Source organism: Bhargavaea massiliensis (assembly GCF_018390575.1).
In the GTDB taxonomy this organism is placed as follows: Bacteria; Bacillota; Bacilli; order Bacillales_A; family Planococcaceae; genus Bhargavaea; species Bhargavaea massiliensis.
Genome location: NZ_JAHBCJ010000001.1, coordinates 452,757 through 509,181, shown reverse-complemented (window position 1 = coordinate 509,181; position 56,425 = coordinate 452,757). Strand labels below are relative to the sequence as shown.

General features: G+C 54.2%; 63 protein-coding genes (2 of these 63 only partly in view). 50 read left to right on the top strand and 13 right to left on the bottom strand.

All coding sequences use genetic code 11. The features are described from left to right. From mnmG to KHA84_RS02730, 6 genes are all read left to right on the top strand, one after another. Nucleotides 1–612: the 3' end of a tRNA uridine-5-carboxymethylaminomethyl(34) synthesis enzyme MnmG gene (gene mnmG, locus KHA84_RS02755; protein WP_213421962.1), read on the top strand. Its footprint begins 1,278 nt before the window's first position; only the last 612 of its 1,890 coding nucleotides appear in the window; the start codon falls outside the window, past its left edge; its stop codon occupies nt 610–612. Nucleotides 613–676: 64 nt separating this feature from the next. Then, nucleotides 677–1,396: a 16S rRNA (guanine(527)-N(7))-methyltransferase RsmG gene (gene rsmG, locus KHA84_RS02750; protein ID WP_213421960.1), complete on the top strand. Its 720-nt coding sequence runs from the start codon at nt 677–679 to the stop codon at nt 1,394–1,396. 313 nt (nt 1,397–1,709) lie between these two features. Further along, entirely contained in the window at nt 1,710–2,579 is an 870-nt protein-coding gene (noc, locus tag KHA84_RS02745; RefSeq protein ID WP_213421958.1) for a nucleoid occlusion protein, read from the top strand. Between the two features lie 145 nt (nt 2,580–2,724). Next, nucleotides 2,725–3,498, top strand: coding sequence for a ParA family protein (locus KHA84_RS02740; RefSeq protein WP_213421956.1), 774 nt, complete (start codon nt 2,725–2,727; stop codon nt 3,496–3,498). Continuing rightward, nucleotides 3,479–4,321 carry a ParB/RepB/Spo0J family partition protein gene (locus KHA84_RS02735; protein ID WP_213421953.1) on the top strand — a complete coding sequence of 281 codons (843 nt, stop codon included), beginning with the start codon at nt 3,479–3,481 and terminating at the stop codon, nt 4,319–4,321. The genes KHA84_RS02740 and KHA84_RS02735 overlap by 20 nt, the downstream gene beginning before the upstream one ends. Before the next feature lie 63 nt (nt 4,322–4,384). Then, entirely contained in the window at nt 4,385–5,122 is a 738-nt protein-coding gene (locus KHA84_RS02730; RefSeq protein ID WP_213421951.1) for a DUF554 domain-containing protein, read from the top strand. Here KHA84_RS02730 and yyaC read toward each other — a convergent pair. Then, nucleotides 5,003–5,638: a spore protease YyaC gene (yyaC, locus tag KHA84_RS02725; protein WP_213421949.1), complete on the bottom strand. Its 636-nt coding sequence runs from the start codon at nt 5,636–5,638 to the stop codon at nt 5,003–5,005. The two genes, KHA84_RS02730 and yyaC, sit on opposite strands and share 120 nt — an antisense overlap. Before the next feature lie 166 nt (nt 5,639–5,804). Between yyaC and KHA84_RS02720 the strand changes: the two genes are divergently transcribed. The 3 genes from KHA84_RS02720 (at nt 5,805) to ychF (ending at nt 8,077) form a co-directional block, all read left to right on the top strand. Beyond that, nucleotides 5,805–6,632: a mechanosensitive ion channel family protein gene (locus KHA84_RS02720; protein ID WP_213422013.1), complete on the top strand. Its 828-nt coding sequence runs from the start codon at nt 5,805–5,807 to the stop codon at nt 6,630–6,632. 43 nt (nt 6,633–6,675) lie between these two features. Further along, nucleotides 6,676–6,879: a DUF951 domain-containing protein gene (locus tag KHA84_RS02715; protein ID WP_213421947.1), complete on the top strand. Its 204-nt coding sequence runs from the start codon at nt 6,676–6,678 to the stop codon at nt 6,877–6,879. Nucleotides 6,880–6,976: 97 nt separating this feature from the next. After that, a complete protein-coding gene (gene ychF, locus KHA84_RS02710; RefSeq protein ID WP_213421945.1) occupies nt 6,977–8,077 on the top strand; it encodes a redox-regulated ATPase YchF in 1,101 nt (366 codons plus the stop codon). Between the two features lie 205 nt (nt 8,078–8,282). Here ychF and KHA84_RS02705 read toward each other — a convergent pair whose 3' ends face one another. Continuing rightward, a complete protein-coding gene (locus tag KHA84_RS02705) occupies nt 8,283–8,906 on the bottom strand; it encodes a DUF3267 domain-containing protein (protein WP_236823053.1) in 624 nt (207 codons plus the stop codon). Nucleotides 8,907–9,251: 345 nt separating this feature from the next. Between KHA84_RS02705 and rpsF the strand changes: the two genes are divergently transcribed. The 18 genes from rpsF to KHA84_RS02615 all read left to right on the top strand — a co-directional run bounded on the left by rpsF (nt 9,252) and on the right by KHA84_RS02615 (nt 26,777). Further along, a complete protein-coding gene (gene rpsF / locus KHA84_RS02700; protein ID WP_092097734.1) occupies nt 9,252–9,542 on the top strand; it encodes a 30S ribosomal protein S6 in 291 nt (96 codons plus the stop codon). Between the two features lie 41 nt (nt 9,543–9,583). After that, nucleotides 9,584–10,099, top strand: coding sequence for a single-stranded DNA-binding protein (gene ssb, locus KHA84_RS02695; protein WP_213421938.1), 516 nt, complete (start codon nt 9,584–9,586; stop codon nt 10,097–10,099). Nucleotides 10,100–10,141: 42 nt separating this feature from the next. Next, nucleotides 10,142–10,375, top strand: a complete 234-nt coding sequence (gene rpsR, locus KHA84_RS02690; protein WP_213421936.1) for a 30S ribosomal protein S18 — start codon at nt 10,142–10,144, stop codon at nt 10,373–10,375. A 180-nt stretch (nt 10,376–10,555) separates the two neighbouring features. Continuing rightward, nucleotides 10,556–11,497, top strand: coding sequence for a YybS family protein (locus tag KHA84_RS02685; RefSeq protein ID WP_213421934.1), 942 nt, complete (start codon nt 10,556–10,558; stop codon nt 11,495–11,497). 11 nt (nt 11,498–11,508) lie between these two features. Next, nucleotides 11,509–13,485, top strand: coding sequence for a DHH family phosphoesterase (locus tag KHA84_RS02680; RefSeq protein ID WP_213421932.1), 1,977 nt, complete (start codon nt 11,509–11,511; stop codon nt 13,483–13,485). Then, nucleotides 13,482–13,928 carry a 50S ribosomal protein L9 gene (gene rplI, locus KHA84_RS02675; RefSeq protein WP_213421930.1) on the top strand — a complete coding sequence of 149 codons (447 nt, stop codon included), beginning with the start codon at nt 13,482–13,484 and terminating at the stop codon, nt 13,926–13,928. Before KHA84_RS02680 ends, rplI begins: the two co-directional genes overlap by 4 nt. A 12-nt stretch (nt 13,929–13,940) precedes the next feature. After that, entirely contained in the window at nt 13,941–15,293 is a 1,353-nt protein-coding gene (dnaB, locus tag KHA84_RS02670; protein ID WP_213421928.1) for a replicative DNA helicase, read from the top strand. Nucleotides 15,294–15,431: 138 nt separating this feature from the next. After that, the gene (locus KHA84_RS02665; protein ID WP_213421926.1) at nt 15,432–16,718 is read left to right on the top strand and encodes an adenylosuccinate synthase; all 1,287 of its coding nucleotides are present in this window, start codon (nt 15,432–15,434) and stop codon (nt 16,716–16,718) included. 380 nt (nt 16,719–17,098) lie between these two features. After that, nucleotides 17,099–18,472: a peptidoglycan DD-metalloendopeptidase family protein gene (locus KHA84_RS02660; RefSeq protein ID WP_336511072.1), complete on the top strand. Its 1,374-nt coding sequence runs from the start codon at nt 17,099–17,101 to the stop codon at nt 18,470–18,472. A 284-nt stretch (nt 18,473–18,756) separates the two neighbouring features. After that, nucleotides 18,757–19,464: a response regulator YycF gene (gene yycF, locus KHA84_RS02655; protein WP_213421916.1), complete on the top strand. Its 708-nt coding sequence runs from the start codon at nt 18,757–18,759 to the stop codon at nt 19,462–19,464. 6 nt (nt 19,465–19,470) lie between these two features. Next, on the top strand, nt 19,471–21,291 hold the full coding sequence (gene walK / locus KHA84_RS02650; protein WP_213421914.1) for a cell wall metabolism sensor histidine kinase WalK: 1,821 nt from the start codon (nt 19,471–19,473) through the stop codon (nt 21,289–21,291). Then, nucleotides 21,282–22,604, top strand: coding sequence for a YycH family regulatory protein (locus KHA84_RS02645; RefSeq protein ID WP_213421912.1), 1,323 nt, complete (start codon nt 21,282–21,284; stop codon nt 22,602–22,604). Before walK ends, KHA84_RS02645 begins: the two co-directional genes overlap by 10 nt. After that, nucleotides 22,591–23,400 carry a two-component system regulatory protein YycI gene (locus KHA84_RS02640; RefSeq protein WP_213421911.1) on the top strand — a complete coding sequence of 270 codons (810 nt, stop codon included), beginning with the start codon at nt 22,591–22,593 and terminating at the stop codon, nt 23,398–23,400. Before KHA84_RS02645 ends, KHA84_RS02640 begins: the two co-directional genes overlap by 14 nt. Before the next feature lie 27 nt (nt 23,401–23,427). Further along, complete coding sequence (locus KHA84_RS02635) at nt 23,428–24,216, top strand: MBL fold metallo-hydrolase (protein ID WP_213421910.1); 789 nt, start codon at nt 23,428–23,430, stop codon at nt 24,214–24,216. A 244-nt stretch (nt 24,217–24,460) separates the two neighbouring features. Continuing rightward, nucleotides 24,461–25,639, top strand: a complete 1,179-nt coding sequence (locus tag KHA84_RS02630) for a S1C family serine protease (protein WP_213421908.1) — start codon at nt 24,461–24,463, stop codon at nt 25,637–25,639. Between the two features lie 186 nt (nt 25,640–25,825). After that, complete coding sequence (locus KHA84_RS02625; RefSeq protein ID WP_213421906.1) at nt 25,826–26,017, top strand: CxxH/CxxC protein; 192 nt, start codon at nt 25,826–25,828, stop codon at nt 26,015–26,017. A gap of 62 nt (nt 26,018–26,079) precedes the next feature. Further along, on the top strand, nt 26,080–26,559 hold the full coding sequence (gene rlmH / locus KHA84_RS02620) for a 23S rRNA (pseudouridine(1915)-N(3))-methyltransferase RlmH (RefSeq protein WP_213421904.1): 480 nt from the start codon (nt 26,080–26,082) through the stop codon (nt 26,557–26,559). Nucleotides 26,560–26,582: 23 nt separating this feature from the next. Then, nucleotides 26,583–26,777 carry a hypothetical protein gene (locus KHA84_RS02615; protein ID WP_213421902.1) on the top strand — a complete coding sequence of 65 codons (195 nt, stop codon included), beginning with the start codon at nt 26,583–26,585 and terminating at the stop codon, nt 26,775–26,777. A 66-nt stretch (nt 26,778–26,843) separates the two neighbouring features. On the opposite strand, the gene rluF is transcribed toward KHA84_RS02615, so the two are convergent. After that, on the bottom strand, nt 26,844–27,551 hold the full coding sequence (gene rluF / locus KHA84_RS02610; RefSeq protein WP_213421900.1) for a 23S rRNA pseudouridine(2604) synthase RluF: 708 nt from the start codon (nt 27,549–27,551) through the stop codon (nt 26,844–26,846). Nucleotides 27,552–27,916: 365 nt separating this feature from the next. Here rluF and KHA84_RS02605 point away from each other — a divergent pair, with 365 nt between their 5' ends. After that, a complete protein-coding gene (locus KHA84_RS02605; protein WP_213421898.1) occupies nt 27,917–28,249 on the top strand; it encodes a DUF378 domain-containing protein in 333 nt (110 codons plus the stop codon). Nucleotides 28,250–28,601: 352 nt separating this feature from the next. Further along, nucleotides 28,602–30,107, top strand: coding sequence for a malate:quinone oxidoreductase (locus tag KHA84_RS02600; protein ID WP_213421896.1), 1,506 nt, complete (start codon nt 28,602–28,604; stop codon nt 30,105–30,107). 46 nt (nt 30,108–30,153) lie between these two features. Here the strand turns inward: KHA84_RS02600 and KHA84_RS02595 are convergent, their stop codons facing one another. After that, nucleotides 30,154–30,693, bottom strand: a complete 540-nt coding sequence (locus KHA84_RS02595; RefSeq protein WP_213421895.1) for an ECF transporter S component — start codon at nt 30,691–30,693, stop codon at nt 30,154–30,156. Nucleotides 30,694–30,987: 294 nt separating this feature from the next. After that, on the bottom strand, nt 30,988–31,230 hold the full coding sequence (locus KHA84_RS02590) for a hypothetical protein (protein ID WP_272875231.1): 243 nt from the start codon (nt 31,228–31,230) through the stop codon (nt 30,988–30,990). Between the two features lie 324 nt (nt 31,231–31,554). On the opposite strand from KHA84_RS02590, the gene KHA84_RS02585 reads away from it, so the two are divergent. The 8 genes from KHA84_RS02585 to KHA84_RS02550 all read left to right on the top strand — a co-directional run bounded on the left by KHA84_RS02585 (nt 31,555) and on the right by KHA84_RS02550 (nt 38,523). After that, a complete protein-coding gene (locus tag KHA84_RS02585) occupies nt 31,555–32,556 on the top strand; it encodes a PstS family phosphate ABC transporter substrate-binding protein (protein WP_213421893.1) in 1,002 nt (333 codons plus the stop codon). A 78-nt stretch (nt 32,557–32,634) separates the two neighbouring features. Continuing rightward, complete coding sequence (pstC, locus tag KHA84_RS02580) at nt 32,635–33,582, top strand: phosphate ABC transporter permease subunit PstC (RefSeq protein WP_213421891.1); 948 nt, start codon at nt 32,635–32,637, stop codon at nt 33,580–33,582. 70 nt (nt 33,583–33,652) lie between these two features. Continuing rightward, nucleotides 33,653–34,495, top strand: coding sequence for a phosphate ABC transporter permease PstA (pstA, locus tag KHA84_RS02575; protein WP_419465577.1), 843 nt, complete (start codon nt 33,653–33,655; stop codon nt 34,493–34,495). A gap of 33 nt (nt 34,496–34,528) precedes the next feature. Then, on the top strand, nt 34,529–35,347 hold the full coding sequence (gene pstB, locus KHA84_RS02570; protein WP_419465576.1) for a phosphate ABC transporter ATP-binding protein PstB: 819 nt from the start codon (nt 34,529–34,531) through the stop codon (nt 35,345–35,347). Nucleotides 35,348–35,372: 25 nt separating this feature from the next. After that, nucleotides 35,373–36,035, top strand: coding sequence for a phosphate signaling complex protein PhoU (phoU, locus tag KHA84_RS02565; protein WP_213422011.1), 663 nt, complete (start codon nt 35,373–35,375; stop codon nt 36,033–36,035). 84 nt (nt 36,036–36,119) lie between these two features. After that, on the top strand, nt 36,120–36,911 hold the full coding sequence (locus KHA84_RS02560) for an ABC transporter ATP-binding protein (RefSeq protein WP_213421884.1): 792 nt from the start codon (nt 36,120–36,122) through the stop codon (nt 36,909–36,911). Between the two features lie 34 nt (nt 36,912–36,945). After that, nucleotides 36,946–37,725, top strand: coding sequence for an aspartate dehydrogenase (gene nadX / locus KHA84_RS02555; RefSeq protein WP_213421883.1), 780 nt, complete (start codon nt 36,946–36,948; stop codon nt 37,723–37,725). A 15-nt stretch (nt 37,726–37,740) separates the two neighbouring features. Beyond that, nucleotides 37,741–38,523: an MBL fold metallo-hydrolase gene (locus KHA84_RS02550; RefSeq protein ID WP_213421881.1), complete on the top strand. Its 783-nt coding sequence runs from the start codon at nt 37,741–37,743 to the stop codon at nt 38,521–38,523. A gap of 54 nt (nt 38,524–38,577) precedes the next feature. Here KHA84_RS02550 and KHA84_RS02545 read toward each other — a convergent pair whose 3' ends face one another. The 3 genes from KHA84_RS02545 to KHA84_RS02535 form a co-directional block, all read right to left on the bottom strand. After that, the gene (locus tag KHA84_RS02545; RefSeq protein ID WP_213421879.1) at nt 38,578–39,915 is read right to left on the bottom strand and encodes a CitMHS family transporter; all 1,338 of its coding nucleotides are present in this window, start codon (nt 39,913–39,915) and stop codon (nt 38,578–38,580) included. 159 nt (nt 39,916–40,074) lie between these two features. Beyond that, complete coding sequence (locus KHA84_RS02540; RefSeq protein WP_213421877.1) at nt 40,075–40,773, bottom strand: response regulator; 699 nt, start codon at nt 40,771–40,773, stop codon at nt 40,075–40,077. Continuing rightward, entirely contained in the window at nt 40,770–42,383 is a 1,614-nt protein-coding gene (locus tag KHA84_RS02535) for a sensor histidine kinase (protein ID WP_336511069.1), read from the bottom strand. Before KHA84_RS02535 ends, KHA84_RS02540 begins: the two co-directional genes overlap by 4 nt. Before the next feature lie 94 nt (nt 42,384–42,477). Between KHA84_RS02535 and KHA84_RS02530 the strand changes: the two genes are divergently transcribed. After that, nucleotides 42,478–42,963 carry a tetratricopeptide repeat protein gene (locus KHA84_RS02530; protein ID WP_213421876.1) on the top strand — a complete coding sequence of 162 codons (486 nt, stop codon included), beginning with the start codon at nt 42,478–42,480 and terminating at the stop codon, nt 42,961–42,963. 36 nt (nt 42,964–42,999) lie between these two features. On the opposite strand, the gene pgeF is transcribed toward KHA84_RS02530, so the two are convergent. Continuing rightward, entirely contained in the window at nt 43,000–43,761 is a 762-nt protein-coding gene (gene pgeF / locus KHA84_RS02525) for a peptidoglycan editing factor PgeF (protein WP_213421874.1), read from the bottom strand. 165 nt (nt 43,762–43,926) lie between these two features. Here pgeF and KHA84_RS02520 point away from each other — a divergent pair, with 165 nt between their 5' ends. Further along, nucleotides 43,927–44,544 (top strand): biotin transporter BioY, encoded by a 618-nt coding sequence (locus tag KHA84_RS02520; protein ID WP_213421872.1) that lies wholly within the window; start codon nt 43,927–43,929, stop codon nt 44,542–44,544. Next, nucleotides 44,541–45,530: a biotin synthase BioB gene (bioB, locus tag KHA84_RS02515; RefSeq protein ID WP_213421870.1), complete on the top strand. Its 990-nt coding sequence runs from the start codon at nt 44,541–44,543 to the stop codon at nt 45,528–45,530. Before KHA84_RS02520 ends, bioB begins: the two co-directional genes overlap by 4 nt. A gap of 35 nt (nt 45,531–45,565) precedes the next feature. Here the strand turns inward: bioB and KHA84_RS02510 are convergent, their stop codons facing one another. Beyond that, nucleotides 45,566–45,838: a hypothetical protein gene (locus tag KHA84_RS02510; protein WP_213421867.1), complete on the bottom strand. Its 273-nt coding sequence runs from the start codon at nt 45,836–45,838 to the stop codon at nt 45,566–45,568. A 74-nt stretch (nt 45,839–45,912) separates the two neighbouring features. Further along, nucleotides 45,913–46,533, bottom strand: coding sequence for a LysE family transporter (locus KHA84_RS02505; protein ID WP_213421865.1), 621 nt, complete (start codon nt 46,531–46,533; stop codon nt 45,913–45,915). 191 nt (nt 46,534–46,724) lie between these two features. On the opposite strand from KHA84_RS02505, the gene KHA84_RS02500 reads away from it, so the two are divergent. Then, a complete protein-coding gene (locus tag KHA84_RS02500; protein WP_213421863.1) occupies nt 46,725–47,645 on the top strand; it encodes an aminoglycoside phosphotransferase family protein in 921 nt (306 codons plus the stop codon). A gap of 37 nt (nt 47,646–47,682) precedes the next feature. Here KHA84_RS02500 and KHA84_RS02495 read toward each other — a convergent pair whose 3' ends face one another. Beyond that, nucleotides 47,683–48,537, bottom strand: a complete 855-nt coding sequence (locus KHA84_RS02495; RefSeq protein ID WP_336511068.1) for a class I SAM-dependent methyltransferase — start codon at nt 48,535–48,537, stop codon at nt 47,683–47,685. Nucleotides 48,538–48,797: 260 nt separating this feature from the next. On the opposite strand from KHA84_RS02495, the gene KHA84_RS02490 reads away from it, so the two are divergent. The 8 genes from KHA84_RS02490 (at nt 48,798) to KHA84_RS02455 (ending at nt 55,284) form a co-directional block, all read left to right on the top strand. Next, on the top strand, nt 48,798–49,850 hold the full coding sequence (locus KHA84_RS02490; RefSeq protein ID WP_213421854.1) for a serine hydrolase domain-containing protein: 1,053 nt from the start codon (nt 48,798–48,800) through the stop codon (nt 49,848–49,850). Next, a complete protein-coding gene (locus KHA84_RS02485) occupies nt 49,847–50,278 on the top strand; it encodes a VOC family protein (protein WP_213421852.1) in 432 nt (143 codons plus the stop codon). Before KHA84_RS02490 ends, KHA84_RS02485 begins: the two co-directional genes overlap by 4 nt. A gap of 11 nt (nt 50,279–50,289) precedes the next feature. Next, nucleotides 50,290–50,817, top strand: coding sequence for a DUF1572 family protein (locus tag KHA84_RS02480; RefSeq protein WP_213421850.1), 528 nt, complete (start codon nt 50,290–50,292; stop codon nt 50,815–50,817). Nucleotides 50,818–50,878: 61 nt separating this feature from the next. Beyond that, nucleotides 50,879–51,496 carry a class I SAM-dependent methyltransferase gene (locus KHA84_RS02475; protein ID WP_213421848.1) on the top strand — a complete coding sequence of 206 codons (618 nt, stop codon included), beginning with the start codon at nt 50,879–50,881 and terminating at the stop codon, nt 51,494–51,496. A gap of 104 nt (nt 51,497–51,600) precedes the next feature. Beyond that, nucleotides 51,601–52,092: a flavin reductase family protein gene (locus tag KHA84_RS02470; RefSeq protein ID WP_213421846.1), complete on the top strand. Its 492-nt coding sequence runs from the start codon at nt 51,601–51,603 to the stop codon at nt 52,090–52,092. Between the two features lie 200 nt (nt 52,093–52,292). Continuing rightward, entirely contained in the window at nt 52,293–52,937 is a 645-nt protein-coding gene (locus KHA84_RS02465) for a LytTR family DNA-binding domain-containing protein (RefSeq protein WP_213421844.1), read from the top strand. Nucleotides 52,938–53,099: 162 nt separating this feature from the next. Further along, on the top strand, nt 53,100–54,623 hold the full coding sequence (locus KHA84_RS02460; RefSeq protein WP_213421842.1) for an acetyl-CoA hydrolase/transferase family protein: 1,524 nt from the start codon (nt 53,100–53,102) through the stop codon (nt 54,621–54,623). 109 nt (nt 54,624–54,732) lie between these two features. Next, nucleotides 54,733–55,284: a cysteine hydrolase family protein gene (locus KHA84_RS02455; RefSeq protein ID WP_213421841.1), complete on the top strand. Its 552-nt coding sequence runs from the start codon at nt 54,733–54,735 to the stop codon at nt 55,282–55,284. Between the two features lie 180 nt (nt 55,285–55,464). On the opposite strand, the gene KHA84_RS02450 is transcribed toward KHA84_RS02455, so the two are convergent. Beyond that, a complete protein-coding gene (locus KHA84_RS02450; RefSeq protein ID WP_213421840.1) occupies nt 55,465–55,845 on the bottom strand; it encodes a VOC family protein in 381 nt (126 codons plus the stop codon). Nucleotides 55,846–55,934: 89 nt separating this feature from the next. Between KHA84_RS02450 and KHA84_RS02445 the strand changes: the two genes are divergently transcribed. Beyond that, nucleotides 55,935–56,425 carry the 5' portion of a GNAT family N-acetyltransferase gene (locus KHA84_RS02445; RefSeq protein WP_213421839.1) on the top strand. 196 nt of this gene lie beyond the right edge of the window, so the window shows 491 of its 687 coding nt (coding positions 1–491); the start codon lies at nt 55,935–55,937; the stop codon falls past the right edge of the window.

The following is a 56,425-nucleotide window of genomic DNA, read 5'->3' as shown; positions in this document are numbered from 1 at the left end:
TACCGGCTGCTCACATCGCGTGCGGAATACCGGCTGCTCCTTCGCCATGACAACGCCGACCTCCGCCTGACGGAAATCGGACACCGGATCGGCCTTCAGAGCGAGGAACGGTATGCCCGCTTTATCGAGAAAAAGCAGATGATCGAAGACGAGATCAAACGCCTCAGCCGAACGGTTCTGAAGCCTGACGATGCGCTTCAGGAAGCCATCCGTGAAATCGGCGGCACAGAACTGAAGGAAGCGATCCACGCCTCCGATCTGTTGCGCCGTCCGGAAGTCCACTACGGCCTGATTGAAGCCGCGGCACCGGCGGATGTGGAACTGCCGGAAGAGGTCAAGGAACAGGTCGAGATCCAGGTGAAATATGAGGGCTACATCAACAAGTCGATGCAGCAGGTGGAACGTCTGAAGAAGATGGAAGACAAGAAGATCCCTGAAAACATCGATTACGATGCCATCCAGGGTATTGCCTCCGAAGCGCGCCATAACCTCAACGAAGTCCGTCCGCTTTCCATTGCGCAGGCTTCCCGGATCTCCGGCGTCAACCCGGCGGACATCTCCATCCTGCTCGTCTATATCGAACAGGGTAGGATTGCAAAAGTATCCGGTTAAACACCAATAGGCCGATGTGAACAAGATTCGCATCGGCCTGTTTTATGGAAGGGGAACCGTCTCAATGAATGAAGAACAATTTGTGCAGGAACTTGAAAAGCGCGGCATTTCTCTGAGCGAACGGCAGATTGCCCAGTTCCGCCGCTATTACGAGCTGCTTGTCGAGTGGAACGAGAAAATGAACCTGACGGCGATCACGGACCGGGAGCAGGTGTACCTGAAGCACTTTTATGACTCGGTGAGCGCCGCATTCCAGGCCCCGTTTGATGGTCCATTGACTGTTTGTGACGTCGGAGCGGGCGCAGGCTTCCCGAGCATCCCGCTGAAGATCTGCTTCCCGGAACTGCAGGTGACGATCATCGATTCCCTCAACAAGCGGATCACGTTCCTTGATGAACTCGGAAAAGAGCTCGGGCTCGACCATGTCCGCTTTGTCCATGCGCGGGCGGAGGAAGCCGGCCGCAACCCGGATTTCCGCGAATCGTTCGATGTCGTGACCGCCCGCGCGGTGGCACGCCTTCCGGTACTGGCCGAACTGTGCCTTCCGCTTGTAAAGGAAGGCGGCCGCTTCATCTCCATGAAGGCGGCGGCTGCCGGTGAAGAAATGCGGGAAGCGGAATACGCCGTGAAACTCCTTGGCGGCCGCCTGAAGGAATCCCATTCGTTCCTGCTGCCGGTCGAAGACAGCGAGCGCAACATCTTCGTCATTGAGAAAGTTGCCCGCACCCCGAAAAAATACCCGCGGAAACCCGGCACCCCGGGCAAACTTCCGTTAGTTAAGTAAGGAAATTCGAGATGCACTCATGTTTTGGTGTTGAGTGAAACGAAAATTATTCTTAATTGATGGCTGATTGAAGCGAAAGGCCCGAGACACCTGCGGGAAAAGCGTTAGTCGAAGACCCCACAGAGCGTAGCTCGAGGAGGCTGAGGCAACGCCCGCGGTAAGCGAAGGGCCTATAGCGGAAATCAGCCTTTTTAATGTGCTGTTCCACGTGGAACATTTTTTATATATTCTTACATTTGGACTCTCCGGGAAGGAATTTCCGGTCCCGCATCGAATTGTCATGTAGTAGGATGTCCATAAGGGGGTGCCCGTTTTGAAAAGCACTTTCTCGCGCTTTTTCGGGAACAGCGATAAAGATGAATTATTTGAAGCGAGCGGGGCGGAACGTTCCGAAGACGTGATCAAGGTCCGCCTGGCCGATATCATACCTAACCGTTTCCAGCCGAGGACGATCTTTGATGAAGAGAAGATCGACGAACTGGCACGGACCATCAATATCCACGGCGTGATCCAGCCGATCGTCGTTCGCCCGATCGAAGACGGCAAGTTCGAGATCATTGCAGGCGAACGGCGATACCGGGCGATGAAAAAGCTGAAGTGGACGGAAGTGCCGGCAATCATCCGGGACATGGACGACAAAGAGACTGCTTCCGTCGCCCTCATCGAGAATCTGCAGCGGGAAGAACTCACTGCGATCGAGGAGGCCATGGCGTACGACAAACTGCTGAAGCTCCATTCCCTCACACAGGAAGCACTCGCGCAGCGGCTCGGCAAGGGCCAGTCCACCGTCGCCAATAAACTCCGTCTGCTGAAGCTTCCGGAACCGATCAGAAGGGGCATCCTTGACCGTGAAATATCGGAACGCCATGCCCGTTCACTGATCCCCCTCAAGGAAGAAGAACTGCAGCTTCAGGTTTTCGATGAGGTTAAAGAGCATCAATATAATGTCAAACAGCTGGAAGTGAGAATCCAGGAAATCCTGAATCCCCCTGAGGAAGAACCGGCACCCGAGCAGAAACCGAAAAAGCGGCGCAAGGCAGTCAGCAAAGACGTCCGCATCGCGCTCAATACGATCCGGCAGTCCCTCTCCCTCGTCAACCAAAGCGGCATCCGCCTACAGACTGAAGAAGAGGACGAAGAGGAATTCTACAAGATTACAGTCAGAATCCCGAAACAGAAGTAACCGCCTCTTGCCGCTTTGGCAAGAGTTTTTTCTGTCAGGCCGAAAGACCCTCCGGCAGAATTTTGGTAGAATATAAGAAATGGCCCTCAAAGTATGCAAGGGCCTGGCCAATACCGCAACGAAGCAGTTGGAAAGCAGGTGCATTGTGGGAAGAATCATATCGATCGCCAATCAGAAGGGCGGAGTCGGAAAAACGACGACCTCCGTCAATTTGAGCGCTTGCCTCGCGCATCTTGGCAAGAAGGTGCTGCTTATCGACACGGATCCTCAGGGGAACGCGACGAGCGGAGTCGGCATCAACAAAGGCGATGTCCAGAACTGCATATACGATGTCCTGATCGATGATGCCGATGTCCGGAGCGCAGTCATGCCGACGAAGGTGGAAGGCCTGAGCGTCATCCCGGCCACCATCGCACTTGCCGGTGCGGAGATCGAACTGGTGTCCACGATCTCACGTGAAGTGCGCCTCAAGCATGCGCTGGATGAGCTGAAGGATGAATATGATTACATCATTATCGATTGCCCGCCTTCCCTCGGCCTGCTCACGCTCAATGCGCTCACCGCGTCTGACGGGCTGATCATCCCGGTCCAGTGCGAATACTACGCCCTGGAAGGCCTGAGCCAGCTTCTCTCGACTATCCGGCTCGTCCAGAAGCACCTCAACCAGGACCTGATGATTGACGGTGTTCTCCTGACAATGTTCGACGCGCGCACAAACCTTGGCATCCAGGTGATCGAGGAAGTGAAAAAGTACTTCCAGGACAAGGTGTACCATACGGTCATCGCGCGTAATGTCCGTCTGAGCGAGGCGCCGAGCCACGGTGAACCGATCATTGTCTATGATCCGCGGTCACGCGGAGCGGAAGTTTATCTAGAATTGGCGAAGGAAGTGATCCGCAATGGCGAAGGGGCTAGGTAAGGGGCTGAATGCACTTTTTCCCGGAGAGTCGCTGAAACAGTCCGAACAAGTGGAACAGATTGACCTGAAACTTCTGAAGCCGAACCCGTACCAGCCAAGGAAGGTGTTCGAGGAGGAGAGCCTCAAAGAGCTGACCGAGTCGATCCGCGAGCATGGCATCCTCCAGCCGATCATCGTCCGGAAAAAAGGCCGGAAGTATGAAATCGTTGTCGGCGAGCGGAGATTCCGGGCTTCAGGAGAAGCGGGACTGGAGTCCGTGCCTGCTGTGGTGCGTGATATGACCGACCAGCAGATGATGGAATTGGCGATTCTGGAAAACCTTCAGCGGGAAGACCTGAACCCGGTTGAAGAGGCGGAAGCCTACAAGCAGCTGATGGATGCGCTCGGCCTGACGCAGGAGCAGCTGGCTTTCCGTCTCGGAAAAAGCCGGCCGCACATCGCAAACCATCTTCGTCTTCTTTTTCTTCCCGAACAGGTCCGGGCAATGCTGTCGGACGGTAGGCTGTCGATGGGCCACGGGCGTGCGCTTCTGGGACTTAAGAATAAAAAGCAGATTGAGCCGGTTGCTCAAAAAACAGTCTCCGACAGCCTGAATGTCCGGCAACTGGAGGCGCTTGTCCAACGGATGAATGAAGATGTTCCACGTGAAACAAAGAAAGAAAAGAAAGACATCTTCATTACTGAGAAGGAAACGGAGCTCCGGGACTTTTTCGGTACGAGCGTCAATATCAGAAAGACCAAAAACCGGGGCAAAATCGAAATCGAGTTTTTCTCGGATGAAGATCTTGAACGGATCCTCGAGCTTCTGGAGCAACAGCAATAACCACCTGCCCTTTTTCCGCAGAGAAAAAGGGCGGTCTATTTTTGGGGATAGAGGGGGATCCTTATGGCGTTATTTGGCACGGTTGTGAACGTGCTGCTCATCATCATCGGTTCGGTGATCGGCCGGTTTCTCGGAAGGATTCCCGAACGTGTAAGGGAGACAGTGACCTATGCCATCGGCCTTGCGGTCATGGTCATTGGCATTCAGATGAGCTTTGCCACTTCCCAGATTATCATTGTCATCATCTCGATCGTTGTAGGAGCGGCGATCGGTGAATGGCTGGATCTGGACGGGCAACTGAACCGTCTGGGCCGCTGGATGGAATCCAAAGCGGGCAAGACACCGGGAGAAGACGGCCAGGGCGGAATCGCCCAAGGGTTTGTCACGGCAACCCTCATCTTCGTGATTGGTTCGATGGCGGTCATCGGGGCGATTGACAGCGGCCTCCGGAACGATCACGACGTCCTCATTGCAAAGGGCATCATCGACGGGTTCACTGCATTGATCCTAAGTTCAACGCTTGGCATCGGCGTCATTTTGTCCGCTGTGCCGGTGTTTCTTTACCAGGGCGCGATCACGATGCTCGCTTCTGTCATCAGCCGATTTATCCCGGACGACATGATGCGGTTTTTCATCGAGGAGATGACGGCGACCGGCGGCCTGATGATACTTGCAATCGGATTAAACCTGATCGGGCTGACGAAGATCCGGGTGGCAAACCTCATCCCCGGAATTCTCGTCGTAGCTCTCGTGACCGGACTCCTGTACGGCTTTGGTTTCACTCCGGCAGCAGGCGAGTGAGATCGCCCGGGCGGTCACCCGGCTCATCATGAACGGCAGGTGGAGACGGGTATTCTGGAGAACTTCCTGGCTGTTCGGTGCAGCTGCATTGACAACGCCCTTGATCGACAGATCTCCGATCGGCGGCAGCGTCTTCCCGACGGCGCGCCCGGGGAAAAGCGGGCGGTCTTCGATGACGATCTGCCCGATGTGCTCGGCCCTTCCGAGGCAGGCATCGACCGCCACGGTGAACACATCGTCGCCGGTCTCGGCGATCTGCTGAAGGTTCAGCGCATGGACCGGCCTGCTGAGCGTCCCTAGGATCGGATGGCGAAGATTTCCCAGTTCGGTGAGCGAGGTGCCGGTCAGCGGACCGTAGGCATCCCCTGTCGACCGGTCCGTCCCGATGCAGACAAACCGGACCGGACGCTCGCCGAACGGTATGTGGCGGAGGAGGACGGAGGCGATTCTCCAGGCCGCCCCCGCCTCCGCGTAATGGAAACGTCCCTGTTCAGAACTCGTCCCGATGCGGATCATATGAACCTCTTTTCTGTGCGTGTTTTTGGAAGTATACGCGGGAAGATGAGAGGATATACAGGAATCAGAGGAGGTGGATGGAGTCGTGGCTAAAGAAACACCGGTTCAGGCGGAAGTCACCGAAGAATTCAGAAAGTCATTCGACCTGATCAGGCAGGTAAAGGACATGCTGTTGGATGAAGGGCTCTGGCTGAAGATCGGATTTATCAGCATTAAGATTCTGGTCATCATCCTGCTTGCAGCGGTGGTTGTCCGAATCGGAAAAGCCGTCATCCGCCGGGTATTCAGCGTCAGATTGAGACGGCCGCTTTCGGAGCGGAGGGAGCGTACGCTTCTTAAACTGCTGGAGAATATCCTTTCCTATGTCATTTATTTCGCGGCCATTCTTGCTGTGCTGTCCATATTCGAAATCAATGTCACCGGTCTGATCGCGGGTGCCGGGGTACTGGGTCTGGCAGTCGGTTTCGGCGCGCAAAGTCTTGTGAAGGATGTCATCACCGGCTTCTTTATCATCTTCGAGGATCAGTTTTCGGTCGGCGACTATGTCAGGATCGGAGAGGCGGAAGGAACCGTTGAAGAAATCGGACTGCGCACGACAAAGGTGAAAGCCTATACGGGAGAACTGTTCATCATCCCGAACGGCAATATCTCCGAAGTCGTGAACTCTTCGATCTACAATTCGACGGCGGTCATCGATGTGCGGCTGGGTTACGAGACGGACATCCCGATGGCGGAATCGCTCATCAGGGAGTTCCTGGCAGGTCTTATAAACGATGAGAACTATTCAGATCTGCTTTCCCCTCCTGACCTGCTCGGCGTCCAGAGCCTGGACCCCCACCACGTTGTCCTTCGGGTGACGGCAGAAACGGCGCCCATGATGCACTTTGCCGTGGCACGCCGCCTGAGGATGGACCTGAAGCAATTCCTTCAGGAAAACGGAATTGAGATCCCGTATCCGAAAATGGTCATGGTGGATTCGAAACCGTCGGAATGACATGTTAGAATCAGGATAAAAGCAGAATCCGGAGGTGGTCCCGGTGGAGCCGAAGGAATACGGCATCGGAGACGTGGTTGAGATGAAAAAGCCGCACCCGTGCGGCACAAACGCCTGGAAAATCATCCGGCTTGGAGCGGACATCCGGATCAAATGCACCGGATGCCAGCACAGCGTCATGATTCCGCGGCGGGAATTCGAGAAAAAGATGAAGAAAGTGCTTGGACGCGCAGAGGCAGAGGAATGATGGACATCCCTGCCTTTTCTTCTTATACTTATAAAGTTGTAGGGATTGAATCAGACTGTTTAATGTTTTGGATATAGATTGAAAGGTTGTGGAAACCATGGCATTAACTGCCGGTATCGTCGGGCTCCCGAACGTCGGGAAGTCCACACTGTTTAACGCCATCACCAAAGCCGGAGCGGAAGCGGCCAACTACCCGTTCTGCACGATCGACCCGAACGTCGGGATCGTTGAAGTGCCTGACGCACGCCTCAACAAACTGACGGAACTTGTCAAACCGAAAAAGACGGTCCCGACCGCATTCGAGTTCACCGATATCGCGGGCATCGTCAAAGGCGCCAGCAAAGGCGAAGGCCTCGGCAACAAATTCCTCTCGCATATCCGAGAAGTCGACGCAATCTGCCAGGTTGTCCGCTGCTTTGCCGACGAAAACATCACCCACGTCTCCGGCAAGGTCAACCCGATTGATGACATCGAAGTCATCAACCTCGAACTGATCCTCGCCGACCTGGAAAGCGTGGACAAGCGCTTGACACGCGTGTCGAAGATGGTCAAGTCGAAGGACAAGGAAGCCCTTGTGGAAGAGCCGATCCTGAAGCGCCTGAAAGAAGCGTTTGAAGATGAAAAGCCGGCCCGCTCGGTCGACTTCACGGAGGACGAGCTGAAGGTCATCAAGGGCATGAACCTGCTCACGATCAAGCCGATGCTGTACGTTGCAAACGTCTCGGAAGACGAGATTTCGGATCCGGACAACAACGAATACGTCCAGCAGGTCCGCGAATTCGCAAAAGGCGACAATGCAGAAGTCATTGTCGTCTGCGCGAAAATCGAGGAAGAAATGGCCGAACTCGATGATGACGAAAAAGCGATGTTCCTTGAGGAACTCGGTATCGAGGAGGCCGGCCTTGACCAGCTGATCCGCGCTTCTTACAACCTGCTCGGACTGGCCACCTACTTCACGGCCGGTGAGAAGGAAGTGCGCGCCTGGACATTCCGCAAAGGCATGAAGGCTCCGCAGTGTGCCGGTGTCATCCACACCGACTTCGAGCGCGGCTTTATCCGTGCGGAGACGGTCTCCTATGAGGACCTCCTAGAGGCGGGTTCGATGGCCGCTGCCAAGGAGGCGGGAAAAGTCCGCCTGGAAGGCAAAGAATATGTCGTCGAGGACGGCGATGTCATGCTGTTCCGCTTTAACGTCTGATTTACACGAAATAGCCCCGGTTCCGCTCGATGCGGAACCGGGGTTTTACATATAAAAGAAAAAGTCTTGAAGTGACATAGACACCCGGAAGCGCGCATAGAACTCCGGAAAGCGCGCATAGGGTTCTATGCGCGGTTTTCCAGTACTTGAGCGAGCGCTCGCTCCATATCCGCAATCCCGACAGGCCTGCACCCCAAGTGGACACTCAGTTTCCGGGGTCTGTGCCATCTGCCTGTGTTGCCGCCTTTCCTTGCGGATCATAGGCATACAGCTTCGGTTTCTCGGGATCATCGCGGATCAGCCAGTTGTCCGGAAGCTTTCTGAGCTGGCGGTTCATCTCCAGATCACCCGCCGCCCCGCCGATCAGAAAGGCCGACAGCAGAATCAGGAGATGGCTGTCCACCCAGATGCCGATGATGCCCGGCAGAATTCCGGTGAGCCAGAGCGGCAGGAGCAGCGCTCGCCGCATCGGCCGGTTCCGGAGCGGAATCTCGGTCGTCGCATACGCGATGCCCATCTCCAGGTTCACCCCGTAGGCCATTTTCCGGAACGGCACGCCGCCGAAAATCCGGAAACCGAGAAGGTGGCACGCCTCATGCAGCACGATGAGCACGACGTAGCCGACGGCGAACAGCAGCAATCCGAGCATGAAGCCCCCGAACGAGACGGACACCGAAAGCTCTCCCCGGATGAGAAAACTGACCAGATAAAGAACGGCCGCACCCCCGCCGGTCAGCCAAAGACTCTGCTTCATCACCCGCCGCAGATCCAGATCAATCACCCGATCCGGCTCCCGTGATTCCAACTCTTCTAGATTCAACTTAACCATCCCCCTGAAATGATGTTTGTCTGATTTCAATGAATGTGATTTTGAAATTGATTGGAGCAGAGGGCGTGAGACTCCTGCGGGAACAGCGGGCCAGGCGAGACCCCGCAGGGCATAGCCCGAGGAGGCTCGCGGACCGCCCGCGGAAAGCGAGCGCCCGACGCGTAAATCAACCTGCTCCATACAACAAATTATACGCCAACTTCTCTCTCCGGACTTTCCATAGAAAATAGTTGAAAACGGACAGGCACCATGGTAGAATAAACCGATGTGAGTAAGTATTGAATATTTTACTCCTTGCCTGCCGCATCGCGGCCGGCCACAAGTCCACAAGGAGGTGACATCTTGATGAACAAGTACGAAATCATGTACATCATCCAGCCGAAAATCGAAGACGAAGCGAAAAAAGCTCTTGTTGAGCGTTTCGACGGAGTACTCACTTCGAACGGCGCGGAAATCATCGAGTCGAAAGAATGGGGCAAGCGTCGTCTCGCTTACGAGATCAACGACTTCCGCGAAGGGGTTTACCACATCGTAAAAACCAACGCGCCTACAACTGCGATCGATGAATTCACACGTCTTGCCAATATCAACGAAGACATCATCCGTCACATCGCGATCCGCGAAGACGAGAAGTGATTCTCCGTTAAACAGAAACCACAAAAGGGGGTTGTTGTCTGATGATTAACCGTGTTGTCCTGGTCGGCCGACTTACGAAGGATCCTGAACTGAAATACACGCAGTCGGGCATCGCCGTCACCCGCTTCACCCTTGCCGTGAACCGTCCGTTCACGAACCAGCGCGGGGAGCGGGATGCGGACTTCATCAACGTGGTGACCTGGAGGAAGCAAGCCGAGAACGTGGCCAACTTCCTCCGGAAAGGAAGCCTCGCGGGTATCGATGGCCGCATCGAGACGAGCAGTTTCGACGGCCAGGACGGAAAGCGTGTCTTCATGACGGAAGTCGTGGCGGACAGCGTCCAGTTCCTCGAGCCCCGCGGAGCGGGCGGCGACCGCGGCCAACAGGCACCGCCGTCCTACGGCGGACAGCCTCAGCAGAGCCAGCCGTCCTACAACAATAACAATAATTATCAGGGGCAATCCCCGAACCAGAATAACTATACACGCACGGATGATGATCCGTTCTCGCCGGGCGGCGGACCGATCGAAGTATCGGACGACGACCTGCCGTTCTGATCATCACGCCGGTAAAACCAAGAGTAAAGGAGGCGAACCAGTATGGCACCACGTCGCGGACGCAGACGCCGTAAGGTCTGCTACTTCACGTCCAACAACATCACGCACATCGACTACAAAGACGTCGATATGCTTAAAAAATTCATCTCCGAGCGCGGGAAAATCCTCCCACGCCGTGTGACGGGTACTAGCGCAAAATGGCAGCGCAAGCTTACAGTTGCCATCAAGCGTGCCCGGATCATGGGCCTTCTTCCATTCACAGCGGAAGAACGCTAAACATGAGAACAAAAGACGTTCCGGCCCTTGCCGGGATGTCTTTTTTCTATCATGGGACGGACCCCGCGGGCAGCCGCCGGGAGCCCGTCCCTTTTTGGTCCCTACGGCAAAACATGATACAATGATAGGAAGATTCCACTTGGAAATCTGGTGGATATCCTATCTGAAAGAAGGCTGACCATGGGTAACGACAACGCGAGAAGACTGACCTTCGGCGCGATGATGGCCGCCTTGTTCACACTGCTTGCGGCCATCACTTACTACGTGCCGGTCCTCGGTGTGATCACGGTGTTCTTTATCCCGCTTCCGCTGGCGCTCTACAGCGCGCGCTACAGCCGCGGCCCCTCGCTGACAGTGACGGGCGCCGGGGTCATCCTCTCCCTCCTGATCGCCGGTCCTGGCGGGCTGCTTCTGGCCCTGCTCAACGCTCCCGTCGGTTTCATCATCGGGGATGGCGTGAGGACTGGCAAATCCAAATTATATATGTTCATGGCATCGGGTCTCGCGGTTCTCATCACCGGGGTGCTGCAATACGCGGCTGCCGCGTTATTGATGAACCTGAATATCATCGCCGAGCTGACCGGACAGATGCGCGACATGTACGCGCAGGCGGGCGAACTGATGGACCGCATGGGCCAGAAGCCTGCGGAATATGATGAGATGGTATCCGCCGCACTTTTGCAGGTAGAGACGCTCATTCCTTCCGCGTTCATCTTTGTCTCCTACGCAACCGCCTTTGTGACGCTCGCCATTCTTTTCCCGGTCATGCGGAAGCTGGGGACGGCAGTGCCGAAGTTTCCTCCGTTCCGCGACATGAAGTTGCCGGCGGTTCTTCTTATCTACTACGTGATCATCCTGATCGCGTCGCTGATCGGGGAATTTGAGCCCGGTTCGACGGGCTATCTGATCGTCATGAATGCGCTGCTGATCCTGCGGACACTGTTTTTCCTGCAGGGTCTGTCGCTGATCGCATATCTTCTCCATGCCTCCGGCAAACCGGGCTGGCTCCTTGTGTTCGCGGTCTTCCTGGCACCGCTGCTGTTCCCGATCATCTCTTTGCTCGGGATCATCGACATCGGGTTCAAACTGAGGGGGTACATTACGGGAAGCAAAGGAAAGTGAGTGGCTGACGAATGGGAAGTTTTTTCAGACTACGGCCGATCCGGACACCGCTTGCGGTCCTGACGGTGATTGTTCTCGGGGCGACCGTCCCGATCTGGTTATACAATGAATGGGTGGCGGCAGCATGGCTGATGGTTGCCATCCTTGTGCTGGCTGCCGCCTGGAAAACCGAGGCAAGGACTTATGCAGAGACCGAAAAGCATATCGAAAACCTTTCGGTCCGGATGAAGAAGGTCGGTGAGGAAGCACTGCTCGAGATGCCGATCGGGATCATCCTCATCAACGACCAATTCACGATCGAATGGGCGAATCCGTACATGTCCCAGCTGCTTGAGCACGATACGCTCATCGGCGAGGAACTGTTCGGGCTGTCCGAGGATTTCCGCTCATTCGTCAAGGAAGGCGCCGACCCGGAGGGGGTCATCTCCCTCGGCAACAGACAGTACAAAGTCATCTACAAGCCGGAAGAAAAGTTGTTCTACCTGTTCGATATCACCGAGCAGCTTGAAATTGAAACACTCTACTACGCCGATCGAACCGTTCTCGGCATGATTTTGGTCGACAACTATGATGAACTCTCCTCCGGCATGGATGACCAGACGAAAAGCCGCCTGAACAGCCTGGTAACCACCAGGGTCAATGATTGGGGAGCCGAATACGGCATTTACGTGAAACGGTTCAGCTCGGACCGGTTCCTCGCGGTACTGAACGAGTCGATTCTCCATGAACTGGAAAAGGACAAATTCAGAATCCTGGACAAGATCCGGGAAGAAACGGCGCGCGAAAGCTCCGCGCTCACTCTGTCCATCGGTATCGGTGCAGATTCCGCTTCTCTTCCGGAGCTCGGGGAACTTGCCCAATCGGGTCTTGACCTTGTCCTCGGCAGGGGAGGCGACCAGGTCGCGATCAAGCAGCCGAGCGGCCGCGTTAAATTCTACGGCGGCAAGACGAACCCTGTCGAGAAACGGACACGCGTCCGGGCGCGCGTCATCTCGCATGCCTTGCGCGATCTGATTCAGGAAAGCGACAAAGTGATTATCATGGGGCATAAGCTTCCCGATATGGATGCCATCGGTGCGGCCGTCGGGGTTCGCAGAATGGCCCAGCTGAATGGTGTCGAGGGGTATGTCGTCATCAATCCGGACGAACTCGATGCAAGTGTCATCCGCCTTATGGAGGAAATCCGCTCGGAGCCGGACCTGTTCAGGCACTTCATTACACCGGACGAGGCGCTCGGCATCATTACCGACCGGACGCTCCTCGTCATCGTGGATACGCACAGACCGAATTTTGTCGTTGATGAGCGGCTTCTCGGCAAGGCGGAAAAGACGGTCGTCATCGATCATCACCGCCGCGGCGAGGAATTCATCGAGGACACGCTTCTTGTCTACATGGAGCCGTATGCATCTTCGACGGCCGAACTCATCACCGAACTCTTGGAATACCAGCCGAAAGGCGAGAAAATCTCGCCGCTTGAGGCTACGACGATGCTTGCGGGCATCGTTGTCGATACGAAGAGCTTTACGCTCCGGACAGGCTCACGCACGTTCGAGGCCGCTTCCTATCTCCGGTCGAACGGTGCCGATACGGTGCTGATCCAGCGGTTCATGAGAGAAGAAATCGGAACCTATCTGGAGCGTGCGGACATTATCCGGACCGTCGAGGTGCTGGAGGGCGGAATCGCCATCGCACACGGCGCGGAAGGAGAGCCCCACAGCCCGGTTCTCGTTGCGCAGACGGCGGATACGCTGCTCACAATGAAAGGCGTCGTCGCTTCGTTTGTCGTGGCGCTCAGGCCCGAAGGACGGGTCGGGATCAGCGCCCGTTCGCTCGGCGACCTGAATGTACAGCTGATCGCCGAGCGGCTCGGCGGCGGCGGCCATCTGACCAATGCAGCTGCACAACTTGATACGGAATCCGTCAGTGAGGCGCTAGCGCTGCTGAAGGAGACCATCAGTGAAATGACAGAAGGGGGAACTGAAGAATGAAAGTGATCTTCCTTAAAGACGTAAAAGGCAAAGCAAAAAAAGGTGAAATTAAAGAAGTTTCCGTCGGCTACGCACAAAACTTCCTGTTCAAGAACAACGTTGCCGTTGAAGCGACGCCGGCAAACCTGAGCAAGCTGGAAGGACAGAAAAAGCGGGCAGAGAAAGATGCCGCACAGGAGCTGGCCGAAGCAAAAGAACTGCAGGCCAAGCTTGAGCAGCTGACTGTCGAGCTCAAGGCAAAATCCGGCGAAGGCGGCCGGCTGTTCGGCTCGATCACGTCGAAGCAAATTGCCTCCGCGCTCGAGAAGCAGCAGGGCATCAAAATCGACAAGCGGAAAATGGACCTGCCGGATGCGATTCGCTCGCTCGGCTATACCAATGTTCCGATCAAGCTCCATCCGGACGTCACCGCGACGCTCAAGGTGCATGTGACGGAAGAATAAGGAGAGAACGGAATGGAACAGCAGTTTGACCGCGTCCCGCCGCATAGTAATGAAGCCGAGCAGTCGGTGATCGGGGCGATTTTCCTCGAACCGCAGGCGCTTATCACGGCGGCGGAGACGCTTGTGCCGGAGGACTTCTACCGGGTGTCCCACCAGAAAATCTTCCGGACGATGGTGACGCTCAGCGACCGCGGTGAAGCGATCGACGTCGTTACCGTCACAGAAGAGCTTTCAGCCAAGAAAGAGCTGGAGGACGTCGGCGGCATCTCCTACCTCACGGAGATCGCCAATGCCGTACCGACTGCGGCGAACGTCGCGTATTATGCAAAAATTGTAGAGGAAAAAGCGCTTCTCCGGAGGCTGATCCGGACCGCGACGGGCATCGTCGAGGACGGCTTCACTCGTGAGGACGAGGTCGATGCGGTGCTTGCAGAGGCCGAGAAAAAGATGATGGAAGTCGCCAGCCGCAAAAATGCGGGCGACTTCAAGCACATCAAAGATGTCCTCGTCCAGACGTACGACAATATCGAACTGCTCCATACCCGAAAAGGCGAGGTCACCGGAATCCCGACAGGGTTCCGTGACCTCGATCACATCACGGCGGGTTTCCAGCGCAACGATCTGATCATCGTCGCTGCACGGCCATCCGTCGGGAAAACGGCCTTTGCGCTGAACGTTTCACAGAACGTGGCGACGAAGGCCGGAGAAAATGTCGCCATCTTCAGTCTCGAGATGGGCGCAGACCAGCTGGTCATGCGGATGCTCTGCGCGGAAGGCAATATCGACGCGCAAGTGCTCAGGACCGGCGCGCTTGAAGCCGAAGACTGGCGCAAGCTCACGATGGCGATGGGCAGTTTGTCGAACGCCGGTATTTATATCGATGATACTCCGGGCATCCGGGTAAGCGAAATCCGCGCGAAATGCCGCCGGCTCAAACAGGAGCACGGACTCGGCATGATCATGATCGACTACCTCCAGCTGATCCAGGGCAGCGGCAAGCCCGGCGAAAACCGGCAGCAGGAAGTTTCCGAGATCTCCCGCTCACTCAAAGGGCTTGCCCGTGAGCTGGAAGTCCCGGTCATCGCCCTGTCCCAGCTGTCCCGTGGGGTCGAGCAGCGTCAGGACAAGCGACCGATGATGTCCGACCTTCGTGAATCGGGTTCAATCGAGCAGGACGCCGACATCGTGTCCTTCCTCTACCGTGAGGACTATTACGACAAAGAAACCGAAGACCAGAACATGATTGAAATCATCGTCGCGAAGCAGCGGAACGGCCCGACCGGCACAGTAAAGCTTGCTTTTGTAAAAGAATATAACAAATTCGTCAATGTTGACTGGAGCCAGCATGAGGCACCGCCGGCATGACTTCCAAAACCCGAACGTTCGATGCTGGAGTGCATCTGTGCGTTCGGGTTTTTCTTGACCCGTTATCGGATCATTGGTACACTATATCTGTTTGAAATCGGACGTGAACAATAGACCGTCCATCGGAGGTGCAGATCTATGCCATCAGTGGTGGTAGTCGGAACGCAGTGGGGAGACGAAGGTAAAGGGAAGATCACCGACTTTCTTTCGGAAAACTCGGAGGTCATCTCCCGTTATCAGGGCGGTAACAATGCCGGTCATACGATCATTTTCGGCGGGGAAACGTATAAGCTTCACCTGATTCCGTCGGGGATTTTTTACAAGGATAAAATATCGGTCATCGGCAACGGTATGGTCGTTGATCCGAAGGCGCTTGTCACCGAGCTGGATGGGCTTCATGCACGCGGTGTGGAGACGGACAATCTCCGTATCTCGAACCGTGCGCACGTCATCCTGCCTTACCATATCAAGCTCGATGAAGTCGAAGAACTCCGCAAGGGTGACAACAAGATCGGCACGACCGGCAAGGGAATCGGCCCTGCCTATATGGACAAGGCCGGCCGGATCGGCATCCGGATCGCCGACCTCCTCGACAAGGAAGTGTTCGAGGAAAAGCTGACCCGCAACCTGAAGGAGAAAAACCGCCTGCTTGAGAAGTTCTATGAGACAGAAGGCTTCAAGGTGGAAGACATCCTCGACGAATACTACGAGTATGGACAGAAGATCGCACAATATGTGACAGATACATCCAAAGTGCTGAACGACGCACTGGATGAAGGCCGCCGTGTCCTTTTTGAGGGAGCACAGGGCGTCATGCTCGACATCGACCAGGGGACATACCCGTTCGTCACGTCATCGAATCCTGTGGCGGGCGGCGTCACGATCGGTGCGGGCGTCGGCCCGACAAAGATCAATCATGTGGTCGGGGTCTGCAAGGCCTACACGTCCCGTGTCGGCGACGGCCCGTTCCCGACAGAGCTGTTTGACGAAGTCGGCGATCGCATCCGTGAAGTGGGCAAGGAATACGGCACGACCACAGGCCGCCCGCGCCGCATCGGCTGGTTCGACAGCGTCGTTGTCCGCCATGCGCGCCGCGTGAGCGGACTGACCGATCTGACGGTCAACTCCATCGATGTGCTGACGGGTCTCGAGACGGTCAAAATCTGCACGGCATACCGCTACAAGGGCGAGCTGATCACCGAGTACCCGGCGAATCTGCGGGTGCTGGACGACTGCGAGCCGATCTACGAAGAAATGCCGGGCTGGAGCGAAGACATCACAGGTGTCCGTTCCCTGGACGAACTGCCGGAAAATGCACGCCATTACCTGGAGCGCATTGCCCAGCTGACAGGCGTCCAGATCTCCATCTTCTCGGTCGGTCCTGACCGCACACAGACCAACGTCATCAAGAGCGTCTGGCGCTAAGCCGGCAAGTGAAGCCACTCTCCGATCCGGAGGGTGGTTTTTTCGTTTCCGCCAATTTGCACGTTAAACTCTTCCTGTTTCTGTATTTCTTCTGCTGTCACAGCCGTCATTCTGATGAAATAATCGACGAATATTTTGGAATGCCGACTGGGTATTGGGTCCCATTTTACAGTTGCATTACAAATGGCCCGCATTGCTTGTGCCTATATATAGGTAGCTGTTAAAGTGGCTAAGGCTAAGATTATAAATACAGAGACATAGATAGAGAAACGCAGAAAGGACAAGGGAATGAGATGCAAGGAAACACAGATAATTACAGTGCAAACTCTCCATCTTCCGGGAAAAAGAAGAAGGGGAAGATCAGGAAAGTTTTGTTGACGGTGCTCCTGGGCTCCCTTCTCTTCACCGGTACGGGATTCGCGAAAGAAAGCCTCCACGACCAATATCACGTCTATGAAGGCGGCGAATACATCGGAACAGTCAAGAGCCCGGAAGTCATCGACCATGCAGTGAATGACAAGAAGGCAAAAGCGGAAGATGCCCACGAAGACCTTGAACTCGTCGTCGGCCGTGATCTCTCTGTCGTAAAGGAGAAAGTTTTCGGAAGCTCCGAATCCGCTGATGAAGAATCCGTGAAGAAAACTCTTGATCAAACACTCGCTGTCGAAGCGAAGTCTGTCGCAGTCCAGGTGGAGGGAAAAACCCTGTTCCACCTGAAGGACCCGGAAGCATTCAACCGGGTGATCCGCGGCGTCAAGCTGACCCACGTGACCGAGAAAGAACTGGCAGACTACGAAGCTGCACGGGAATCCGGTGAGTTTCCTGAGCCCGAAGAAGGTCAGACACAGGTGACGCACCTTTCCCTGAAGGCGGACCTGCAGGCAAAGGAAGTTTATACCGACCCCGAGAACATCAAGACGGAAGAAGATGCCCTTGAGCTGCTTCGCTCCGGAAAACCTGCAGAGCATGACTATACCGCGGGAGAGGGTGACACGCCCGAGAAAGTCGCAAAGTCACACGGCATGAGCATGGAACAGCTCCTTGAGCTAAACGGAGGAATGGGCGAACAGGAGACACTTGCTGCCGGAGAAACAGTAAAGGTCATTGTCGAGGAGCCGTACGTGGAAGTCTCCGTCACCCGGAAGCATCGTGAAGCTTCGCCAATCGCGCATAAGAAGGTCATGAAAGATGATGAAACGTTGCTGAAAGGCGAGAAGAAAATTGCCCAAGCCGGGAAAGACGGCAAAAAAGAAATGACTTCGGTCACGGAAACCGTGAACGGGAAAAAAGTATCCGAGAAAGTTCTGGAAGACAAGGTTGTCGAAGAGCCGGTTGATGAACTGATCCTGAAGGGCACAAAGGCCGTGCCGGGCGTGTCCACAGGGAAATTCGCCTGGCCGGCGCAGGGCGGCTACGTTTCGAGCAAGAAAGGACCTCGTTGGGGACGCCAGCACAACGGTATCGACATTGCCCGCCCGAGCGGCAAGGCGATCCTTGCGTCTGACGCAGGCACCGTCACCGCAACCGGCCCTCAGGGCGGCTACGGAAACCGGGTCGTGGTTGACCATGGAAACGGCTATACGACACTGTATGCCCACCTGCAATCGATTAGTGTCAAACCCGGCCAGAAACTTGCCCAAGGCCAGAAACTTGGCGTGATGGGCAATACAGGCAGGTCAACAGGCGTGCATCTTCACTTCGAAGTGCGCAAGAACGGACAGCTCATCAATCCGCTTACCGTTGTAAGCCAGTAATCGAATCATGCAGAAAGGACGGCAGGCCGCAGGGCCGCCGTCCTTTTCAGCATCCGGCATCTTACAGTCATATACTCGGGAAATATGTCGTTCCGAGACGATTATTGCCCGGGAAATGAATCATTTATTTCCCGGATTCGACACTCTCCATTGCAGTTTCGGACAACTTGCCTGCGGACAGTTAAATAGGTTGAGAGTCAACCTCACAAAGATGCGGAACTTGCAAACTCGTGATAGCATAAGGGAAACAGGACCGAACCTGATAATGAGAAGGGAAGACCATCATGGACAAGACCATTCTTGTAGTGGATGATGAAAAACCGATTGCGGACATCCTCCAATTCAATCTGAAAAAAGAAGGCTACAATGTCATCACTGCATATGACGGCGAAGAAGCGCTGGAACGTGTGGAAGAAACTGTTCCTGACCTTGCGCTGCTGGATATCATGCTGCCGAAAAAGGACGGCATGGAAGTTTGCCGCGAGCTTAGAAAGAAATATGACTTTCCGATCATCATGCTGACGGCCAAGGACTCTGAAATCGACAAAGTTCTCGGGCTGGAACTCGGCGCGGACGACTATGTCACAAAACCGTTCAGCACCCGTGAGCTGATTGCACGTGTGAAGGCCAATATGCGCCGTCACCAAACCGCTCCCGCTGAGTCGGAAGAGGAAGTGTCCAACGACATCACCGTCGGCCAGCTGACAATCCAACCGGACGCCTACATTGTCCAAAAACGCGGCGAATCGATCGAGCTTACCCACCGGGAATTCGAGCTGCTCCACTATCTTTCCAAGCACATCGGGCAGGTCATGACACGCGAGCACTTGCTCCAGACCGTCTGGGGCTATGATTACTTCGGTGATGTGAGGACGGTCGACGTGACGATTCGCCGCCTCCGCGAGAAGATTGAGGACAATCCGAGCCACCCGGCATGGATCGTGACAAGGCGCGGCGTCGGATACTACCTGCGCAATCCGGAACAGGAGTAACGCCTCATGCAGAAAGTCGGCTTTTTCCGGTCCATTCACCTGAAGTTCGTCCTCATGTACGTTCTTCTCATCCTGATTGCCATGCAGGTCATCGGCATCTACTTTGCACAGGAACTTGAAGAGACGCTGAAAAAGAACTTTGAGGAGTCCATCGAGGACCGGGTGAATCTCCTGGAATTCAGCGTCAGGGAAGAAATGACACGGCAGAGGACCGGTGAAGACCCTTCCCCCGAGGAAAGTCTTCGCGCGGTCCTTGATGGCTTTTCCTCGGATGACATTCTCGAAGTGAGGATCATCGATCCAAAGATGCGGATTCTCGCTACATCCGAATATGAAAACAATGAACTGATCAACCAGCTTATGGTGAATGAACTTGTAAGGAATTCGATTCAGTTTGGTGGCTCATTCGATAGCATCTCCCTGAATGAGTCCCAGCGCAGGATCTGGGTGCTGGCGAAGCCGATCATGTCCGGAGACGAAGTGATCGGCTCGATTTATACCGAGTCGAACATCGAGAAGGTGTATGGACAAATCAATGACATCAACCAGATTCTCGCAGGGGGAACGATATTTTCACTCGGGATCACCGTGATTCTTGGCATTCTCCTCGCCCAGACGATCACCCGGCCCATTGCCGATATGACCAGGCAGGCGAGCGCCATGGCGAAAGGGAACTTCGCCCGGAAGGTCCGGGTGTACGGCCAGGATGAAATCGGGGATTTGGCGAAGGCATTCAACCATCTGACAACCCGTCTTCAGGAGGCGCAGTCGTCAACCGAATCCGAACGCAGGAAGCTTGCCACGGTTCTCTCCAACATGACAGACGGCGTCATCTCGACCGACCGGAAGGGGCGCATCATTCTGATCAACGACACGGCGCTCGATATGTTGGGCGTTCCCCGTGAACATGTTCTGAACCGCCCAGTGCCGGCTGTGCTCGGCCTTGAGGCGGAGCACACCTTTGAAGACTTTGTCGATATGCAGGAGCCGCTCACAATCGACTTCAGTGATGAGGTGCGGCCATACATCCTGCGGGCGAACTTCTCGGTTATCCAGAAAGAAACCGGATTTGTAAACGGGCTGATTGTCGTCCTGCATGACATCACCGAGCAGGAGAAAATTGAAATGGAACGCCGTGAATTCGTTTCGAATGTCAGTCATGAGTTGCGTACGCCTCTCACTTCCATGCGGAGCTACCTGGAGGCGCTGGCGGACGGTGCGTGGAAGGACGAGGAGATTGCCCCTTCCTTCCTGCACGTCACACAGACCGAGACAGAGCGGATGATCCGCCTCGTCACGGATCTTCTTCAGCTGTCACGGATGGACAGCCGGGAGTATGAGCTGAACACCGATATTGTCGACTTCGTGAAATTCTTCCACCGGATCATTGACCGGTTTGAACTCATGAAGTCCAAAGACGTCCAGTTTATCAGGCAGATTCCGCCGGGTCCGCTGTACACGGAGCTCGACATGGACAAGATGACCCAGGTCATCGACAACATCATCTCAAACGCCCTGAAGTACTCTCCGGACGGCGGCAATGTCAGGTTCACTGTGCAGCCGGAAGATGATCATATTAAAATAGCGGTTTCCGATGAAGGGATGGGCATTCCGGAAGCGAATGTGAAGCGGATTTTTGAGCGGTTCTACCGCGCAGACAAAGCCCGCTCCCGGGCAATGGGCGGAACGGGCCTCGGCCTCGCCATCGCCAAGGAAATGATTCAGGCCCACGGCGGCCACATCTGGGCGGAGAGTGAGGAAGGCAAAGGCACGACTATCTTCTTCACACTTCCATTTGAAGTTGAAGAGGCGGGTGAATGGGATTGAAATATGTAGAGCATATCAAATCGGCAGTCCTCATTCTGCTCATCCTCCTCAGTGTGTCGCTGACATTCTCGATCTGGACATTCCGGACCAATTATCAGCCGATCGAACAGGCGCCGGCTGTTGAAACCATTTCGGAAAAACAAAAACTCGGCGATGTGATCCTTCCCTATAAATTGATTGCCATGTCAGAAGACGGCGTCACCGGCACAACGGGCAGAGAGGACATCGGAAAGCTGATGGACTTTATGAAGACGTGGTCGTTCCAGAACCTGACGGAGGCCGACAAGGAAGTCACCATGGAAGAAGCCGATGACATCATCAGCCAGCCCAACACTGTCACGCTCTTTTTCCGTTCTCCCATTCCGTTCGGGGTTGCGGACAGTCTGTTCCGGTTTGCTGATTCGGTGACGACGGAAGCCAGCTTTAGCCAGATCGTCATTGAAACACAGTCAGATATCGGGCTTATCCATTTTATCGGAAAAGACGGCGGACGAAGATTTACAGCCCAAGCTACAGGAGTTGAACCTGAACAGCTCAATGATCTGCTGGCGGGGGCCAAAGGATTGGAGCCTTACGGAGCGGTCGAGCGGGAAACGGCAATGACGCTATATCTGCCTGCAACAAGCGCATCTGTCAGCAACATGACCTTTTTCCAGCAGGAAGTCAGCCCTTCCCGCTTCAAGAAAGTGCTGTTCCCGGACACCACCCTGGTCAAGCAGGTTAAGACAGGCGAACACTCGGAAAAATACCATGATATCGAGCGGCAGATGATTGTTGACACAGAGATGAAGACGCTGAGATTCAATAATACGCGGATGAGCGACAGCGAGGGGGTTTCGATCCCAAGTGAACTGCTCATGGACAGTTTGGACTTTGTCAACGGACATGGCGGCTGGACCAATGAATTCGTCCTTTCGTCGATGGATCCGCTGCGCAAACAGATCAAATACCGGATGGTGGTAGAGGGATACCCTGTCTTCAGCGAGATGACATTGACTGAGATTACCCAGATTTGGGGCAATGGCCAAATCTCCAGTTATGCACGACCTTATTACCAGTTGGGTGAACCTACCCCGGAAAATGCGGAAAAGCGCCTTCCGGCCGGTACAGCCGTGGCCGAAGGACTCCGTACAGACCCGGAAGTTGATTTTAATCAAGTCGATGACATTGTCCGGGGATACCATCTCCAGCTTATCCAGCGCGGTGAAGAAGCATTGTATACACTGGAGCCGGAATGGTTCTATGAGGAAAATGGGGAATGGCATCCCGTGAACAATGCCGGTACAGGAGGTGGCAGGGGTGGACTGGAGTAAGACAAAGACCATTTTCATTGTCGTGTTCGCCATCCTGAATGTTTTCCTGTTCTCGCTGTATATGAACCGGACAAATGAGTATGAAAACTACGAGGTGCTCGGTGAAACGAGCATCGAAGAACGGCTGAGCGGAGATGACATCACTTACGGAGACCTCCCGGAGACCAAGGAAGCCTTCCGTGTTTCCGGCGAGCTGAAGCCTGTCAGTCTCATGGAATTAAGGGATTTATCCGGCCAGGCACTTAAGATCGTGGAAGGGCACACACTCATTTCAGAGCTTGAGGAACCATTTGGCCTGGAAAACAGCAAAGGCAAGCTGGAGTTTGAAGAGTTCCTTGAGAAATATGTGACGAACGGCAAGAATTACACCCTCTGGGAAGTGGACGAGGAAGAGCGGACGGCAACCTTTTTCCAAACATTTGACGGCAACACGATCTTTTACAATGAGAACTCGACACTGACCGTGCATTGGAATGCAGACCGGAAGGCTATCCGATACGAGCAGACCATGCTTCACAACCTGAAGGAAATCAACGAGCAGAAAAGCCTCTACTCTCCACTCCAGGCAATCAGCGCGCTTTCCCGGTCTGAAGCTATCAAGCCGGGTACCAATGTCACGGATGTAGAGCTGGGCTATTCCCCGCTTGTCGAGCTGACTCAAACGCAAGTGTTTGTCCCGACCTGGCATATTCATGTAGAATTGATCGATGGGACTAATGCCGACCACTTCATCAACGCAGTGAACGGCAAAATCCTCGATAAGCTTTCCGAACCAGACACCGAAGAAGAAGAGTAGAAGAGTAGAAGAGTAGGAGGCCGAAACGTGAGATTCAGTGTATTGGCCAGCGGCAGTACGGGCAATTCCATTTATATAGAAAATGACGACCATGCTTTTCTTGTTGACGCCGGCTTGAGCGCCAAAAAGCTCGAGGGACTCCTCGGCGGCATCGGCCGCAGCATGAAGCAGGTCGACGGCATCTTCGTCACGCACGAACACAGCGACCATATCAGGGGACTGGGCGTGGCGGCGAGGAAGTATGGCATGCCGATTTATGCTAACGAAAAGACTTGGAAAGCGATGGACGGCCTGGTCGGAGACATTCCGGTCGGCCAGCGCTTCACTTTTGATATGGAAGCGGTGAAATCGTTCGGCAGCCTGGATATCCAGTCGTTCGCCGTTTCGCATGACGCGGCTGACCCGATGTTCTATGTGTTCCATGACAGCGGCCGCAAGCTTGCCCTGATTACCGACACCGGCTATGTAAGCGACCGGATGAAGGGCTGGATTTCCGGATCGGACGCATTCGTCTTTGAAAGCAACCATGATGTCGGCATGCTTCAGATGGGCCGTTACCCGTGGAACGTCAAGCGGCGCATCCTAAGCGATGTCGGCCACGTATCGAATGAAGATGCGGCGGTTGCGATGAGCGAAGTGGTGGGGCAGAAGGAAACACGCATCTATCTTTCCCACCTGTCGAAAGACAATAATATGAAAGACCTTGCGAGGCTGAGCGTTTCGCAGACGCTTGAAACATGCGGCATCCGGCCCGGCGAATTTGTGCATCTGTATGACACTGATGCGGAAGCGCCGACCGAGCTGGTCACAGTCTAAACCATATCCGTCCCATTGCGGGGCGGTTTTTTCATTGTGGCGGGGTGTCGGGTTTTGCTTAACACTCAGGTCTGTCTTCTTAACAATGGGCGCCGCTTTCTTAAACATTCGGGACAGTTTCCTTTCACTCACGCCCTTTTTCTTAACACCGCTATTTACACCAGCAAATACGCTCTGTGTTCAAATTGCCCGAAACGGGTAGGTTAAAGGACAGTAGATATTTTCAGGAGAGGGTGTTGGTTGGATGGGTAAACGGGATTACCGCCAGATCGGACTTCGTTATATCGGTGCGGTCGGAATACTTTCTGCGGCGCTTCTCTTGCAGGGCTGTCTTTCTCCGGAACAGGAAGCGGAAGGCGAGAGCAACGTCAATACCGTTGCCGATGCGGAAACGGCAGCAAAAGACGGAAACGGGAAGGACGACGTTGCGCCTGATGCGGCCCTTGAACTGCAGGAAGGAATCGTTGGAGCGGTTGATGAGGCATCTGCAGCGGTTGTCGGCGTGACCAATCTCCAGACTGCCGGCAACTATTGGACCGGCGCGGAGGAGACCGTTCCGGCAGGCGTCGGATCAGGTGTGATTTACAAGCAGGAGGAAGGCAGAGCATATGTCGTGACGAACAACCATGTCGTCGAAGATGCATCACAAATCGAAATCACGCTGGAAGACGGCACGAAGGTGCCCGGCAAGCTGCTTGGCACAGATATCTGGACCGATCTGGCAGTGGTCGAGATGGACGATGCCGATGTGCAGGATGTTATTGAATTTGGAGATTCTGATGAATTGAAGCGCGGACAGACCGCAATCGCAATCGGCAACCCGCTCGGACTCGGATTTTCAGGTTCAGTGACGGTCGGGGTCATTTCCGGGAAGGAACGGTCCATACCGGTCGACCTGAACGGGGACCAGTCGATCGACTGGAATGCGGAAGTCCTGCAAACGGATGCGGCCATTAACCCTGGCAACTCGGGGGGCGCGCTTGTCGACCTGAACGGCCGGCTGATCGGCATCAACTCCATGAAGATTGCCGAAGCATCGGTCGAGGGCATTGGCCTGGCCATTCCGATCAATTCCGCTGTGCCGATCATCGAAGACTTGGAGCAGCACGGGGAAGTCCGCCGTCCGCAAATGGGCGTCACGCTGTTTGACCTGATGGATATCCCGGCTGTTTATCAACAGCAGGAGCTGAACCTGCCGAAGGACATCACAGAGGGTGTGGTCGTGGACCAGGTGATGCAAGGCTCTGCGGCACAGGAAGCCGGACTCCGGCAGTATGACGTCATTACAGCTATGGATGGGGAACCCATCGCGGATTTGATCGACTTGCGGAAGTACTTGTATAATGAGGTGAAAGAGGGCGACGCGGTCAAGCTTAAGGTGTACCGGAGCGGCGAAGCAATGGACATTGAAATCAATTTATAGCAGTTTGCAACTAAATAACTGAAATTTTGTTCTACTGTTACAAATATATCTATCCACAAGGGGCAGCACGGTGAGATTTCAACCGGCTGCCTGTGTTTTTTCCGTAAATAATTGCAATTGTCCACCAATGTGGATAACTATTTGCAAATGTTTATAACTTTCTGGAGTGGAAAAGGAGGTTTTTGAATGGAAAACACAACGAAAAAAGCATGCGAAACCCACATATACCGGGCTTTAGACGAGGTAACTGCAAAAACGGAAGCCTTCCCGATCATGGAAACCATCAACAAATCCGAAGAGTTATCCACACCCTGTGATTATTGCCAACAGGCTGCAATATATGTGGTATCGAACATGCAGTCGCCCACCATATCTTGATTTCAGTTGTGGATATGTGCATAATTCCTGTGAATAACCGATTTGGCAAAGGTGGACAAGCTGTGAATATTACAATCATTACAGTCGGAAAGCTCAAAGAAAAATATCTGAAAACAGGCATTGAGGAGTACGAAAAACGGCTGCGTCCCTATGCGAAAATCCAGCTGGCCGAAGTATCGGATGAAAAAGCACCCGAGCAGCTGAGTGACGCGGAGATGGAAATGGTAAAGAAAAAAGAAGGGGAACGGATCTTGTCGAAGATTCCCGCCGATGCCCATGTGATCGTACTCGCCATCGAGGGCAAGCAACGGGCGTCGGAGGAGCTCGCGTCAAACCTCGAATCCCTCATGACTTACGGCAAAAGCAAAGTCGTGTTTGTCATCGGCGGATCCCTGGGCCTGCATGCCGATGTCCTCAAACGGGCGGACGAGAAACTCAGCTTCTCCAAAATGACCTTCCCTCATCAGCTGATGAAGCTCATACTATTGGAGCAGGTGTACAGGGCTTTCCGGATCATGAAAAATGAGCCGTATCATAAATAGGCTGTTAAAAAGGATGAGAGCAGATGAGATACAACAAAACCGTTATGACAAAACTGATTAACCAGCATCGTGAATTGCATGATGAGCTAAAAAAGATCAAATCTGAAATGGGCCTGGAGAAAAACTTGGCCATCAAGGCACTATACCATTCAGTTGTAGCGGATGACGGACCGTACATGAAGCAGTACCAAGTGTTGGACCGCATGCACGGAGAATAAATAAAAAATGATCATCGGACCTGTCCCATTGCCCGGGCGTGACTCCGATGATCATTTTTTATAGCCTTACCATTCTCTTGGCTCGTAGTCGAGTTCCCTGAATAATGCGGTGCGTTCTTTTTTAGACAGATCCCTCCACTGTCCTGGCGGGAGATTGCCCAGATGGATGTTCATGATCCGGATTCTCTGCAGCCGGTACACTTGGTAGCCCAACGCTTCGCACATGCGGCGAATCTGACGGTTCAGCCCTTGTGTGAGAATGATTTTGAAATCGTATTTCGATAATTGTTCCGTCTTGCAGGGAAGTGTTTTCGTTCCCAATATCCTGACGCCCTCTGACATGTTATTCAGAAATTCAGGGGTGATCGGCTTGTCCACTGAAACGATATATTCTTTTTCATGCTTGTTCTCGGAGCGCAAGATTTCGTTGACGATGTCGCCGTCATTCGTGAGAAGGATCAGGCCTTCAGAATCTTTATCAAGACGCCCGATGTTGAACACTCTCAGTGGATGGTTGACCAGGTCGACGATATTTCCTTTTACGCTTTTTTCTGTCGTGCTTGTGATGCCAACAGGTTTATTCAAGGCAAGATAGACATTGTTCCTGGCCACCCGGATGGGATTCCCGTCTACCCGGACATCATCCCCGGGCTCGACTTGAGTGCCGATGGAGACACGTTTGCCGTTGATCGTCACACGCCCCTCTTCAATTAGCCGATCGGCACCTCGCCTGGATGTCTTTCCGGATTCACTGATGTATTTATTAATTCGCATGTCTGCACATCCCTTCCTTAATCAGGATCATTTGATTTGATGCTTACTATACTTTGTTTTATAGGTGAATCACAACTACTCATGCAGGGATGTTACGGTGAACTGGAGTGCAAGCGGATCAAGCGTCATCGGCCGAACACTCGGCCTCCTGCGGATGAGAAATTCAGCGCATCCCATTTGATTTTCTTGGGAGGTTCATGAAGCTGTTAATGGTGGAAATCTGCAGAGCTTTCAGATCTTAAAGAATGACCCGAACCAACTCTTCAAATGAAGAGGATGATTTGAGCACCTCTCTATCATTAAATATGTATTAAAAATGGGTTTCGGTAAAGGATAAATACGAATCAGGAAGGAGGAGTCAATATATGAGTGTGCTTTCACGGATTGCGCTGGCTCTATTGATTATCGGCGGGCTAAACTGGGGATTGATTGGATTTTTTCAGTTTGATTTAGTTGCAGCGTTATTTGGCGGTCAAGATGCTTTCTTGTCCAGAGTGGTCTATGGTCTTGTAGGGATCAGTGCCCTGATCTGTATCGGTCTGTTGTTTAAACCGAGCGAAGAGATGGACACCATGGTTACGGGTGACCGGCCCTCAAGAATTTCCAATCAGGATTTGCGCACAGAATTCGGTGAGGAGCCCGATTTCAGTAAAGAGCGGGATACTGAGGTAAAGAAGGCGAACCGCAACAATGATTGATTGTAATCATAAACACTGCTTGGGCTTCGCGCAGAACGTAAGAAATGTCCTCTTTAGTGCAATTTCATCGGCTTTCATCCGTTACATGCGGATGAAAGCCTTTTCTATTCTGTACAGTTGAATGCTATTTCACGCAGGGTGTTCCTTTTTCGGCCAATGAGGCCTGATCAGTTATTCAAAAAAGGTATAATTGCACTGTATGCAATCGGAAGGAAATAGGAAAGTCAATTGTCGAACTATGTTATAATAAAGGCTAAGAATGAACATAAGTTGTTCCCGGCCGGTGCCTGATGGTCACCTGGGCAGGAGCTCTATTATTTAAGTATAAATCCAGGGGATAAGGAAGGTTGTCATGAGCAGCATGCAAAAGCAGACAGATGTGATTTTGATCGGTGCCGGTATCATGAGCGCGACTTTGGGATCCTTGCTGAAAGAGCTCTCGCCGGACATGAAGATCAAGGTGTTTGAGAAACTGGATAAACCGGGAGAAGAAAGCTCCAACGAATGGAACAATGCGGGCACGGGCCACTCTGCGCTGTGCGAGCTGAACTACACTCCCCAGAAGGAAGACGGCACGGTCGAAACGAAAAAAGCGATCCGTGTAAACGAGCAGTTCCAGCTTTCCCGTCAGTTCTGGGCACACCTGGTCAAAAACAATCTGATCCAGGATCCGGAAAAGTTCATCATGCCGCTTCCGCATATCAGCTTTGTGGAAGGCGAGGACAATGTCTCGTTCCTGAGAAAGCGTTTTGAAGCGCTGTCCGGCAATCCGCTGTTTGAGGGAATGGAGTTCAGCGACTCTCCGGAGAAGCTGAAAGAATGGATCCCTCTGATGATGGAAGGCCGAAATGTGGACGAACCGATCGCCGCGACGAAAATCGACTCCGGCACGGATGTCAACTTCGGCGAGCTGACGCGTGTCCTTTTTGATCACCTGCAGCGCCAGGATGTCTCAGTCGATTACCGCCACAGTGTCGAAGACATCCGGCGCTCCGGCGACAAGTGGGAAGTGAAGGTCCGTGACCTTGATGGCAACAAGCTGGAGTACCACACGGCGAAGTTCGTCTTTATCGGAGCAGGCGGCGGCAGCCTGCACCTGCTCCAGAAAACGGGCATTCCGGAATCCAAGCAGATCGGCGGCTTCCCGGTCAGCGGGCTGTTCCTCGTCTGCAACAATCCGGAAGTCATCGAACAGCACCGTTCGAAAGTATACGGCAAGGCGAAGGTCGGCGCACCGCCGATGTCGGTGCCTCACCTTGACACCCGCTACATCGATGGCAAGCGGTCCCTTCTCTTCGGGCCATACGCCGGATTTTCGCCGAAGTTCCTAAAGACGGGTTCGTATCTTGACCTGATCAAATCAGTGAAGCCGAATAACCTTCTGACGATGCTTTCCGCAGGCGCGAAGGAAATGAAGCTCACGAAGTACCTGATCGAGCAGCTGATGCTGAACCAGGAACAGCGCATCGACGTGTTGCGCGAATTTATCCCGAGCGCGAAAAGCGAGGATTGGGATGTCGTCATCGCGGGCCAGCGCGTCCAGGTCATCAAAGACACCGAGGAAGGCGGCAAGGGCACGCTCCAGTTCGGCACGGAAGTCGTGACGGCACAGGACGGCTCGGTTGCGGCGCTTCTCGGCGCATCTCCGGGCGCGTCCACGGCGGTCCATGTCATGCTGGAGATTCTCGAGCGCTGCTTCCCTGAGCAATACGGCGAATGGGAACCGAAAATCAAGGAAATGGTTCCTTCCTACGGCATTTCCCTTTCGGAGAACCCTGAACTCTTCGAGAAGATCCACTCCGAGACAGCAGAAGTGCTCGGCCTGAATGAAACTGAAAAAGAACCAGTCCATAACTGATAGAAAAAGAGCGCCGTTCCTAATGGGACGGCGCTCTTTTTCACAATTATTTAAATGCAGGAACCTTCTTGAGTGCGATGCAGACCGGGATGGCGACAATCAGGCCGACCACGTTTTGGGTGATGTTACCCGGAATTGAAGCCACCGGAATGATCCAGTTGCTGAACAAAACGGCTTCGCACAGATAGTAGCCCGCCAGCATGAACGGCAGGGAAACAATCGCGGCAATCGTATTGAAGACCGGACTCTTTCCTTCGCGTCCGCCGGACCAGGCGATTTTCCCGACGATGTAGCCCTGCAGGCCTCGTGTGAGAAGGGTGAACGGGGCCCAGAGCGTCCAGCCGGAGACCAGGTCGAACAGACCCATCCCGACGCCGCCTGCGATGGCGCCCTTTTTCGGGCCGAACAAAATGGACGAGATAAAGAGCATTGCTGTTCCGAGATGGACAAGTCCGCCATTCGCGGTGATCGGAAGCTTGATATTAAGCAGCAGGGTCGCCGTAAAGACAAGCGCGATGAGCATGCCGGTGATGATCATATCATAGGTTTTGTTCCGTGTGACGGAAACCGAATGTGTTTTCTGCATGATGACCCCTTCTTTTCTATATGAGATAAGACCTATCATACCGAATCACTGACTTATGAAAAGGTTCAATTTTGTCTTGATGGAAGGGGTCAGATTTGATAAACCTACTTGGAACAGTAGCGTGGCAAACATCAAAAAAAGCAGGCAATGATGATTTGTTTCATACACCATTGCCTGCTCTTTACTGTTCAATTTTGTCTATAATGATGCCGGGAATTGAAATGCTTGCCCCCATGGTCGATTCGTAAGTGAGAAGCCCGCTGGATAATCCCATGATGGTAATGACATCGTCTTCTAGAATTCCTGAATCAACAATCGAGGAATCAAATTCCCATAAATAATGGTGTCGTAGTCCTCGTTAACTGCAAATCTGATTTGGGTGGTGCCATCACCTTCCATAACCTGAATGACTTTTCCGCTGAATTTCACTTTCTTCCCGATGTAGTCATCAGGAGTCCTTGCCAATTGGTCGTATGTGATTCCCGTATCATATCCTTTCTTGGCTTCCTCTTCTGCCTTTCGTTTGGCTTCTTTCACTTTTGCTTGCCCTTCCATTTGACCTTCAAAGTATTTCTCTCATAATCCAAAAGTTTCCTATATCGTACACGATTGGTGGTTCTAAAGGTATATATATTTTTACAAGATACGGTATTCCTTTAGATATTAATTAACCTCATAGATTGAAGGTGTTATCTGTATTTCTTGTTGTTGAGCCTTTTCTATGAGGCTTGTAAAGATTGTTAACCCTATGGCTGAACCGATTTACAAACGATTTACATCTAATTCATTTGTCCTCAACAACCTGTTGCTAAAGTAGGGACTGTAAACAAAACGACTACGACCAACAGGGGGAACATTTACATGAAAAGCTGGAAACACTATCTCGGACTCACTGTCGTCTCCTCGGCTCTGCTGCTCGGCGCTTGCGGCGGAAACGCGGAAGAAGATGCAGCAGCGGATGAAGCAACTGAAGAACAGGCAGCGGAAAGCGACACGGCAAGCGAATCTGCAGATCAGTCTTCTGAAGCAGCGGTTGAAGGCGAAGTTTCCGGCGATGGCTCAAGCACAGTCGCGCCAATCATGGAAGCCCTCGTCGAAGAATATTCCGCAACCGGCACGGACGTCCAGGTAACGGTCGGCGTATCCGGAACAGGCGGCGGATTCGAGAAATTCATCGCCGGCGAGACCGACTTCTCGAACGCTTCCCGTGAGATCAAAGACGAAGAAAAGCAGAAGCTTGAAGAAGCCGGCGTCGACTACACGGAATTCTTGCTTGCCTATGATGGCCTGACAGTCGTCGTCAACCCTGAAAACGACTGGGCAACCGAGCTGACAGTCGAAGACCTGAAGAAAATTTGGGTGGAAGACGGCACGACGAAGAAATGGTCCGACATCAATCCTGAATGGCCGGAAGAAGAAATCGTCTTCTACTCCCCGGGCACAGACTCCGGTACGTATGACTACTTCAACGAAGTCATCCTTGAAGAGGAAGACATGGTCCAGAACGCTACCCTTTCCGAAGACGACAATGTCCTCGTCCAAGGTGTACAGGGCGACAAGAACGCCATCGGATTCTTCGGATATTCGTACTATGTGGCCAACCAGGACAGCATCCAAGCAGTCGCAATCGATGGTGTGGAACCGACAAATGAATCGATTGAATCCGGTGAATACTCGCCGCTGTCCCGTCCGCTCTACACGTACGTCAGCAACGAGGCGCTTGAGAACAACGCAGCAACTTATGACTTCTTCGAGTTCGCACTGGATAACGCAGGCGCCATGGCTGAAGCTGTCGGCTACGTCAGCCTTCCTCAGGATGTGGCAGACGAACAAAAAGCAAAGCTTGAAGAATTCAAAAACTGACTAACATCTCTCTGCAGGGAAAATGAGCGGCGCTCCGCTGCTCATTTCTTTCTGTTTTCAAATAAATGGAGGTAAATGATGGTAAATCCGACTACCCGGGAACGGGCATCCGTACAGGAACTGATCGCCAAAGCCGGAAACAACAAACGAAAAAAAGTCATCGAGAAAATCATCCCGGTCATTCTTTTCCTGATCGCAGGCGTCTCCGTACTGACAACAATCGGGATTGTCGCGACGCTGATCTTTGAGACGGTGACGTTCTTCAGACAAGTTCCGCTCCTGTCGTTCATCTTCGGAACCGAATGGCTGCCGTTCTCCAACAAGGAAGCGAAATTCGGCATCCTGCCGCTGATCGTCGGCACGCTCAAGATCACACTGATCGCCGTGATTGTCGCGGTCCCGATCGGCCTGGCAGCCGCGATCTATCTGAGCGAATACGCTTCGGACACCGCGCGCCGGGTCATCAAGCCAGTCCTTGAGGTGCTGGCAGGCGTCCCGACAATCGTATATGGTTTCTTCGCCCTGACTTTCGTGACGCCGGTCCTTCAGACAGTGATTCCGGACCTGAAGATTTTCAACGCCCTCAGTCCCGGGATCGTGGTCGGCTTTATGATCATCCCGATGATCGCTTCGCTTTCCGAAGACGCCATGAGCGCCGTTCCGAATGCGATGCGGGAAGGGGCACTCGCAATGGGCGCGACGAAGTTCGAAGTCGCGCTGAAAGTCGTCCTGCCGGCGGCCCTTTCCGGAATTCTTGCCTCGGTCGTCCTCGCCACCTCGCGTGCGATCGGGGAAACGATGATCGTTTCTCTTGCAGGCGGTTCGACACCGCGCTTTGATGCGAACTTCACCGACTCCATCCAGACAATGACCGCTTATATCGTCCAGGTCTCCACGGGTGATGCGGGTTACGGCACACCGATCTATTATTCGATCTATGCGGTCGGCTTCACGCTGTTCCTCTTCACCCTGCTGATGAACTTCCTGGCAAGCCGCATCACGAAACGATTCAGGGAGGCGTACTAAGATGAGAATCACTGAACAGCAGCCCGGAGTCGGCAAACGCTATATCGATCCGGCATCTGTCACCAAACGGATGGACGGCCGGAAAATCACGAATACGGTTTTCAAATCTTTGTTCTTCATGGCGACACTCGTGGCACTGCTCGTGCTCGGTATCCTGTTCTACAGGATCCTGTCCCAGGGTCTCGGCTTTCTTTCCGCGGATTTCTTCCAGAACTTCGCATCGAGATTTCCCGACAAGGCCGGCATCAAGGCCGCCCTTGTCGGATCGCTCTGGCTGATGGCGGTCGTCGCGCCGGTTTCGATGTTCCTCGGAATCGGGACGGCGATCTACCTGGAGGAATACGCCAAGAAAAACCGGATCAACGACTTTATCCGCATGAACATCTCGAACCTGGCCGGCGTCCCGTCCGTCGTCTTCGGTCTTCTCGGCCTGACGATCTTCGTGCGGGCGCTCGCCCTCGGAAACAGCATCCTGGCCGCGGGCTTCACGATGAGCCTGCTCATCCTGCCGGTCATCATCGTCGCCGCCCAGGAAGCGATCCGCGCCGTGCCGCAGCACGTGCGGGAAGCGTCGTACGGGATGGGGGCGACCAAATGGCAGACCATCGTCCGCGTCGTGCTTCCGAGCGCGATTCCGGGCATCCTGACAGGCAGCATCCTCGCCCTGTCGCGTGCGATCGGGGAGACTGCGCCGCTGATTGTCATCGGCGTGCCGGTCATCATCCACTTCCTGCCGACGGGCGTCACGGATACGTTCACGGCGCTGCCGATGCAGATCTATGACTGGGCGAAGCGGCCGCAGGCCGACTTCCAGCAAGTTGCCTCAGCGGGCATTATTGTTCTCATGGCGTTCCTGCTTTTGATGAATTCGATTGCTGTCCTGATCCGGAATAAATTCCAGAAGCGATACTGACAACTGGGAGGAGAAAAAGGAATGGTACAACTTATGAACCGAACCGAAAACGAAACCGTCGTAAGCCCTCTGGAAGCACCGGTCCGGGAAGCGGCAAAGCCGGTCGTCTACGATACCAAGCAGCTGAACCTCTGGTATGGCACCCACCACGCCCTGAAAAACATCGACCTGCCGATCCGGGAAAACGAAGTCACGGCGATCATCGGTCCTTCGGGCTGCGGGAAGTCGACCTATATCAAGACGCTCAACCGTATGGTGGAACTCGTCGACGGTGTCCGCACATCGGGAGAAATCCTGTATCGCGGCCGCAACATCTTCGACGCAAAGTATTCGGTCGAGGAACTCCGCACGCGTGTCGGCATGGTGTTCCAGAAGCCGAACCCGTTCCCGAAGTCGATCTATGACAACATCGCCTACGGACCGCGCATCCACGGCATCAAAAACAAAAAGATCCTTGATGAAATCGTTGAACAGAGCCTTCGCGGCGCGGCAATCTGGGATGAAGTCAAAGACCGCCTCAGCACGAACGCCTACTCGCTATCGGGCGGCCAGCAACAGCGGATCTGCATCGCCCGCGCACTGGCGATCGAGCCGGACGTCATTCTCATGGACGAACCGACATCCGCCCTCGACCCGATTTCGACACTGAAAGTCGAGGAGCTCGTCCAGGAACTCAAAGAAAACTATTCGATCATCATCGTGACGCACAACATGCAACAGGCCGCGCGGATCTCGGATAAAACGGCGTTCTTCCTGAACGGGGAAGTTATCGAGTTCGATGAAACAGATAAGATTTTCCAGAACCCGGCCGACCAGCGGACTGAAGATTATATATCCGGCCGGTTCGGCTAAGAAGGGGGACACGAAGTTGAGGAATATGGGAAATGTACGGAAGACGTTCGAATCGGAACTGGAAGAGCTGAAAGGCACTCTGCTCCGGATGGTGGATCTCGCGGAGCGGCAGCTCGGAGATTCGATGGAAGCACTGAAGGCCCAAAACCTGACGCTCGCCAATGCGGTCAAGCAGAAAGACGCTGAAATCAATGCGCTGGATGAGGAAATCAACCAGAAGGTGATCCAGCTGATCACCCAGCAGCAGCCTGTTGCGACAGATCTGCGCAAAATCATCGTCGCGCTCAAAATTTCGACCGATATGGAGCGCATCGGCGACCTCGCGGTGAACATCGCGAAATCCACCCTTCACATCGGTGATGAACCGCTGATCAAGCCGATCATCGACATCCCGAAGATGGCGGATGCAGTGCAGGTCATGCTCCGGAAAGCGTTTGATGCCTACGATCTCGAGGACATCGACCTCGCATTCGAACTTGCGAAGGAAGACGACGCCATCGACGAGGCATACGGCCGGCTGATCCAGGAACTCATGGGCTATATGCACCGGAACCCGGATCATGTGAACCAGATCACCCAGCTGGCCTTTATCTGCCGCCACCTCGAGCGGGTCGGTGATCATGTCACAAACATGGCCGAGAACATCATCTTCATGGTCAAGGGGAAAACACTGAATCTGAATGAATGACGAAAAGAGGCTCCGATGTGGGGCCTCTTTTTCCTAGGTACAATCAGGTGTACAATATAGTCAGAACATTAAGAAGGTGAAGCCATGATCATCGAGATGAAGAACGTCTCCCGTAAGCGGGAAGGGAAATGGATTTTGAAAGACATCAATTGGAAAGTCCAAAAAGGGGATCACTGGGTGCTATACGGGCTGAACGGAGCAGGGAAAACCTCGCTCCTCGAGCTCATCAATGCTTATCTGTTCCCGACGGAAGGCACAATCCGTGTGCTCGGGATGGAGTTCGGAAAGACGTATCTGGCGGAGCGGCTGCGCAAAAGGATCGGCTTTGTCTCTTCATTGGTCCAGCAAAAGCTCGAGCCGGGGGACAATGCGTATGAAGTCGTCCTGAGCGGCGCGTACGCCTCGTTCGGTCTGTACGAGGAGACAACAGAAGAGATTGACCAAAAGGGCGTCGGCATCCTCAAAGAACTCGGCTGCCTTGAATACGCCAACCGCCGGTATGATACGCTGTCACAAGGGGAGAAACAGCGGGTGCTGATCGGGCGTGCGCTCATGGCAGATCCGGAACTGCTGATCCTGGACGAGCCGACAAACGGGCTCGACTTCCTGGCCCGCGAGGAACTGCTGGAATCGATCAGGGGGATTGCAGAAAGACCGGACGCCCCAACGATCCTATACGTCACACACCATATCGAGGAGATCCTGCCGGCCTTCAACAAGACCCTTCTTTTGAAGGAAGGGCAGGTCTTTGATGCTGGTGCCACGGAAGAGCTTGTCACAAGGGACCGCATGTCCGAGTTTTTCGGCATTCCGGTCAATGTCATCTGGGACAATGGGCGCCCGCTTCTTTCGAAGGTTCAGGCGGTCAGAAACTGAACCCTGGGGACGTTTTTTTGAGGAGGGATTTCTTTTGAACATCGGCATCATGGGAACAGGAAACATCGCAAACTACCTGCTAGAGATCATCAATGGAGAAAAACAGATCGAGGGAATCGTCACTTCCATCTTCGGGCGCAATCGGACGGCCGGTGAGCAGCTGGCACAGCAGTATAAGACCCGCTTTTATCAGGATTTTGAATCATTCATCAGTTCGGACATAGATATTGTCGTCGAGGCCGCCGCAGTGGAAGTGGCAGCCGCCTATGCGGTTCCGGTTCTGGAGAATGAAAAAGACCTGATCGTCAGCAGCATAGGCGCATTTGCGGGAGCCGGGTTTCTGGAGCAAGCCAGGGAAACCGCCAGAAAGAATGGGTGCACCGTCCACTTCCCGTCCGGAGCGGTCGGAGGGCTGGATCTGCTGAAATCGGCCAATGCCACAGGGGGATTGGAAAAGGTGACGATCACTACTCGGAAATCACCTGCGTCACTCGGGCTTGAAGGAATCCGTGAAGAAAAGCCGCTGTTTGATGGCCCGGCAGGCGAGGCGATCCAACAGTTTCCGAAAAACGTGAACGTTGCACTCGCCCTGTCGCTCGCCGGCATCGGAACGGAAAAGACGGGAGTCAGAGTGATCGCGGATCCGTCCGTGAAGCGGAACACCCACACAATCGAAGCGGAGGGAAGTTTCGGAAGCATGACGGCGACCATCGAAAACCAGCCTATGCCGGGTAATCCGAAAACAAGCTATCTGGCCGCCCTGAGCGTACTGGCGGCATTGAAAAACCAAGGAAACCCAGTTGTTATTGGTTAAAAGGGGGAAGACGGCATGATCCGGGATGACTGGTTCACCGTTCAGCAGATCGATTCCGATACATACGCCATCAGCGAATACGGCCATTGGGAGAAAGTGCATTCATTTTTACTGGTCGGTCAGGAGACGGCAATCCTGATTGACACCGGGCTCGGAATCGGGAACATCAGGCGGATTACGGACCAGCTGACAGAGCTGCCGGTTGAAGTGCTGACGACTCATGTCCATGCAGACCATATTGGGAGCCATGGTCAGTTCGATACGGTTTACGTTCACGAAGAGGAGCTGGACTGGATCGTCAATGGGATTAAAGGGCGGACTGACGAGCAGATCAGGAAAGACATGACCCGAGACATCACGATTCCGACCCCTTCCGGCTTTGACCCGGAAACCTATCGTCCGTTCCGGGGAACTCCTGCAGGCACACTGAAAGAGGGGGATGTTTTCAACCTTGGCAGCAGGGTGCTTAGAATCTATCATACTCCCGGGCACTCGCCGGGCCACATCACCATCCATGATGAGACAAAGGGTTATCTGTTCACAGGGGACCTGCTGTACGATGAAACGCCGGTTTATGCGTTTTATCCGACCACCAGCCCGGAAGATCTGGTCCGTTCACTGGAGCGCATTGCGGAAATCCCCGGCGTGAAAAGGATCTTCGGTTCCCATAACACAGTGGGGCTGGACCCGCAGATTCTGGAAGAAGTCCGATCAGCAGTCAGGGAACTGCGGTATCGGGACCTCGTCAGGTTCGGCACGGGCACTCACCGGTTTAAACGCTTCAGCGTGCAATTCTGATACTCAGTCACACAAAAAACAACCCGCTCCGGATTCGGAGCGGGTTGTGTGATATCAAACTTGGATGAGGCCCATCAGGACAGCGATGAACAAGAGCACGAGGCTGAGTCCCCACATCCAGAAAAGGGAGTAGCGAAGGTGCTTGCCCATCTCGAGGCCGGAAAGGCCAAGCGCGAGCCAGACGGCAGGCGCGAGCGGGCTGACGAACGTCCCGACGATGTTCCCGATGATCATCGCATAGGCGGTGGACAGCGAAGGTACGCCGTATGTCGCCGCAATCTGTTCGGCAACCGGGAACAGGCCGAAGTAGTAGGCGTCCGTGCTGAGAAGCAGATCGAATGGAACACCGAGAATACCGATGATGATATGGAGATAAGGCGCGACGGAGGCCGGCAGGATATTGACCGCATCTGTCGCGATGGCAGTCAGCATGCCCGTCCCGTTCAGGATTCCGAGGAACAGCCCGGCTGCCAGGATGATGGAGGCCATCGTCAGAGCGCCCGGTGCGTGTGCGCGGATCCGGTCCATCTGGTCTTTCGTGTTCGGGAAGTTGATCGGCAGGGCGATGGCGACACCGATCATGAAGGCCAGGCCGGCCGGGATGATGCCCGACATGAGCAGGGCGATGATGGCAATGGCCAGGATTGCGTTGACCCAGAGCAGTTTCGGACGGGCCAGGAAGTTTTCCGCTCCCGTTGTCTCCTGGCCGTCCGGGACAACTTCATCAGCGGTCATGTCAATCGTGGCCGCAATTTCGAGAGAGCCATACATCTTGATGATACGGCGCTGTTCCCTCATGCCGAGTAAGACGGCCAGTACAATCATCAGTGCGAGGCCGATGCCCTGGATCGGAATCAGAGGCTGCCAAAGTTCCGTAACGTCCATGCCGAGGACGGAAGCCGTACGGCCAAGAGGACCTCCCCACGGAAGCATATTCATAATTGCGGCCGAACCTCCGACCAGCAAAAGCAGGAGGTATGGGTTCATTTTCAACCGCTTATAGAGCGGAAGAAGGGCGGGGATCGTGATCAGGAATGTTGAGGCCCCCGATCCGTCCAGCTGGGCGATTGTGGCAATCAGGACCGTTGCGATGCTGACAAGGATGACATTTCCCCTCGACCAAGCCACCATTTTACTGATGATCGGGTCAAACAGGCCCACATCCTGCATGATGCCGAAGAAGATGATGGCGAAGATGAACATGACGGCGACCGAGATGACCGTGGCAATCCCATCATTAAAGAAAGTCCCCAGTTCTGAGAAGGTGAATCCTGCTATCAAAGCACCGAGAATGGGCGGAATCACCATTGCGACAATCGGAGTGACCTTCCCGCTGATCAGCAGGGCGACAATTACCAGTATTGTTAGAAACCCTATAACACTCAGACTCATAAATAATTCCCCTTCCGGTACATGGATGAATGCGCTTGCAATAGATTGAATCATTTTTCGTTTCGCATTGTAGAAAAAATATCACATGTTCGGAAAGGGGATAAAGATTACTAAGATAAAACGGATATTACTCATAAAAGATAATAAAGTTCATAAGTTTCACAGGGGGATGTATCGCCGCTCCGGCCGTCCGACCGTGCCATAAATCAGATGCGTCCTGATCTTTCCTGCAGAAACCAGGTACTCCAAATATCGCCGTGCCGTCGACCGGCTTGTTCCGATTTCCTGGCTGAGTTCGGCCGCTGTAATGCCCTTTGTTCCAGTGCCTTCGAAAAAGCCGAGAATCTCGCCCAGTGTGATCGGATCAATTCCTTTCGGAAGCTCGTCACCGCCGGACGGAGCAGGCGGGGAGAGGTCCCGGAAACCGGTGAGCCGGTCGATTTCCTGCTGGCTAAATACCGATGCACGATCGGTCTGCTCTCGGAATGCCCGATACCTTTCCAGAGTCTTGGTGAACCGGTCCGCATCAAACGGCTTGACAATGAAATCGAATATGCCGCCCCGAAGCAGGCCGCGTACCGTCTCTGCTTCATTGGCCGCGGTAACGGCGATCAGGTCCGTGTCCGGATACTGTTGTCGGATGGCGCGGAACAGCTCCAGTCCCTGTACGTCGGGAATGTAGAGATCAAGCAATACCAAGTCGGGAAGCGGATCCGGACGGGCCAGAAAGTCCAGCGCCTCCTGTCCGCTCCGTGCCGTGCCGGATACCCGGAATCCTTCCACGGCATCGACGTACTGCCGGTTAATATCGGCCACTCTGAAATCGTCTTCGACGATCAGGACAGAGAAGTCCTTCATGAATCTTCCTCCTCTTCTTTCGGGATGCTGATGATGAAGCAGGCTCCGGCTTCCCCTTCTTCATAAGTGATTTCGCCGCCGACTTCCGTCAGTGACTGCCTGGAGAGGGCGAGGCCGATGCCCCGGCCCTCCCCGTACTTAGTGGAGAAACCCTGTTCGAACAAGTGCTTGAAACTGCCTGGGGCGACGCCGCCTCCCGTATCTTCGACCTCGAACAGCACATCGTTTCCCAGGTCAGTGAAGTAAACCGAGACGGCACGTTCCCCGCCGGCTTTACCGCGAACGGCATCAAAAGCGTTTTCGATCACGTTGCCGAGTGCGGTCAGGACGGCATCTTGGCGAACTTCAGAAAATTCATGGGACAGCCTGCTGTCCGGGTTGATGGACAGCGTGACGCCGAGTTCCACCGCCCGGATCTGCTTGCCCTGCAGGAGGGCCTGTATGAGGGGATCGGAAAGGCGATCTTCCAGGAACTTGAGCTGACTGTGCTGGGCATTGTTTTCTTTACGGATGTAGTCAATGGCTTCATCCGGACGTCCGTTCATCAGCAGCCCAAGGATGATGTGCATCTTATTCGAGTGCTCATGGGTCTGCGCCCGCTGCGCATTTGCATATTGCCGGATCCTCGAGAGCTCTTCCGTGATTTTCTGGATTTCGCTCTTTCTTTGAAAGGTGATGACGGATCCTGCATATGCCCCGCTTTCCGAAATCGGTGTCTGATTGGCCAGGACTGTCTGGTTGCCGAGCACCATTTCCTTTCCTTGATAGGATCGGCCAAGTTCGATGTTCTGGGGAAGGAGCCGGCGGACGGAGCCACCCAGGACAGCATCCGAACTGCCGTTCAGGATCTCGCTTGCTGCCGTGTTGATGAGAGTTATCCGTCCGTCTCCATCCGTTGCGAGAATGCCTTCGTGTGTTGATTGGAGAATGGCTTCCTGCCGCGTATACAGATCGGAGATTTCTTCCGGCTCCTTGTTGCCCAGCAGACGCTTGATGTAGTTGGAAATGAGAACGGCACCGACGATCCCGATCAACAGGACGATGCCGAGCGTCATCCAGAGGGAGCGTGCTTTCTGTTCAATCAGGGTCTGCACGCTGTCGTTCAGGATGCCGACCGATACGACGCCGACGATCTCACCCTCATGATAGACCGGAACCTTTCCGCGGATCGACAGTCCCAGTGTGCCTCTCTTTTTTGAAATATAGGATTCGCCGAATCGAAGGGCGCGCTCATTGTCGCCACCGACCATTTCGCCTCCGATTTTCTCCGGATCAGGATGGGAATATCGGATGCCTTCCCGGTTGCCGACGACGATGAACTCCGCTTCTGTCTTTTCCAGGATGGGCGTAACGATGTCCTGAATGACGGCGGCAGGGTTTTCCAGTGCAAAGGCATCCTGCAGTTCAGGAATCTCAGCAACACTGTGTGCGATGCCGAGCGCCCGCTTGCCGACCTGATCCTCGATCGTATCCGAGATGAGGTCGTGCAGGAGAAAAGCGAATAGGAGGGAGGCCGCTCCAATCAGCAGGCTGATCAGCAGAATCATTTTTCCTCTCAGGCTGAACCGCCTGTCCCGGATCCACCCGGAGATGGTTTTTTCTTTTACCAAGGCTGGCGGCCTCCTTTCCCCTTCCGTATGAGGAAGATCTGTCTTTTAATTATAGCTGAACGTCATGAGGGTACAAAGAAGGGGGAGGAATACTTTGAGAGAAGAAATCGGAAAGGCCGTCAGGCTCCGGAAGGAAGGGCGGCTAAAGGAATCTAATGAACTGTTGATGGTACTTGCCAAGAAACATCCCGATATTCCGGAGATTCAATATCAGGCAGCGTGGAGTTTTGATGTGCTCGGAGAAGAGGCTTCGGCCGTGCCTTACTATGAGGCGGCCATCCGGACGGGCCTTTCAGGAAAAGACCTGGAAGGCGCCTATCTGGGACTCGGCAGTACATACAGGACGCTCGGTGAATACCGGAAGTCGCATCAGGTCTTTTGCCGCGGAAGGCAAGAGTTCCCGCAAAACCGCGCCCTTCAGGTGTTTCATGCCATGGTGCTTCACAACCTCGGCCGGCATTCAGAAGCAATGGAGCTTCTCCTGGCCAGTCTGGCTGATACCACATCGGATCCGGCTATCCGCAGTTACGAAAAGGCGATCCGCTTTTACGCAGACAAGCTGGACCGTACCTGGATATGAATGAAAAATCCGCCCGGATCTGCCGGACGGATGGATTCAGCTTTTTTTCTTCACGATAAAGCTCAGGTGGCGCCCCGCCTTCTTGTCCTCCCGGTACGAGAAGCCGTCGGGGCTTTTGAACGTGCAGGTGCGGTCAATCGTGATCCGGCCAGCCGGAATGCCGGCCTGCAGGAGCTGGGTTTCGACCGTCTTCTGATTGTCGATATGCCATTTGCCGGTTGCATCATTGTAGTCGATGAAATCGCCGGCATAGCCGAGTGCCTTGAACTTCTCATATACATCCCGGTCCACTTCGAACTTTTCCTGGCTGAGCGCGGCACCGAGCTGCACGCGGAAATCCGCGGGATTGCAGCCTTCCAAGTCCCGGAGATGCCTGAACAGCTTTGGCGTAATTTCCTTGATGGTGCCCTGCCAGCCGGAATGGATTACGCCAATCAGGCCGGTCCGCTCGTCAGAGAAGATAACCGGCACGCAGTCCGCAGTAAAGCTTCCGATCAGCACATCCGGCTCAAAGGTGTAAAGCGCGTCGGTGTCCGGTATCGCAGTATCGGCACGGTCAGCCCCGCGGCCAAAGTCCTCCGTGGTCACTTTATGGAAATGGTCGCTGTGCGTCTGCCCCGCAAGCACAAACCTGGAAAGTGGCACGCCGGCCCATTCTGCCAGGGCCCGGCGGTTTTCCAGGATCGCTTTCGAGTCCCGGCAGGAATGGAGCGCCATATTATTCGCTTCGGGTAGCGCCGGATCTTTCATCGTCATGCCGGCAAGAACAGGATTATTCATATAAATCTTCGGTTTCATTTTCATCACCTTCCTTCATCTTAACGAAAGAGGATAGCCACACACAAGGTAATAAGGGTTAACTTAAACGAATTTTAGGTTGACTAATGGTCGTTTCTCTATCTATGATATTTGTGTTAACAATATTATTTTTTGAGTTAACTAATGTGGAGGGGGAAAACAATCATGCAAGCAACCGCAACCAGATCCCAGGCACGATGGCAGCCGCTTGATCTTGTCCACTGTGCGCTGTTCGCGACACTGATGATGATCGGGGCCAACATCACATCGTTTGCGCCGTTTCTCGTCGTCGGGGGCGTGCCGATCACGCTCCAGACATTTTTCGCCGTCCTGGCAGGACTGATCCTGGGCAGCCGGAAAGGGGCTGTGGCCTGCACGGTGTATATGATGATCGGGCTGGCAGGCGCGCCGGTCTTTGCCCGGTTCGGCGGAGGGGCTTCGTCGCTCGTTTCGCCGACTTTCGGGTTTATCGTGTCGTTTATCCTGATTGCCTATGTGGCGGGGAAAATCGTTGAGCGCAGGGGGACGCTCAAATCATTTGTCATCGCCGCTCTGGTGGCGACGGCGATCAACTATCTGTTTGGAACAAATTGGATGTACGCGGCCTATAATCTGTGGTTCGGCGCGCCGGAAGGCTTTTCCTACTGGATGGCATGGGCCTGGATGATGCCTCCGCTGCCGAAGGACATCCTGCTTGCGGTGCTGGCCGGGTTCTTCGCCTTCCGGATGCAGAAAGTGCTGAAGATCATTCCGATTAAAGTCAATGAGGGGGAAGTGCGATGAACTGGCAGACGCTTGCAGAAGAAGTAATCGGGGGAAAGGTTTTGACGGATGAGGAAGCCATGGCGATCCTGGAGACGGATGATGACAATCTCCTGCCGCTGCTGCACGGGGCATTTACGATCCGCAAGCATTACTACGGGAAAAAAGTGAAGCTCAACATGATCATCAACGCAAAAAGCGGCTACTGCCCGGAAAACTGCGGCTACTGCGCCCAGTCCAGGGACTCCACCGCACCGATCGAGAAGTATCCGTTCATCACAAAGGAACAGATTCTCGAAGGTGCGCGGAGGGCGTATGAAAACAAGGCCGGCACGTACTGCATCGTGGCAAGCGGCCGCGGCCCGACAACGAAAGACGTCCATGTTGTCAGCGAGGCGGTCGAGGAGATCAAAGAAAAGTACGGACTGACCGTATGCGCCTGCCTCGGAATTTTGAAAGAAGAGCAGGCAGCCAAGCTCAAGGAAGCGGGCGTCGACCGGTACAACCATAACCTGAACACATCCGAGCGCCATCATGATTTCATCACGACCTCACATACATACGCAGACCGGGTGGGCACGGTCGAGATGGCGAAGCGCAACGGCATGTCCCCGTGCTCCGGTGCCATCATCGGCATGAAGGAGACAAAGGAGGATGTCATCGATATCGCACGGTCGCTGCGCGCACTGGATGCTGATTCGATTCCGGTCAACTTCCTCCATGCCATCGACGGGACAAAACTGGAAGGCACGGACGAGCTGAATCCGCGTTATTGCCTGAAGGTGCTTGCCCTCTTCCGTTATCTCAACCCGACAAAAGAGATCCGCATCTCCGGCGGACGGGAAGTCAACCTCCGCTCCCTGCAGCCGCTCGGCCTGTATGCCGCGAACAGCATCTTTGTCGGCGACTACTTGACGACGGAGGGCCAGGAAGAAAACAGCGACTTTAAAATGCTCCAGGATCTCGGATTTGAGATCGAGATGCCGAAAATGGCGGAGCCGGTCTGAGCAGAAAACGAAAAGAGAGACATCTGGGAGTGACACTAATTCCCGGATGTCTCTTTTGTTTGCCGCATGCTGATCCGGCGGACCGACAGCAGGGCAAGGGAGGCATAGATCACCAACAGCACCAGACCGGCTGCGAAGGAGAGTTGAAATGCATTGATCATCTGACTGACACCGAGAAACACAAGGACAGCCAGCAGAATCCATCCATTCCGCCGGCTATTCAAATAAACTGTCGTCCAGATCAGCGCCGCAATGGCCCCCGACACCAACGCCATCGCCAAAACCAACGTGAAATCGACCCAACCCATCCTGGTCGCCCCCTTTTTTCCAGTATAAAGAAAACCGGCAAGGGCGGGAACCCTTGCCAGTCAGATAGATCGAGTTAAAGTGCCGTCTTGATTCCGAAGCCGACAAGGAGGGCGCCTGCCGCCTTCATAAAGCCGTTCTGGAACCGGGCGTTGTTCAGCCAGCGCTTGGCATGATCCATGATGAAGACGAGAGTGAAGAACCATCCGACCGCAAGCCCCGTCAGGATGAGGCCGAGGATGATCAGCTGCTCCGGCACATTGCCTTCCAAATTGATGAATTGCGGCATGATGGTCACATAGGCAATGACGGTTTTCGGGTTAAAGACGTTGCTGAGGAGCCCCTGTCTGAACGATTCCTTATGATAGGATTTCGTCACGGCCGGAGTGTCCGCTTCCAGTTCTTCCATGGAAAGAAGGTTTTTCGTGAACAGGCTTCTGATGCCGAGGAAGATCAGATAGGCGGCCCCGAGGTACTTGATGATCGTGAAGAGCACGACCGACTTCGCGATGACGACGGCCAGCCCGAGCACCGCGATGAGCGTCCAGAACAGGAGGCCCGTCGCCATGCCCAACGTCGAATACCGGCCGGCCTTCGTCCCGTGGCTCAGGGTATTGCGGACAAGCAGAATCGTGTCCGCACCCGGCATAATGACGATCATCGCCGCAATTGTAATGTATCCCAGGAGTCCGTCCATCTCAAAAACCTTCCTTCCGTTATGTAGTAGTTGTGAATAATTATAACTGGGTTTTTCCGGAATCCGGATATGAAAGTGTTTTCAGACAATATATTGCATAATACCCTTGAGGGATTTAAGATTGAACATGCACCTGTTTGCATATTGTATACATTTCAATGAATGAAGAATTGTGGGGCGGGAGGCAGTATATGAAACCATTCAACCAGTTGCCCGATCCGCCGCAAGAGTTTAGAGAACGGATGCTTGCCGTCTTCGGGCAGGCGGGGAGAACCTATCTGGAGGGACTTGGAGAGACGGTATTTCGTTACACGCGGGAGTGGGGGCTGACTGTGCAGGGTCCTGCACCAAATCTGTCTTACAACTATGTGCTTTTCGTGACCTGTGCGGACGGGACAGAAGCCGTGCTGAAGATCAGTGTGCCGACAGAGGACAGCCGGAATGAGATTCTGGCCACGACGGCTTATGGAGGAGACGGATGTGCCCGTCTCCTCCGTGCCGTCCCGGAAGACGGGGTGCAGCTGATCGAGCGGCTGTCCCCCGGTGTCATGCTCCGGACGGTCCGGGATGAAAGAAAAGCGGCGGAGCAGTTCTGCGGAGTGTGGAGACGAATCCGCCGGCCGCTTCCGGATGGCGCGGAAATACGCCCGGTCGGCAGGATGGGGCTGGAGGCGTTCGCCAAATACCGGGCTTCGCATCCGGGTGGCGGTCCGGTTCCGGTGCAGCATGTCGCACTTGCGGAGGAATGCTTCCGCTGGCTGGACGAGCATGGCCGGACAGAATTGCTCCACGGCGACCTCCATCACCAGAATATCCTGCTGGACGAGGAGCGCGGCTGGATGGCAATCGATCCGCACGGCTATGCGGGCGACCCCGCCTGTGACCTGGCGCCTTACCTCTACAATGAGCTGGAAGGAAAACCGCTCGAAGAAACGCTTGCCCTGCGCACGTCCATCATGCTCGCCCGGCTTCCGGTCGGCAGGGAACGGCTTTTCCGTGCCTGCATCGCGATGACCGTCCTGTCCGCATGCTGGAATGCCGAGGAGGGGAACCTGCCGGGTATCCGACTGCAGAACAGGATGACCGACTGGCATCGAAGCCAGCTTACTTAATAACACGAGCCGTCCGGAAGCACCCGGGCGGCTCGTTTCAGTTTGCGCTGAATGCAAAGACGTCGAGCGGGCGGATGCCGTGCCGCTCCGCCGCATCCCGGAGCAGCGCCTGTTGGGAAAGGAGCAAAGGCCCGAGTGCGGTTGGGAGACCGGAAAGTTGTACGATGTCCGTCTCGAGATTTTGCAGCACGTATGCGGCTTCCCATTCGCCGTCCTGCATGCGTTCTGCCGTGAGGACATGCTCGTCAGAAATGTGCCATCCCGCAGATCGTGCAATCTCCCTCAGATCATCAGCCGCAAACATCGTCCTGATATTTGACATGCTGTCCGTTTTAAATGCCTCGAGCTGCGCCTGGATAAGGACGGATAACAGATGAGCATATTGCCCAATATCGCCGATCCGGACATCCCATTCGGCAACTGAGAGTTTCGGTGCCCATTCTTTCGCCTGTTTCAGGATTTGTTCCAGCGTTTCTCTGGAATCCATGTACCAGGAACTGTGAGCAAGCACGACGCGGTCAAATGTGCTTTTCCCAAACGTTAGCTCCGGAGACAGTACGTCCGTGCTGAAATCCATCCGGATCCGACCGCCCAGCGGGGAGGCGGACAGGACAGCTGCCGCTTGCCCGAGCGTGTATGGGGCCCCGTAGGATTCCGGCCCGATATCAATGCCATGGACAAAACCTTCCGGCCCGGCAAGATGGGCGAGCACCGCCGTCATATCCCCCTGGCCGCAACCGATTTCGAGAATCCGCTCGCCTTCCCGGATATCCCATGCCCGGGCAATCCGCAGCCGATGAGCCGTCTGAACTTCCTGGATTTCTGCGTTCTGCGGATCCGTCGCCATGCAGGCCAACAATTCTTTGATCAGCCGAACTGTCAAAGAAGCCACCCCCTTTTCACTTCCAGTATACCGCCGGTCCGCCATGATGAATATCATGACTTTTGTCATCCGGTTCCATGACACAAACCACTGATCGCAGCACTGGCCGATTCCTATAATGGAGATAACAACAACTCGGAGGTGCCCCATGAAACCGGCGTACACCCTGCTAGGCAAGCTGCCGAAAAAAGTTCTTAATTGAGTAAAGGGCTGCCGGCCGTTTAAGTCGAACAGTAAATAAAGGACTGAGTATAGATGGGGGAATATTCATGAAAACCGCACCAAGAAAAGAAGAGACGATGGAATACAGGCTAGATCAAGCTGCAGAAGACGGGGATTTCTCCGGAGCTGCCGGAGCAGACACGGGAGACGCCGCAGTCCGGACATTTGCATGGGGTCTGGCCGACAGGTCCGGGGAGCGGAAGAACCGGCCGGACACAAAGTTTGGCATTGCATCGGGCTGCAAGGTGTTCACAGCTGTCGCCATCCTCCGGCTTGTGGAGGATGGAAAGCTCACTCTGGAATCGACACTTGCGGCATGTCTGGACGAAACGTTCCTGAATATTGACCGGAACATCACCATTCATCAGCTCCTGACGCATACGTCCGGCGTGCCGGATTACTTTGACGAAGCGGTGATGGACGACTTTGAGGAACTGTGGAAGGAACTTCCGATGTACACAATTCGCAGCCTGAAGGATTTTCTGCCGCTTTTCCGCGACCGCGGAATGATGTTTTTGCCGGGCGAGCGGTTTCACTACAACAATGCGGGCTACATCCTGCTCGGACTGGTCGTCGAGCAGGCGAGCGGCATGCGTTTCACCGACTATGTGGAGAAGCACATATTCCAGCCTGCCGGCATGAAGGATTCCGGTTACTGGCCGCTCGACCGCCTGCCGAACAACACGGCCACCGGCTATATTGATGAAGAAGACGGAACATGGAGGACGAATGTCTACTCGCTTCCGGTACAGGGCGGTTCCGACGGAGGGGCATTCACGACCGTGCCGGACATGCACAAGTTCTGGGATGCGCTTCTCGGAAGACGCCTGCTCGGGGAAGAACTCACCGCGAATTTGCTTACCCGGCACGCGGAGGACGAGGACGGCGACGGATATGGATACGGGGTCTGGGTCGACATGGAAGACGGACGCGCCGAACGAATCCATGTCATGGGCTACGACCCGGGTGTCAGCTTCCATTCCGCCATTTATCCGGCGTCAGGAGCGGTGTTCACCGCGGCCTCGAACAAGTCGGAAGGCGCGTACCCGATGATGGAAGCATTTGAGGGATATCTACAATCAACGGAGGGGAACCAATGAACCGCATCAATCTGCTGACGCTCGGCGTCGATGATATGGCTGCCTCACTCCACTTCTACAGGGATGGGCTGGGTTTTGAAACCTCGGTCAAGGAAGACAATCCCGGCATTGTCTTTTTCAAAAACGGCGGCACCCGCCTGGCGCTTTATCCGCTGGACGAACTGGCCAAGGACATCGATGCAGCCGACCCTCCGCAGAAAAGCGGATTCTCCGGCATCACGATCGCCTTTAATGCCAAGTCGGAAGAGGAAGTGGACGCCGTCATGGATCAGGCCCGTAAGGCCGGAGGAACCGTGCTGAAAGAGCCGGAGCGGGTCTTCTGGGGCGGCTATTCCGGCTATTTCGCGGACCCGGACGGCTTTGTATGGGAAGTCGCTTTCGGACCCGACTGGCAGTTCGACGGGCAGGACATGCTCGTCATCGATTGAGGGGGAACGCAATGAGCATCGGTAAAGAATACCTGAAAGCTGTCCGCGGCAGGTTCAATCATCTGAAAGATCTCGGGGACCGGGCAGTGGCCCAGCTTGACGGGCAGGACATCCACTATGTGCCGGGGCCGGAGTCCAACAGCATTGCGGTGATTGTCCGCCATCTGTCAGGAAATATGATTTCCAGATGGACGGACTTCCTCACGACCGACGGTGAAAAGCCCGACCGAAACCGGGACGGGGAATTCGAAACGGTTCCGGTCACCAGGGCGGAACTGCTGGACATCTCCGAAGCAGGGTGGCAGACCCTTTTCGGGGCGCTGGATCGCCTGGATGAAGAGGATCTGCTGAAAACAATCCTGATCCGCGGGGAACGCCATACCGTAATTGAAGCGATCGAGCGCCACTTGAGCCATGTGGCCTCCCATATCGGCCAAATCGTCTACATCGCCAAGGTGCTGAAAGGGAACGAATGGGAAACCCTCAGCATCCCGAAAGGACAATCGGAGGCCTGCCGGACAAAGACTCCCGAACAATAACGTGCGATATAATAAACTCATCCACGAATAGCGGGTGAGTTTTTTTATTGGAGGCATTCAGATGAACGAACATGAAACAGACCGGCTGCTCGGCATCCAAACGGCAGGCGTTCAGGACTGGGGCTTGCGCTCCATCCATGACAACCGGTACGAGGCGACCCCGTACGAGGGACTGGATGCCCTGCTGGACGAATACCGGATTGGCCGGACGAGTTCCGTAGTCGATTTCGGATGCGGCAAGGGACGCACGGCCTTTTACATCAATCATCGCACAGGCGCATCCGTGACCGGAGTGGAAATGGACGGTCAGCTTTATCTGGATGCACTGGAAAACCGGAACCTGTATATGATAAAGAAAAAGAACCGTCTGAAGGGTTCCGTCACCTTTATCCGGTCCCGGGCTGAAGCCTACCGCGCGGACCCCCTCGACAATGTCTTCTATTTCTTTAATCCGTTTTCCGTCAGCCTGTTCGCCAAAGTACTCTCGAACATTTTGAAGTCAGTGGAAGAACATCCGAGGACAGCCGATCTCATCCTCTACTATCCGACACTCGATTACCTTAGCCATCTCGAGAACCATTCCCCATTTATCCATCTGAAGGACGTCCCTGTGCCGGGTCTTTCAGAGAAAAACCCAAATGAACGATTTTCAATCTGGCAATTCAAAAGTTTCACGTGAAACAGAAAAGCATTCATGTCGAAAACTGTTGGACGGTTCTGATATAGTGGGGCTGTATGGAAATCTTGCAAGCCCACCACCAGGAAAAGAGGTGAATGATAGAAATGAACAATGAAAAAGTCAATGACTTCAAACAAGTGATGGGGAATTACCCGACCGGCGTGACGGTCATTACAACGACGGCTCCGGATGGTACGCCCGTCGGAATGACGGTCAATTCGTTCGCGTCCGTGTCGCTCGACCCGATGCTGATCCTCTGGTCGATCGACAAACGGGTCTCCTCTTACGATATATTCACGAACGCCAAGCAGTTCGCGGTTCATATCCTGGCGGCGGACCAGGCGGAAATGTGCGCCCTGTTCGCAAGCCACGGCATAGACCGGTTCAAAAACTGCGACTGGGAGATGTCTGCAGACGGTTTGCCGATCATCAAAGGCGCTGCCGGCGTCCTTCACTGCAGCATGTACACGACGGTCGGAGGCGGCGATCACCGGATTCTCATCGGTGAAGTCAAGCATATCGACAACCATGGGAAAGAACCGCTACTCTACCACCGCCGAAAGTTCGATGCGATTCCCGAATCGTTCTACGACTGAGGCTTTGGCTTATAAACCAACGCCGGCCGGCTCCCCGGAAATCACGTGTCCGATCCTTTTCGGGCATTCCGGGGGGTTTTTAAATTACATGAAGAACTAGATTGTTTGTTCCAGATACATAACAAAACCGGTAATATAGGCGGCACAACTTGTTTTCGTTATAATAATGGGAACAATGAAAAACGGAGGAAGGTGACATAGTGGCAAAGTTTACAGAAAAAGAACTGCTGGATGTGTTGGGGGAACTGTTCTCTGATGAGATTTCAATCGGTGTCACCGATACCGAACAATATATTTATTACCGGCCGAGCAAACGGGTCGATCTGAAAATCCGGCCGGGTGATCCGGTGAAAGAAGGCACCATTGCCCACAAGGCGCTTTCCTCAGGGCAAAAGGAATCCGAATTCATCGACCGCCAGGTATTCGGGATTCCGTACCATGGCATGGCCGTGCCGTTTCATAAGGACGGAGAACTGCAGGGAACGGTCCTCGCCGTTTATCCGACCTATACGGAAGGCAAATCGGTCGTCACCATCAAAACCGAGGATGGCTGGAAGCCGGTTCCGTTTGGGGACGTCAAATACTTTGAAGTCAAAGACCGCAAAACGCAGGTGATCACGGAAGGCCTGACGGGCACCCACAAAAACACGCTCCAGGAATTTGAGTATGTTCTTCCGAGGGACATGTTTGTCCGGTGCCACCGCTCCTTTATCGTGAACGTCCATCACATCAGGGAGATTTATCCGGACTCCCATTCGACATTCCTGCTGGAGATGGACAACGGGGACCGCGTGCCGGTGAGTCAATCCTATTCAAGTTATTTCAGGAAGATTTTAGGATATTAAATTGTCCTTTTTTAGTCACATTTTTCTGTAGGTAAAACATGAAACCGGCTTTTCTGGCCAAAAACCACTTCCTTGAAAGCGTTTTAGGGAATAATGAGAATAAGAAAATTTATCACTTGCTCCTAATTCCAACTAAAACTTTCAGAAGAGGTTGATTATACGATGACTAACATCCAGCTTGATCGCATTGAACATGAAGCGTTGCGCAATCGTGTAGTGACGCCTGAGGAAGCAGCATCCTGGATTGGGGACGGCATGACGCTCGGCCTCAGCGGCTTTACCCGTGCGGGTGACGTGAAAGCGGTTCCGTTTGCATTGGTCGACCGTGCTAAGGAAAACGGCTTTAAAGTGAATGTGTTCACTGGTGCATCCCTCGGATCCGATGTCGACACGCTGTTCGCCGAGGCAGGCATTGTCAATAAGCGGCTTCCGTTTCAGGCGGACCCGACGATGCGCAAGAGCATCAATGCCGGCGATATGTTCTTCGTTGACCAGCATCTTTCGCATACAGCCGAACTGGTGCGCTCCGGAGTGATGGGCCCGATTGATTTCGCCATTGTCGAAGCGATCGCAGTCAAGGAAGACGGCACGATCATTCCGACAACGTCCGTCGGCAACTCATCCCTATTTGCCACCCATGCCAAAAACATCATTGTGGAAATCAACCTGGCGCAGACTCCGCTACTTGAAGGCATTCATGATATTTACGAGCCGGAAAAGCAGGGGGCGCGCGGCCCGATTCCGATTGAAAAAGCGGGTGACCGCATCGGTGCGCAGGGCATCAAAGTCGATCCGGAGCTGATTCGCGGGATCGTCTTTACCGACCAGGCGGATTCACCGTCCACGATTGTCCAGCCGGATGAGGAAACAAAAATCATGGCGGACCATCTTCTCGACTTCCTCCGCAATGAAATCGAGCTTGGCCGTCTCGATGAAACACTGGCCCCACTCCAGTCGGGCATCGGCAGCGTGGCGAATGCCGTCCTTCACGGCATGATCGATTCCGAGTTCAAGAACCTCGAAGTCTATTCCGAAGTCCTTCAGGACGCGGTATTCGACCTAATCGATGCCGGCAAGGTCGACCTTGCTTCGTGCTGCTCGATCACGCTTTCCGACGAGAAGATGAAGAAGGTGTTCGGCAACTTTGAACAGTATCGCGACAAGCTGATCATGCGCCCTCAGGAAATGTCCAACCACCCTGAAGTGATCCGCCGGCTCGGCCTGATCTCGATCAATACGGCACTTGAGTTCGACATCTACGGCAACGTCAACTCCACGCACGTTTCCGGCGCGAAGATGATGAACGGCATTGGCGGCTCCGGCGACTTTGCCCGAAATGCGCGCCTCGCGATTTTCGTCACGAAGTCGGTTGCCAAAGGCGGCGACATCTCGAGCATCGTACCGTTCGTCTCGCATGTAGATCATACGGAGCATGACGTCGATGTCGTCGTCACGGAACAGGGTTACGCAGACCTCCGCGGCCTTGCACCGCGCGAACGCGTGCCGCTCATCATCGAAAACTGCGTACATCCTGACTACAAAAAGCAGCTCTGGGCGTACTATCAGGAAGCGCTCGAGCGCGGCGGCCAGACGCCTCACGTCCTCGAAAAGGCATTTTCCTGGCACCAGCATCTTGCTGAGCACGGTACGATGAAGATGGACAAGGAAACGGTCGAAGCAAAATAAACTCATTCATCCCTGCCCCTGCGGCGGGGATTTTTCTTGAACGGATGTGTCATGACAGGTGATGGGCTTCCCTGATATGATGGGAGTAAATGTGATTAGCGGAAGGGGTATGAAAATGAAGGCTTTGCTGAATGTGGATTACACGATCGATTTTGTCGCGGATGACGGAAAACTGACCTGCGGCAAGCCCGGGCAGGCGATCGAGGGGGAAATTGTCCGGCTGACCAAGCAATTTCTGGAGCAGGGCGACTACGTTGTTTTTGCAATCGACCGGCATGAAGAAGGCGATACGTGCCATCCGGAAAACCGTTTGTTCCCGCCGCACAACATCGCCGGCACCGAAGGACGGGATCTGTACGGCGAGCTCCAGTCTGTGTTCGAAGCCAATCGGGACAACAAAAACGTCCATTATATGGACAAGACCCGCTACAGTGCGTTTGCGGGGACGGACCTGGAAATCAAGCTTCGGGAGAGGGGCATCACCGAGCTGCACATCGTCGGTGTCTGCACGGACATTTGCGTGCTCCATACCGCGGTCGATGCGTACAACAAAGGCTTTTCCATTACTGTCCATAAAGGTGCCGTAGCCAGTTTTAACCCGGCAGGACATGAATGGGCGCTGGAACATTTCACAAACACGCTCGGCGCGAAAGTTGTCTGAGCAATTTTTCCCCGGACCACGAGGCGGGCCGGGGACTTTTATCTTCCGCCATATGGGCGGACCGGATGGAATTGAGGCTCGCTGATCGGAATGATTGCCAATTGACACGAAGGGCAAGAACGAACCCCCATGACCGGCGAGCATAGTCATGGGGGTACATGAATTTATTTCTTCCCGGCATCATTCACCGGTGCGTACAGGCACTTCACTCATGAGGGCAAGGTGGTTGCCTTCGGTGTCCGCGAAAAACGCCATCCAGGTTTCCATGCCGTCCATCTTGGCGACCACGTGAGGCTCACCCATAAACGGGACCTCTGCTTCCTGCAATTCCTTCGTACGTGAATGGATGTCGTCCGTATTAAAGTAGATGACCGACCCGTTTGACGCAAAGGCTTCGTGCTCAGGCACCGTCAGCATGAGCCGGACGCACCCGCAGTCAAAAAACGCCATTCGGTCCGTCTTGAACCAGAGCGGCAGGCCCAACTTTTCCGAGTAAAATGCAGCCGCCCGCTCGATATCCTCCGCCGGCAGGCCGATCTGTCCGATTGTCGTTTTCCCCATTTCCCCAACCCCTTCCGATGGTTATCTCAAAGATACTTTTCAGGGCAACCTTTGTAAAGTACGATGGAGAAAGGAAGGCAGGGATCGTGATGGAGAGCATCATCTTTGAAGGAAATCTGAAAAACGGGCAGCCCATCCATATGCGCAAACTCACCGCGGGGCAGCTGCCGGAGATTCTTTCGCTGCAGCAAGAAGTCATCGAAGCGCTTGAAGTAAAAGAGCGTCTCCAGCCTCTTACGGAGGAGGAGTTCCGTTTTATCCTGGACGGCAACGGGGAGATGCTCGGGGTGTACGCTGACGGGGAACTGATCGCCTGGCGCGCAATGCTCGTCCCCGACAACGACCATGAGGGGCTTGGGCGCGATGTCGGTGTGCCTGAGGAAGAGATCAGCAAGGTCATCTACCAGGAAATATCCGCCGTGTCGCCAAAGTGGCGGGGCTTTTCGCTCCAGACATTGATGGGGCTTGTACTGATGGAGCGCGTCGATTCCGATAAGCATCGCTACGTTTGCTCGACGGTGATGCCGGGGAACATCCCGAGCCTGAAGGACAAGTTCAGGCATGGCCTCGAAGTCCGCGC

What these genes read in the sequence shown, in the direction of transcription:
- rsmG (WP_213421960.1), top strand. Translation starts at nt 677, where the DNA reads ATGAATGAAGAACAATTTGTGCAGGAACTTGAAAAGCGCGGCATTTCT.
- KHA84_RS02735 (WP_213421953.1), top strand. Translation starts at nt 3,479, where the DNA reads ATGGCGAAGGGGCTAGGTAAGGGGCTGAATGCACTTTTTCCCGGAGAG.
- KHA84_RS02730 (WP_213421951.1), top strand. Translation starts at nt 4,385, where the DNA reads ATGGCGTTATTTGGCACGGTTGTGAACGTGCTGCTCATCATCATCGGT.
- yyaC (WP_213421949.1), bottom strand. Translation starts at nt 5,638, where the DNA reads ATGATCCGCATCGGGACGAGTTCTGAACAGGGACGTTTCCATTACGCG.
- KHA84_RS02720 (WP_213422013.1), top strand. Translation starts at nt 5,805, where the DNA reads ATGCTGTTGGATGAAGGGCTCTGGCTGAAGATCGGATTTATCAGCATT.
- ychF (WP_213421945.1), top strand. Translation starts at nt 6,977, where the DNA reads ATGGCATTAACTGCCGGTATCGTCGGGCTCCCGAACGTCGGGAAGTCC.
- KHA84_RS02705 (WP_236823053.1), bottom strand. Translation starts at nt 8,906, where the DNA reads ATGGTTAAGTTGAATCTAGAAGAGTTGGAATCACGGGAGCCGGATCGG.
- rpsF (WP_092097734.1), top strand. Translation starts at nt 9,252, where the DNA reads ATGAACAAGTACGAAATCATGTACATCATCCAGCCGAAAATCGAAGAC.
- ssb (WP_213421938.1), top strand. Translation starts at nt 9,584, where the DNA reads ATGATTAACCGTGTTGTCCTGGTCGGCCGACTTACGAAGGATCCTGAA.
- rpsR (WP_213421936.1), top strand. Translation starts at nt 10,142, where the DNA reads ATGGCACCACGTCGCGGACGCAGACGCCGTAAGGTCTGCTACTTCACG.
- KHA84_RS02685 (WP_213421934.1), top strand. Translation starts at nt 10,556, where the DNA reads ATGGGTAACGACAACGCGAGAAGACTGACCTTCGGCGCGATGATGGCC.
- KHA84_RS02680 (WP_213421932.1), top strand. Translation starts at nt 11,509, where the DNA reads ATGGGAAGTTTTTTCAGACTACGGCCGATCCGGACACCGCTTGCGGTC.
- rplI (WP_213421930.1), top strand. Translation starts at nt 13,482, where the DNA reads ATGAAAGTGATCTTCCTTAAAGACGTAAAAGGCAAAGCAAAAAAAGGT.
- dnaB (WP_213421928.1), top strand. Translation starts at nt 13,941, where the DNA reads ATGGAACAGCAGTTTGACCGCGTCCCGCCGCATAGTAATGAAGCCGAG.
- KHA84_RS02665 (WP_213421926.1), top strand. Translation starts at nt 15,432, where the DNA reads ATGCCATCAGTGGTGGTAGTCGGAACGCAGTGGGGAGACGAAGGTAAA.
- yycF (WP_213421916.1), top strand. Translation starts at nt 18,757, where the DNA reads ATGGACAAGACCATTCTTGTAGTGGATGATGAAAAACCGATTGCGGAC.
- walK (WP_213421914.1), top strand. Translation starts at nt 19,471, where the DNA reads ATGCAGAAAGTCGGCTTTTTCCGGTCCATTCACCTGAAGTTCGTCCTC.
- KHA84_RS02645 (WP_213421912.1), top strand. Translation starts at nt 21,282, where the DNA reads ATGGGATTGAAATATGTAGAGCATATCAAATCGGCAGTCCTCATTCTG.
- KHA84_RS02630 (WP_213421908.1), top strand. Translation starts at nt 24,461, where the DNA reads ATGGGTAAACGGGATTACCGCCAGATCGGACTTCGTTATATCGGTGCG.
- KHA84_RS02625 (WP_213421906.1), top strand. Translation starts at nt 25,826, where the DNA reads ATGGAAAACACAACGAAAAAAGCATGCGAAACCCACATATACCGGGCT.
- KHA84_RS02615 (WP_213421902.1), top strand. Translation starts at nt 26,583, where the DNA reads ATGAGATACAACAAAACCGTTATGACAAAACTGATTAACCAGCATCGT.
- rluF (WP_213421900.1), bottom strand. Translation starts at nt 27,551, where the DNA reads ATGCGAATTAATAAATACATCAGTGAATCCGGAAAGACATCCAGGCGA.
- KHA84_RS02605 (WP_213421898.1), top strand. Translation starts at nt 27,917, where the DNA reads ATGAGTGTGCTTTCACGGATTGCGCTGGCTCTATTGATTATCGGCGGG.
- KHA84_RS02600 (WP_213421896.1), top strand. Translation starts at nt 28,602, where the DNA reads ATGAGCAGCATGCAAAAGCAGACAGATGTGATTTTGATCGGTGCCGGT.
- KHA84_RS02595 (WP_213421895.1), bottom strand. Translation starts at nt 30,693, where the DNA reads ATGCAGAAAACACATTCGGTTTCCGTCACACGGAACAAAACCTATGAT.
- KHA84_RS02585 (WP_213421893.1), top strand. Translation starts at nt 31,555, where the DNA reads ATGAAAAGCTGGAAACACTATCTCGGACTCACTGTCGTCTCCTCGGCT.
- pstC (WP_213421891.1), top strand. Translation starts at nt 32,635, where the DNA reads ATGGTAAATCCGACTACCCGGGAACGGGCATCCGTACAGGAACTGATC.
- pstA (WP_419465577.1), top strand. Translation starts at nt 33,653, where the DNA reads ATGGACGGCCGGAAAATCACGAATACGGTTTTCAAATCTTTGTTCTTC.
- pstB (WP_419465576.1), top strand. Translation starts at nt 34,529, where the DNA reads ATGAACCGAACCGAAAACGAAACCGTCGTAAGCCCTCTGGAAGCACCG.
- phoU (WP_213422011.1), top strand. Translation starts at nt 35,373, where the DNA reads ATGGGAAATGTACGGAAGACGTTCGAATCGGAACTGGAAGAGCTGAAA.
- KHA84_RS02560 (WP_213421884.1), top strand. Translation starts at nt 36,120, where the DNA reads ATGATCATCGAGATGAAGAACGTCTCCCGTAAGCGGGAAGGGAAATGG.
- KHA84_RS02550 (WP_213421881.1), top strand. Translation starts at nt 37,741, where the DNA reads ATGATCCGGGATGACTGGTTCACCGTTCAGCAGATCGATTCCGATACA.
- KHA84_RS02545 (WP_213421879.1), bottom strand. Translation starts at nt 39,915, where the DNA reads ATGAGTCTGAGTGTTATAGGGTTTCTAACAATACTGGTAATTGTCGCC.
- KHA84_RS02540 (WP_213421877.1), bottom strand. Translation starts at nt 40,773, where the DNA reads ATGAAGGACTTCTCTGTCCTGATCGTCGAAGACGATTTCAGAGTGGCC.
- pgeF (WP_213421874.1), bottom strand. Translation starts at nt 43,761, where the DNA reads ATGAAACCGAAGATTTATATGAATAATCCTGTTCTTGCCGGCATGACG.
- KHA84_RS02520 (WP_213421872.1), top strand. Translation starts at nt 43,927, where the DNA reads ATGCAAGCAACCGCAACCAGATCCCAGGCACGATGGCAGCCGCTTGAT.
- bioB (WP_213421870.1), top strand. Translation starts at nt 44,541, where the DNA reads ATGAACTGGCAGACGCTTGCAGAAGAAGTAATCGGGGGAAAGGTTTTG.
- KHA84_RS02510 (WP_213421867.1), bottom strand. Translation starts at nt 45,838, where the DNA reads ATGGGTTGGGTCGATTTCACGTTGGTTTTGGCGATGGCGTTGGTGTCG.
- KHA84_RS02505 (WP_213421865.1), bottom strand. Translation starts at nt 46,533, where the DNA reads ATGGACGGACTCCTGGGATACATTACAATTGCGGCGATGATCGTCATT.
- KHA84_RS02500 (WP_213421863.1), top strand. Translation starts at nt 46,725, where the DNA reads ATGAAACCATTCAACCAGTTGCCCGATCCGCCGCAAGAGTTTAGAGAA.
- KHA84_RS02490 (WP_213421854.1), top strand. Translation starts at nt 48,798, where the DNA reads ATGAAAACCGCACCAAGAAAAGAAGAGACGATGGAATACAGGCTAGAT.
- KHA84_RS02485 (WP_213421852.1), top strand. Translation starts at nt 49,847, where the DNA reads ATGAACCGCATCAATCTGCTGACGCTCGGCGTCGATGATATGGCTGCC.
- KHA84_RS02480 (WP_213421850.1), top strand. Translation starts at nt 50,290, where the DNA reads ATGAGCATCGGTAAAGAATACCTGAAAGCTGTCCGCGGCAGGTTCAAT.
- KHA84_RS02475 (WP_213421848.1), top strand. Translation starts at nt 50,879, where the DNA reads ATGAACGAACATGAAACAGACCGGCTGCTCGGCATCCAAACGGCAGGC.
- KHA84_RS02470 (WP_213421846.1), top strand. Translation starts at nt 51,601, where the DNA reads ATGAACAATGAAAAAGTCAATGACTTCAAACAAGTGATGGGGAATTAC.
- KHA84_RS02460 (WP_213421842.1), top strand. Translation starts at nt 53,100, where the DNA reads ATGACTAACATCCAGCTTGATCGCATTGAACATGAAGCGTTGCGCAAT.
- KHA84_RS02455 (WP_213421841.1), top strand. Translation starts at nt 54,733, where the DNA reads ATGAAAATGAAGGCTTTGCTGAATGTGGATTACACGATCGATTTTGTC.
- KHA84_RS02450 (WP_213421840.1), bottom strand. Translation starts at nt 55,845, where the DNA reads ATGGGGAAAACGACAATCGGACAGATCGGCCTGCCGGCGGAGGATATC.